Origin of the sequence: Corynebacterium glyciniphilum AJ 3170, assembly GCF_000626675.1 — a bacterium.
Lineage (GTDB): Bacteria > Actinomycetota > Actinomycetes > Mycobacteriales > Mycobacteriaceae > Corynebacterium > Corynebacterium glyciniphilum.
Genome location: NZ_CP006842.1, coordinates 1881155 through 1937141 on the forward strand (window position 1 = coordinate 1881155; position 55987 = coordinate 1937141).

Annotated in this window: 58 protein-coding genes, 1 pseudogene and 1 riboswitch (1 of these 60 only partly in view); of the genes and pseudogenes, 39 read left to right on the forward strand and 20 right to left on the reverse strand. The window is 64.5% G+C overall.

What is annotated here, in order from left to right; genetic code table 11:
* The 5 genes in view from CGLY_RS08835 to CGLY_RS08855 are tightly spaced (at most 10 nt apart) and all read left to right on the forward strand, a layout consistent with a single transcriptional unit that may run on beyond the window.
* Positions 1-946, forward strand: the 3' portion of a protein-coding gene (locus tag CGLY_RS08835) for a M24 family metallopeptidase (protein ID WP_038548655.1). It extends 158 nt beyond the left edge of the window; only the last 946 of its 1104 coding nucleotides appear in the window; the start codon falls outside the window, past its left edge; it ends in the stop codon at positions 944-946.
* Positions 943-1692: an SDR family NAD(P)-dependent oxidoreductase gene (locus tag CGLY_RS08840; RefSeq protein ID WP_038548658.1), complete on the forward strand. Its 750-nt coding sequence runs from the start codon at positions 943-945 to the stop codon at positions 1690-1692. The genes CGLY_RS08835 and CGLY_RS08840 overlap by 4 nt, the downstream gene beginning before the upstream one ends.
* A gap of 10 nt (positions 1693-1702) precedes the next feature.
* The gene (locus CGLY_RS08845) at positions 1703-2185 is read left to right on the forward strand and encodes an FxsA family protein (protein ID WP_038548661.1); all 483 of its coding nucleotides are present in this window, start codon (positions 1703-1705) and stop codon (positions 2183-2185) included.
* The gene (gene lnt, locus CGLY_RS08850; RefSeq protein WP_052539946.1) at positions 2182-3753 is read left to right on the forward strand and encodes an apolipoprotein N-acyltransferase; all 1572 of its coding nucleotides are present in this window, start codon (positions 2182-2184) and stop codon (positions 3751-3753) included. The genes CGLY_RS08845 and lnt overlap by 4 nt, the downstream gene beginning before the upstream one ends.
* Before the next feature lie 7 nt (positions 3754-3760).
* A complete protein-coding gene (locus CGLY_RS08855) occupies positions 3761-4573 on the forward strand; it encodes a polyprenol monophosphomannose synthase (RefSeq protein ID WP_038548664.1) in 813 nt (270 codons plus the stop codon).
* On the opposite strand, the gene CGLY_RS08860 is transcribed toward CGLY_RS08855, so the two are convergent.
* Positions 4570-6036, reverse strand: a complete 1467-nt coding sequence (locus CGLY_RS08860; protein WP_144313658.1) for an HNH endonuclease signature motif containing protein — start codon at positions 6034-6036, stop codon at positions 4570-4572. The two genes, CGLY_RS08855 and CGLY_RS08860, sit on opposite strands and share 4 nt — an antisense overlap.
* A gap of 139 nt (positions 6037-6175) precedes the next feature.
* Entirely contained in the window at positions 6176-6547 is a 372-nt protein-coding gene (locus tag CGLY_RS08865) for an RNA polymerase-binding protein RbpA (RefSeq protein ID WP_038548667.1), read from the reverse strand.
* 138 nt (positions 6548-6685) lie between these two features.
* Between CGLY_RS08865 and CGLY_RS08870 the strand changes: the two genes are divergently transcribed.
* The 4 genes from CGLY_RS08870 to mgtE are packed head-to-tail and all read left to right on the forward strand — an operon-like array spanning position 6686 to position 9339.
* A complete protein-coding gene (locus tag CGLY_RS08870) occupies positions 6686-7045 on the forward strand; it encodes a hypothetical protein (RefSeq protein ID WP_038552222.1) in 360 nt (119 codons plus the stop codon).
* Between the two features lie 34 nt (positions 7046-7079).
* Positions 7080-7766, forward strand: a complete 687-nt coding sequence (locus tag CGLY_RS08875) for a YceI family protein (protein ID WP_038548670.1) — start codon at positions 7080-7082, stop codon at positions 7764-7766.
* Between the two features lie 20 nt (positions 7767-7786).
* A complete protein-coding gene (locus CGLY_RS08880; protein ID WP_038548673.1) occupies positions 7787-7972 on the forward strand; it encodes a hypothetical protein in 186 nt (61 codons plus the stop codon).
* 32 nt (positions 7973-8004) lie between these two features.
* Positions 8005-9339 carry a magnesium transporter gene (mgtE, locus tag CGLY_RS08885; protein ID WP_038548676.1) on the forward strand — a complete coding sequence of 445 codons (1335 nt, stop codon included), beginning with the start codon at positions 8005-8007 and terminating at the stop codon, positions 9337-9339.
* Positions 9340-10105: 766 nt separating this feature from the next.
* On the opposite strand, the gene CGLY_RS08890 is transcribed toward mgtE, so the two are convergent.
* On the reverse strand, positions 10106-11026 hold the full coding sequence (locus CGLY_RS08890; protein WP_038548679.1) for a Dyp-type peroxidase: 921 nt from the start codon (positions 11024-11026) through the stop codon (positions 10106-10108).
* Positions 11027-11292: 266 nt separating this feature from the next.
* On the opposite strand from CGLY_RS08890, the gene CGLY_RS08895 reads away from it, so the two are divergent.
* The 3 genes and pseudogenes from CGLY_RS08895 (at position 11293) to CGLY_RS17385 (ending at position 13058) form a co-directional block, all read left to right on the forward strand.
* On the forward strand, positions 11293-11937 hold the full coding sequence (locus CGLY_RS08895; protein ID WP_052539950.1) for a DUF1345 domain-containing protein: 645 nt from the start codon (positions 11293-11295) through the stop codon (positions 11935-11937).
* A gap of 212 nt (positions 11938-12149) precedes the next feature.
* A pseudogene (locus tag CGLY_RS17380) lies at positions 12150-12310 on the forward strand (IS481 family transposase); the annotation flags it as partial.
* A 316-nt stretch (positions 12311-12626) separates the two neighbouring features.
* A complete protein-coding gene (locus CGLY_RS17385; protein WP_144313659.1) occupies positions 12627-13058 on the forward strand; it encodes a hypothetical protein in 432 nt (143 codons plus the stop codon).
* Positions 13059-13120: 62 nt separating this feature from the next.
* On the opposite strand, the gene CGLY_RS08900 is transcribed toward CGLY_RS17385, so the two are convergent.
* Together CGLY_RS08900 and CGLY_RS08905 are read right to left on the reverse strand one after the other, a co-directional pair.
* Positions 13121-13642 carry a mycothiol transferase gene (locus CGLY_RS08900; protein WP_038548682.1) on the reverse strand — a complete coding sequence of 174 codons (522 nt, stop codon included), beginning with the start codon at positions 13640-13642 and terminating at the stop codon, positions 13121-13123.
* 55 nt (positions 13643-13697) lie between these two features.
* Positions 13698-14045, reverse strand: coding sequence for a DUF952 domain-containing protein (locus tag CGLY_RS08905; protein WP_038552229.1), 348 nt, complete (start codon positions 14043-14045; stop codon positions 13698-13700).
* Between the two features lie 67 nt (positions 14046-14112).
* Here CGLY_RS08905 and CGLY_RS08910 point away from each other — a divergent pair, with 67 nt between their 5' ends.
* The 3 genes from CGLY_RS08910 to CGLY_RS08920 are packed head-to-tail and all read left to right on the forward strand — an operon-like array spanning position 14113 to position 15815.
* Positions 14113-14337, forward strand: a complete 225-nt coding sequence (locus CGLY_RS08910; protein WP_038548685.1) for a Rid family hydrolase — start codon at positions 14113-14115, stop codon at positions 14335-14337.
* Between the two features lie 31 nt (positions 14338-14368).
* Positions 14369-15499: an aminotransferase class V-fold PLP-dependent enzyme gene (locus tag CGLY_RS08915; protein WP_038548688.1), complete on the forward strand. Its 1131-nt coding sequence runs from the start codon at positions 14369-14371 to the stop codon at positions 15497-15499.
* A 10-nt stretch (positions 15500-15509) separates the two neighbouring features.
* Entirely contained in the window at positions 15510-15815 is a 306-nt protein-coding gene (locus CGLY_RS08920; RefSeq protein WP_038548691.1) for a thiamine-binding protein, read from the forward strand.
* A gap of 24 nt (positions 15816-15839) precedes the next feature.
* Here CGLY_RS08920 and ligD read toward each other — a convergent pair whose 3' ends face one another.
* From ligD to CGLY_RS08960, 8 genes are read right to left on the reverse strand one after another with little or no spacing between them, the layout of a single operon-like run.
* On the reverse strand, positions 15840-17129 hold the full coding sequence (ligD, locus tag CGLY_RS08925; protein WP_038548694.1) for a non-homologous end-joining DNA ligase: 1290 nt from the start codon (positions 17127-17129) through the stop codon (positions 15840-15842).
* A gap of 27 nt (positions 17130-17156) precedes the next feature.
* A complete protein-coding gene (locus CGLY_RS08930; protein ID WP_227590227.1) occupies positions 17157-18167 on the reverse strand; it encodes an isopenicillin N synthase family dioxygenase in 1011 nt (336 codons plus the stop codon).
* A gap of 28 nt (positions 18168-18195) precedes the next feature.
* Positions 18196-18777, reverse strand: a complete 582-nt coding sequence (locus CGLY_RS08935) for a hypothetical protein (RefSeq protein WP_144313660.1) — start codon at positions 18775-18777, stop codon at positions 18196-18198.
* A gap of 13 nt (positions 18778-18790) precedes the next feature.
* Complete coding sequence (locus CGLY_RS08940; protein ID WP_038548700.1) at positions 18791-19357, reverse strand: hypothetical protein; 567 nt, start codon at positions 19355-19357, stop codon at positions 18791-18793.
* Positions 19358-19379: 22 nt separating this feature from the next.
* Positions 19380-20171, reverse strand: a complete 792-nt coding sequence (locus CGLY_RS08945) for a class I SAM-dependent methyltransferase (protein ID WP_038548703.1) — start codon at positions 20169-20171, stop codon at positions 19380-19382.
* A complete protein-coding gene (locus CGLY_RS08950; protein WP_052539951.1) occupies positions 20168-20989 on the reverse strand; it encodes a thioesterase family protein in 822 nt (273 codons plus the stop codon). Before CGLY_RS08950 ends, CGLY_RS08945 begins: the two co-directional genes overlap by 4 nt.
* A gap of 5 nt (positions 20990-20994) precedes the next feature.
* Positions 20995-21678: a LuxR C-terminal-related transcriptional regulator gene (locus tag CGLY_RS08955; protein WP_038548709.1), complete on the reverse strand. Its 684-nt coding sequence runs from the start codon at positions 21676-21678 to the stop codon at positions 20995-20997.
* Complete coding sequence (locus CGLY_RS08960) at positions 21678-22910, reverse strand: sensor histidine kinase (RefSeq protein WP_052539952.1); 1233 nt, start codon at positions 22908-22910, stop codon at positions 21678-21680. The genes CGLY_RS08955 and CGLY_RS08960 overlap by 1 nt, the downstream gene beginning before the upstream one ends.
* Positions 22911-22998: 88 nt before the next feature.
* On the opposite strand from CGLY_RS08960, the gene CGLY_RS08965 reads away from it, so the two are divergent.
* Positions 22999-23742, forward strand: a complete 744-nt coding sequence (locus CGLY_RS08965; RefSeq protein ID WP_038548712.1) for a GAP family protein — start codon at positions 22999-23001, stop codon at positions 23740-23742.
* Between the two features lie 17 nt (positions 23743-23759).
* Here the strand turns inward: CGLY_RS08965 and CGLY_RS08970 are convergent, their stop codons facing one another.
* Positions 23760-24809 (reverse strand): alpha/beta fold hydrolase, encoded by a 1050-nt coding sequence (locus tag CGLY_RS08970; protein ID WP_038548727.1) that lies wholly within the window; start codon positions 24807-24809, stop codon positions 23760-23762.
* A 123-nt stretch (positions 24810-24932) separates the two neighbouring features.
* Between CGLY_RS08970 and CGLY_RS08975 the strand changes: the two genes are divergently transcribed.
* From CGLY_RS08975 to CGLY_RS08990, 4 genes are read left to right on the forward strand one after another with little or no spacing between them, the layout of a single operon-like run.
* The gene (locus tag CGLY_RS08975) at positions 24933-26729 is read left to right on the forward strand and encodes a penicillin-binding transpeptidase domain-containing protein (RefSeq protein ID WP_052539954.1); all 1797 of its coding nucleotides are present in this window, start codon (positions 24933-24935) and stop codon (positions 26727-26729) included.
* A gap of 20 nt (positions 26730-26749) precedes the next feature.
* On the forward strand, positions 26750-27226 hold the full coding sequence (locus CGLY_RS08980) for an META domain-containing protein (RefSeq protein WP_227590228.1): 477 nt from the start codon (positions 26750-26752) through the stop codon (positions 27224-27226).
* Entirely contained in the window at positions 27226-27702 is a 477-nt protein-coding gene (locus CGLY_RS16755) for an META domain-containing protein (RefSeq protein ID WP_052539956.1), read from the forward strand. Before CGLY_RS08980 ends, CGLY_RS16755 begins: the two co-directional genes overlap by 1 nt.
* Positions 27703-27709: 7 nt before the next feature.
* Positions 27710-28555, forward strand: coding sequence for a Cof-type HAD-IIB family hydrolase (locus tag CGLY_RS08990; RefSeq protein WP_038548733.1), 846 nt, complete (start codon positions 27710-27712; stop codon positions 28553-28555).
* Here the strand turns inward: CGLY_RS08990 and CGLY_RS08995 are convergent.
* Positions 28518-29963, reverse strand: coding sequence for an aminotransferase-like domain-containing protein (locus tag CGLY_RS08995; RefSeq protein WP_038548736.1), 1446 nt, complete (start codon positions 29961-29963; stop codon positions 28518-28520). The genes CGLY_RS08990 and CGLY_RS08995 overlap by 38 nt on opposite strands.
* On the opposite strand from CGLY_RS08995, the gene CGLY_RS17770 reads away from it, so the two are divergent.
* From CGLY_RS17770 to CGLY_RS09005, 3 genes are read left to right on the forward strand one after another with little or no spacing between them, the layout of a single operon-like run.
* Positions 29962-30585, forward strand: a complete 624-nt coding sequence (locus CGLY_RS17770; RefSeq protein WP_227590229.1) for an EamA family transporter — start codon at positions 29962-29964, stop codon at positions 30583-30585. The two genes, CGLY_RS08995 and CGLY_RS17770, sit on opposite strands and share 2 nt — an antisense overlap.
* Positions 30519-30926, forward strand: a complete 408-nt coding sequence (locus CGLY_RS17775) for a DMT family transporter (protein ID WP_227590444.1) — start codon at positions 30519-30521, stop codon at positions 30924-30926. Before CGLY_RS17770 ends, CGLY_RS17775 begins: the two co-directional genes overlap by 67 nt.
* Positions 30923-32167: a pyridoxal phosphate-dependent aminotransferase gene (locus CGLY_RS09005; protein WP_038548739.1), complete on the forward strand. Its 1245-nt coding sequence runs from the start codon at positions 30923-30925 to the stop codon at positions 32165-32167. Before CGLY_RS17775 ends, CGLY_RS09005 begins: the two co-directional genes overlap by 4 nt.
* Before the next feature lie 22 nt (positions 32168-32189).
* Here CGLY_RS09005 and CGLY_RS09010 read toward each other — a convergent pair whose 3' ends face one another.
* Positions 32190-33164, reverse strand: coding sequence for a GlxA family transcriptional regulator (locus tag CGLY_RS09010; RefSeq protein WP_038548742.1), 975 nt, complete (start codon positions 33162-33164; stop codon positions 32190-32192).
* 53 nt (positions 33165-33217) lie between these two features.
* On the opposite strand from CGLY_RS09010, the gene CGLY_RS09015 reads away from it, so the two are divergent.
* The 6 genes from CGLY_RS09015 to CGLY_RS09040 all read left to right on the forward strand — a co-directional run bounded on the left by CGLY_RS09015 (position 33218) and on the right by CGLY_RS09040 (position 39055).
* A complete protein-coding gene (locus CGLY_RS09015; RefSeq protein WP_038548745.1) occupies positions 33218-33676 on the forward strand; it encodes a nuclear transport factor 2 family protein in 459 nt (152 codons plus the stop codon).
* Positions 33670-34329, forward strand: coding sequence for a DJ-1/PfpI family protein (locus CGLY_RS09020; RefSeq protein ID WP_052539958.1), 660 nt, complete (start codon positions 33670-33672; stop codon positions 34327-34329). Before CGLY_RS09015 ends, CGLY_RS09020 begins: the two co-directional genes overlap by 7 nt.
* Before the next feature lie 179 nt (positions 34330-34508).
* The gene (thiD, locus tag CGLY_RS09025; RefSeq protein ID WP_038548748.1) at positions 34509-35312 is read left to right on the forward strand and encodes a bifunctional hydroxymethylpyrimidine kinase/phosphomethylpyrimidine kinase; all 804 of its coding nucleotides are present in this window, start codon (positions 34509-34511) and stop codon (positions 35310-35312) included.
* A complete protein-coding gene (locus CGLY_RS09030; protein ID WP_227590230.1) occupies positions 35309-36367 on the forward strand; it encodes an FUSC family protein in 1059 nt (352 codons plus the stop codon). The genes thiD and CGLY_RS09030 overlap by 4 nt, the downstream gene beginning before the upstream one ends.
* Before the next feature lie 250 nt (positions 36368-36617).
* Entirely contained in the window at positions 36618-38504 is a 1887-nt protein-coding gene (locus CGLY_RS09035) for a BCCT family transporter (protein ID WP_081804051.1), read from the forward strand.
* Positions 38505-38545: 41 nt separating this feature from the next.
* Complete coding sequence (locus tag CGLY_RS09040) at positions 38546-39055, forward strand: phosphoribosyltransferase (protein ID WP_038548751.1); 510 nt, start codon at positions 38546-38548, stop codon at positions 39053-39055.
* A 21-nt stretch (positions 39056-39076) separates the two neighbouring features.
* Here CGLY_RS09040 and CGLY_RS09045 read toward each other — a convergent pair whose 3' ends face one another.
* A complete protein-coding gene (locus CGLY_RS09045; RefSeq protein WP_038548754.1) occupies positions 39077-40768 on the reverse strand; it encodes an FAD-binding dehydrogenase in 1692 nt (563 codons plus the stop codon).
* A 152-nt stretch (positions 40769-40920) separates the two neighbouring features.
* On the opposite strand from CGLY_RS09045, the gene CGLY_RS09050 reads away from it, so the two are divergent.
* On the forward strand, positions 40921-42294 hold the full coding sequence (locus CGLY_RS09050) for an MFS transporter (RefSeq protein WP_081803853.1): 1374 nt from the start codon (positions 40921-40923) through the stop codon (positions 42292-42294).
* 3 nt (positions 42295-42297) lie between these two features.
* On the opposite strand, the gene CGLY_RS09055 is transcribed toward CGLY_RS09050, so the two are convergent.
* Positions 42298-43620 carry a class I SAM-dependent methyltransferase gene (locus tag CGLY_RS09055; protein WP_052539960.1) on the reverse strand — a complete coding sequence of 441 codons (1323 nt, stop codon included), beginning with the start codon at positions 43618-43620 and terminating at the stop codon, positions 42298-42300.
* A 329-nt stretch (positions 43621-43949) separates the two neighbouring features.
* Between CGLY_RS09055 and CGLY_RS09060 the strand changes: the two genes are divergently transcribed.
* The 4 genes from CGLY_RS09060 (at position 43950) to CGLY_RS09075 (ending at position 48706) form a co-directional block, all read left to right on the forward strand.
* Positions 43950-45377: an NAD(P)/FAD-dependent oxidoreductase gene (locus CGLY_RS09060; RefSeq protein WP_038548759.1), complete on the forward strand. Its 1428-nt coding sequence runs from the start codon at positions 43950-43952 to the stop codon at positions 45375-45377.
* Between the two features lie 99 nt (positions 45378-45476).
* Positions 45477-45572: riboswitch (TPP riboswitch) on the forward strand.
* A 10-nt stretch (positions 45573-45582) separates the two neighbouring features.
* The gene (thiM, locus tag CGLY_RS09065; RefSeq protein WP_144313737.1) at positions 45583-46437 is read left to right on the forward strand and encodes a hydroxyethylthiazole kinase; all 855 of its coding nucleotides are present in this window, start codon (positions 45583-45585) and stop codon (positions 46435-46437) included.
* The gene (gene thiE / locus CGLY_RS09070) at positions 46434-47150 is read left to right on the forward strand and encodes a thiamine phosphate synthase (RefSeq protein ID WP_052539964.1); all 717 of its coding nucleotides are present in this window, start codon (positions 46434-46436) and stop codon (positions 47148-47150) included. Before thiM ends, thiE begins: the two co-directional genes overlap by 4 nt.
* Positions 47147-48706 carry a bifunctional hydroxymethylpyrimidine kinase/phosphomethylpyrimidine kinase gene (locus CGLY_RS09075; RefSeq protein ID WP_038548764.1) on the forward strand — a complete coding sequence of 520 codons (1560 nt, stop codon included), beginning with the start codon at positions 47147-47149 and terminating at the stop codon, positions 48704-48706. The genes thiE and CGLY_RS09075 overlap by 4 nt, the downstream gene beginning before the upstream one ends.
* Positions 48707-48718: 12 nt before the next feature.
* On the opposite strand, the gene CGLY_RS09080 is transcribed toward CGLY_RS09075, so the two are convergent.
* Complete coding sequence (locus CGLY_RS09080; RefSeq protein WP_052539966.1) at positions 48719-49246, reverse strand: PaaI family thioesterase; 528 nt, start codon at positions 49244-49246, stop codon at positions 48719-48721.
* Positions 49247-49350: 104 nt separating this feature from the next.
* On the opposite strand from CGLY_RS09080, the gene gndA reads away from it, so the two are divergent.
* From gndA to CGLY_RS09100, 4 genes are all read left to right on the forward strand, one after another.
* Positions 49351-50799 (forward strand): NADP-dependent phosphogluconate dehydrogenase, encoded by a 1449-nt coding sequence (gene gndA / locus CGLY_RS09085; RefSeq protein WP_038548769.1) that lies wholly within the window; start codon positions 49351-49353, stop codon positions 50797-50799.
* Positions 50800-51153: 354 nt separating this feature from the next.
* Complete coding sequence (locus CGLY_RS09090; protein WP_038552266.1) at positions 51154-52296, forward strand: DEAD/DEAH box helicase; 1143 nt, start codon at positions 51154-51156, stop codon at positions 52294-52296.
* Positions 52297-52303: 7 nt separating this feature from the next.
* Positions 52304-53695: a hemolysin family protein gene (locus tag CGLY_RS09095; RefSeq protein WP_038548773.1), complete on the forward strand. Its 1392-nt coding sequence runs from the start codon at positions 52304-52306 to the stop codon at positions 53693-53695.
* Positions 53688-54749 carry a hemolysin family protein gene (locus CGLY_RS09100; RefSeq protein WP_038548781.1) on the forward strand — a complete coding sequence of 354 codons (1062 nt, stop codon included), beginning with the start codon at positions 53688-53690 and terminating at the stop codon, positions 54747-54749. The genes CGLY_RS09095 and CGLY_RS09100 overlap by 8 nt, the downstream gene beginning before the upstream one ends.
* A 34-nt stretch (positions 54750-54783) precedes the next feature.
* Here the strand turns inward: CGLY_RS09100 and CGLY_RS09105 are convergent, their stop codons facing one another.
* Positions 54784-55170, reverse strand: coding sequence for a DUF1304 domain-containing protein (locus tag CGLY_RS09105; protein WP_038548787.1), 387 nt, complete (start codon positions 55168-55170; stop codon positions 54784-54786).
* A gap of 223 nt (positions 55171-55393) precedes the next feature.
* Here CGLY_RS09105 and CGLY_RS09110 point away from each other — a divergent pair, with 223 nt between their 5' ends.
* On the forward strand, positions 55394-55915 hold the full coding sequence (locus CGLY_RS09110; RefSeq protein WP_038548791.1) for a hypothetical protein: 522 nt from the start codon (positions 55394-55396) through the stop codon (positions 55913-55915).
* The last annotated feature ends 72 nt before the right edge of the window (positions 55916-55987 follow it).

Below are 55987 nucleotides of genomic sequence, written 5' to 3' on the forward strand. Positions count from 1 at the left end.
GATCACCCCGTCGTCGCGTCGGATCGTCGTGCCCGGCGTGGATGCCGCCGTGCTCCGTAGCGGGGTCGCGGGAGAGGCCGGGGTCGAGGTCGTGCCGTGGAACGACGGGGAGGACCCGGTGAAGCTGCTCGCCCTGCCCGCCGGCGCCACCGTCGCGGTGTCCGGCACCATGACCGCCGACCACCTGCTCACCATCCAGAGCAGGGGAGTGCAGACCCTCAACGCCACCACGGTGCTCCGGGAGGTGTTCATGGTCAAGGACGATGTCGAGATCGCCGAACTCACCCGCGCAGGCCATGCCATCGATGCGGTGCACCGTCGGGTTCCCAGTCTGCTGCGGGCCGGACGCACCGAGCGCGACATCGCCGCTGATCTCACCACGATGATCCTCGCCGAGCACGTCGCCGTGGATTTCGTCATCGTCGGATCCGGCCCGCACGGGGCTGACCCGCACCACAGCTATTCCGACCGGGTGCTGACCGAGGGAGACGTGGTCGTCGTCGACATCGGCGGCACCCTGGACTCCGGCTACCACTCCGACTGCACCCGCACCTATGTGCTCGGCGCCGCGTCCGACGCGCAACAGAGTGCCTACCGTGTCCTGCGGCAGGCGCAGGACGCCGGTCTTACCTCCGCCCGTCCCGGCGTCACTGCCGCCGAGCTCGACACTGTGGTCCGCACGATCATCGAGGCCGCCGGTTACGGCGACTACTTCACCCATCGCACCGGACACGGCATCGGAGTCTCCGGCCACGAGGAACCCTTCATCATCGCGGGAAATGACACCGTACTGACCGAGGGGATGGTCTTCTCCATCGAACCGGGGATCTACGTGCCGGGCCAGTGGGGTGCGCGGATCGAGGACATCGTCGTCCTCACCGCCGACGGCTGCGAGCCTCTCAACACGACGACGCATGACCTCACGACCGTGGAGGTGCCCGCATGAATACCCCGAGATCGCCGAAACGGATCGTGTTGTTCGGCGCCACCAGTGAGATCGGAGCGGAGATCATCACCCGACTCGCCGCCGGCAATGACCTCGTCCTGGCTGCCCGCCGCCCCGAGGCCCTCGATGAACTGGTGGCCGCATGCCAGAAGGCCGGGGCGACGCACGTGGAGACCATCCACTTCGACGCGTCTGACTGTGCCGGTCAGGCTGGCGTCATCGATACCATCGAAGCGTCCGGCCCGATCGACACCGCGGTCGCCGCCTTCGGTGTCCTCGGCGACCAGGACCTTGCTGAGCGCGACGGAGAAGAGGTCGAGCGCATCCTGCACACAGACTTCACCGCCCAGGCCGTGCTGCTCACGGACCTGTCCGCCCGTATGCGGACCCGCGGTCACGGTGACCTGGTCGCTTTCTCGTCCATCGCTGGCGCACGTGTCCGCCGGCCGAACTACGTCTACGGTTCGGCGAAGGCTGGTCTCGACGGGTTCTGTCAGGGCATGCAGGACGCGCTACGCGGTACCGGGGTGCGGCTGACGGTAGTGCGTCCCGGTTTCGTCATCGGACGCATGACCGAGGGAATGGATCCGGCACCACTGTCCGTGACCCCCGACGTCGTCGCCGACGCCACCGTGCAGGCCCTGGCATCCCAGCGGTCGGATGTGTGGGTTCCCCGCAGACTCGCGGTTCTCGCCAGGATCATGCCTCTGGTCCCGAGAGCCCTGTGGCGCCGGGCTCCACGGTAGGGTGGGGAGTATGCCCAGACTGCTGCCTCTGTTCTACGTTGTCGCTGAGATCCTCGTATTCTTCCTGGTGGGAAGCTGGATCGGGTTCGGTTGGACCATTCTGCTGGTCCTGGCGACGTTCATCGGCGGCATGATGCTCGCCGGGTGGCAGTTCCGCGAACTCGTCCGCCGGTCGATGACCGACCGGGCGCACCCTGGACGACTGACCGCCGACGCCGCGCTGAGCGCGGTCGGTGCCGTCCTCGTCGCCCTACCCGGTCTGGTCACCGCCGTCCTCGGCATCGTCCTGCTCCTGCCACCGACCCGCTCGCTGGTACGTCGCGGTCTGGGCGGTGCGCTGCGCCGCAGGATCACCAGCTTCGGCGGTGCATCCTTCACGACGGTCTCCGGCGTCAGCATGCCGCAGACGAAGGACGTCGACGGGTGGGGTGAGGTCATCGACCACCGGGCCGACGAATTCGACGACCGGGAAGAGCGGGACGACAGGGCGTGATCCGTTTTCTCCTGCTGACGGCCGCTGCAGCGGTCGCCGGGGTGGCTCAGTTCGCCTCTTACCAGCCCACCGGTCTGTGGTGGGCAGCCCCCCTGGGGTTCGCCCTCTTCTTCATTGCGGTGGATCGTGCAGTGGCAGGCGCCCCGACGGACGCCACCGGGCCCCGCAGCATCCGCCGGTGGGCGATGTGGCTCAGTTGGGTCCAGGGCCTGGTGTGTTTCCTGTTCCTGTTGCCCTGGGTCGGCGAGTACGTCGGCGCGATCGCCTGGATCGGGCTGTCCCTCCTCGAGTCCCTCTACAGCCTGCTCTTCGGGCTGGGTCTGGGACTGATCTGCGTCATGGCACGGACCTGGCTCGGAGGAGGCCACGGAAGCCGCGCGCGGCGCGGACGCGCAGTGCTGCTGCTGGTGATGCTCCCCGCATGGTTCGTCGCCACTGAGTGGCTTCGGTCTTCGTGGCCGTTCGGCGGCTTCGGGTGGGCCCGGGTCGCGTGGGGCCAGATCACCGGCCCGTTGGCCGAGTGGTCGACGGTGGCAGGCCCTGCTCTGGTCACCTTCGCCGTGGTGGTTACCGGCGTGGCGTTGGCGCTGCTGGTGCGTCGCCGCTACATCACCACCGTCTCTACCGTGGCAGTGGCTGTCGGTGGGGGACTTGTCCTGGGTGCCGTGCCGACGTCGTGGGGCGGTGAGGTCGACGAGACGCTCAACGTCGTCGCAGTGCAGGGCAACGTGCCACGACTCGGCCTGGACTTCAACTCCCAACGCAGCGCCGTCCTGAACAACCACCTCGCACAGACGTTCAAACTTGCCGAGGAGATCGACAGTGGTGAACGACCACGCCCGGACCTGGTGATCTGGCCGGAGAACGCCTCGGACATCAATCCCTTCGTCAATGAGAGTGCTGCTCAGCAAATCAGCGCTGCTGCCGAGGCTGTCGGAGCTCCCTTACTGGTGGGGACCATTACCCGCGACGAGGAAGGTTCCAGGAACACAGCGGTCGTGTGGGATCCGGAGACAGGCCCCGGCGACCAGCACGTGAAAAAGTTCCTGCAGCCGTTCGGCGAGTACATGCCCTACCGTGATCTGCTGCGTCATGTCAGCCCGTATGTGGACATGGCCGGGAACTTCAAGGCCGGCGACGGGGACGGCGTGGTGGACATGGACGGCGTACCCGTCGGTGTGGCGACCTGCTACGAGGTCAGCTTCGACGGTGCTTTCCGTGACGCTACGCGCGCCGGCGCCACGATATTCGCCAGCCCGACGAACAACGCGACGTTCGGGTTTACCGACATGACGTTCCAGCAGTTGGCGATCAGCCGGATGCGGGCGATCGAATACGACCGGTCCGTGGTCGTCGCGGCGACGTCGGGGGTCTCAGCGATCGTGTCACCGGGCGGTGCTGTGACGGACCGGACAGAAATTTTCCGCGCTGGTCTTTTGCAGGAGGACGTTCCGGTGCGCGATACTGAGACGTTGTCAGCACGCATCGGCCCCGTCGGGGAGTGGATCCTCTCCGCCGTCGGCGCCGTATTCGTGCTTTATGCAGGTTTCCGGCAGAAGAAGAGGTAGGCAGAGGTTGGCTACGGGACATTCGACACACCCCAGTGACCGCACCCTGGTCATCATCCCGACGTACGAGGAGTTGGAGAATCTTCCGCTCATCGTGGGTCGCCTCCGCGCGGCTGAGCCCGAGCGCGTGGATATCCTCATCGTCGACGACAACAGCCCGGACGGTACCGGGCAGCTCGCCGACGAACTGGCCGCCGCCGATGGACACATTAATGTGCTCCACCGTAAGGGGAAGGGCGGGCTCTGCGGTGCCTATGTCGCGGGTTTCCGATGGGGCCTTGACCGCGATTACCAGGTCCTGTGTGAGATGGACGCCGACGGTTCCCATGCCCCTGAGCAGCTCGACCGGCTTCTGAGCCAGATTGACGGCGGTTCGGACCTGGTCATCGGGTCGCGTTATGTACCCGGTGGCAAGGTCGTCAACTGGCCGTGGAACCGGTGGTTCCTGTCGAAGGCGGGGAATATCTACATCTCCATCGCGTTGGGCGGTGGCCTTTCCGACATGACCGCCGGCTACCGTGCGTACCGTCGGTCACTGGTGGAGTCCCTGGACCTCGATGAGTTGTCGAACGCGGGGTACATCTTCCAGGTCGATCTGGCGTTCCGCGCGGTCGAGGGCGGTTTCGCCGTGGACGAAGTGCCGATCACCTTCACCGAGCGCGAGATCGGCGAGTCCAAGTTAGCCGGTAGTTTCGTCAAGGACAGCCTGATGGTGGTCACGGCATGGGGCATCCGCCACCGTGCTGCCCAGGTCAGCACACTTGCCGGGGCATTCTGGCGGCTGGGGAGGGATTCGGTCCGGCAGAAAATCGGACGTTAGAACGGCACCTCTTCCGCACGTGCTCTGCGTGCTGCGGCGAGTACCGCCTTCTGGGCTTCACGTTCTGCCAACCGTCGCTCGTTGTGCTCCCGGACCGTCCGGTAGCGTCTGGTTGCCCGGGTGGCAAAACTCGTTCTGGCGAATCCTGCGAGAGGACCGGTCGGTTCAGTGACGTAGGCGTGCCCGTCATCGACGCTGGACCACATCACCGCACCGTCGTCGGCTTTCGTCGCATCCACCCAACCGAGCGTCTTGAGGAGATGGTGGGTGCGGCACAGAGGCTGGAGGTTCCTCGTGTCGGTCGGGCCGCCGGAGTCCGGGTCGGCATGGTCGAAGCGGCGTACATGATCGATGTCACACTTCGCCGCAGGAACCTCACACCCAGGGAAAGTACAGCTGGTGTACACCCCCTCGAGGAACTCCACCATTTTCTTGGTGGGAGTGTAGGCGTCGGTGCCCTCGTGGCCGGGAATCCGGAGGTGGGTGACGCGGTCCATGAATGCGTCGGTCGCCATCGCATCAAGCCAGTGGCCACCCGAGGTCGCCACGACGTCACTGGTGATCTCGCGGTAGATGTTCAGGGTCACTCTGATGTCAGCGGTGCCGCGGACCAGGTGAAGCAGACCGTCGGCGCGTGAGCAGGACATTTCACGGCAGACCGCATCGAGAACGGCGACCAGTTCTTCAGCTTCTTCAGGTGGGAGCGTCGCAGTGATCACGGTGGCACAGGGATCATAGGTGTCAACACCCACCCGGCGGGTCAGTGTGCCACAGTTACGGGGATCAATACCGGCGGGCGGCTCGACGGTATCGGTCGTCCGGACCGGCTCCGTCGTCCCGATCACCTCAGCGCAACGTACGGGTGGTGGTTCAGGATCCGTGCGGTCGACGGGGCGCGCGAGCTCATCGATCCCGTGCACTGCCTTGAGAATCTTCTTCACCATGGCACGCGGCCCCGGTATCACCTGCCTGTCCCGTCGGGGAGTGAGGACTGTGATCAAGGCTTTCTCCGCTGCGTCGGTGTCGTCAGGTCGGATACCGTCCGCGCTGCGAGCGAGTAACCGAAGATGATCGAAGCTCAGCATCCCCCGCAGCAGGTGGGCTTTGAGCCGCGGCATGCGGGCGCACAGCAGCCCGATATCCGTGTAGGTTTCAGCCCGGCTCCGCGTCAGCGACAGCCTGGCCTGAAGTCGCGCATGATGGGCCACAACATCGGCGGTGCCGTGCGGAGCGCACTGGACAGCGATCTCGATCATGGCACGGTTCATCTTTCTGACGGCGACAGCAGCGGTGTCCGTCGATGTCTCGATCGACCACCGTCGGAACCTGAACGAAGGTTCGTACAGTTCACCCCAGTCAATGAGGATTCCGGAAACGAACACGAGATCAGGGTGTCCCGGCCTGGCCTGTGGAGGGGCGTGCTCGGGAGGCGGGGGAGCAGGCAGTGACGATGAGTCATCCATGTCGAACACACTACCGATAGGGGAGGACACAGAATGATTCGACCGAGGATAAACCGAACATATGATCGAAAAACAAGAAACGAAAATGAAAGCCCTCCGACACCACCGGAGGGCTTCTACCAGGCCATCATCGCAGAACTCAAGAGTTCGCGGCCTGCTCCTTCATGAGCTTCATCGCCGTACGACGACGCTTACGCAACAGTTCGATGCGCTCCTCGAGGAGCACATCGAGCTCTTCGAGGGAACGGCGCTCACGAAGCATATCCCAGTGGGTACGGGCCGGCTTCTGCGGCTTCGCGTCCTGACCGACACCCTCGATGAGCTGGCCGAGCTGACCGTTCTTGCACATCCACTCGCTGGGGATCTCTGCGTCATTGGCGAAAGCGACCTCGAAGATCTCACCGGATTCAGTCTGGTATTTGGTCATCTGGCGGGGGGCCAGGTCGTGGTCACGGTCTGTCTCATAGGACACCGCTCCCATTCGGCTGCCACGCAGTACACGATCTGCCATCGGTGCATCACCCTTCTCATCATGCGGACGTGGTGGGTCATTCGTCCGATACAACGGACGAGACGCCCGAATAATTCCCGGGCGACACCACAATGCTCAACCACAACACTCTACCGCAGAAGTGCAATGATGGACGACATGACCGACCACGCCACTGACGCACAGCGGACGACTCCTCACCGGTGTGCATGGTGCAGCCGCGAAATCGCGCAGGAGGGCCCCGGACGACGGCGTCGCTACTGCAGTCAGTCCTGTCGTCAGCGCGCCTACGAGCAACGTCAGTCCCTCAAGGACACCACGATTCCTGCAGACTCGGTCATCCTCTCCAGAACCGCCGCAGAAGAACTCACTGACCGTCTCTTTGAGGTCCGCTGTGCAGCGGAAGATATTCGGGCAGCCGTCGCCGACGGCGAACCGTCCGACAGCGTCATGGAGCTTTGTCAGGAACTCGTCACCCTCGCCAGGGACGCGGAGGGGGTCCGGGGGAGAAGCGAATAGGGTTCACGGGCAGGGGCGGCTAGCATGGACAGACATGCGGAAAGGTATCGTCACGCTGGTCGTTGTCACAGTCGTCGCACTGGCCATCGCCATTGTCGGCCCGCCGGTGTACAGGCTTCTCACCAGTGAGGGACTACAGACCGCATCCATTGCCGACGGAAGTGGCGAACCAGCCACCGTGGGCTTGGACGGGCATTGGGATGTCGTAAGCGGAGCAGGGGAGAACTCCACCGAGGCCGGGTACACTTTCGATGAGGTGCTGCCTGGCCAGGAGAAGTCCACATCCGGCAGGACCTCAGAGGTCAGCGGTGACCTCGTGGTGGCGAACGACGTCCTGGAGGAGGGCAAGGTGACGGTCGACGTTGCCAGCATCGAGTCTGACATCGAGAAACGTGACATCCACGTCCGCGACAACATCCTGCACACAGATCAGTACCCTGAAGCGACGTTCACAATCTCCGACCCCGTGGATCTGTCGTCCCTTCCCGAGGACGGTAGTGTTGACACGGTAACCATCAATGGCGAACTCACCATGCACGGCAAGACCAATGATGTCACCGCTGAACTGACTGTTCTCAGGACAGGGGAGAACGTGATCGTGCAAGGCCAGGTGCCAGTGGAACGAGAAGCATTCGGAATTGTCACTCCGGAGTTCGTCGCCTCGCAGATCGCCGAAGAAGGCACCGTTGACCTGCTGCTGGTCTTCGGGCTACAGAGCTGACCTCCTGAGAGGACAACAACATGGACAGAGACGTCATGGTCTTCACCCGGTGGATCCGGCTCGTCGCCCTCGTCGCAGCCACGGGATTCATGCTGTTCACCGGCGGTACGCTGGCATATATTTTTGCCGCTGTCTGCGTGGCATTCCTCGGTGTCACGGTGTGGCAGCTCCTGAAGCTGTACAGAGACGACCGGTACCGTACGTAGCATCAGGAGATTCATAGACTTCAGGAGGTCCCATGGGACACGACATCACTAGCCTTCTGGAGCGCCAGGAAGTGGCCACCTTACAGGCCGAGCTCAAGGCGATGACGACGGTCGCCATCGCCGATGAGATGTCACGACGGAGCACCGACGAGCAAGCGGTGATCTTCCGACTTCTCGACAAAGACCGTGCGATCCAGGTATTCGAGTATCTGGACGTCGTCCACCAGGCCGAGCTGATGACGGGATTGCGGGATACGCGTTTCGCGGACCTGTTGCTCAACTTGCCCGACGATGACCGTGCACAACTGCTTGGGGAAATGCCTGCGGCTGTTGCCGCACGCATGATGACAGACCTCCCCGAAGACCGCCGTAAAATCACTGCGGAGTTGCTGGGCTACCCGGACGAGTCAGCCGGACGCATGATGACTCCGGTATCTACGGTTATCGACGTGGGAAACAGCAGGGAACAGGCACTGAAGAAGCTGCGTGGCCGCGAACTGAGGAACCGCGATATAGCGGTTCTCGCTGTCACGGATTCCACGCGGCAGCTCGTCGGCGTCGTAAATCTCGCCTCGTTGGTGACCGCCGCCGACGGCACCCCGGTTTCCGAGCTGATGAACGTCGAGACCCATGCCGTCAATGCCACCGAGGACCAGGAGATCGCTGCACGGCTCGTTCAGGAAGCCGACCTGCTCGCATTGCCGGTCGTCGACGATGAGGGTCGTTTCCTCGGCATGATCACCGTCGATGACGCCATGGAGATTCTCGAACTGGAGGTTACCGAGGATGTTTATCGCTCCGGTGGCTCCGAGCCGCTGAAGCAGCCGTACCTGACGGCGACGGTCTTCCACCTGGCCCGCAAACGCGGCGTCTGGCTCCTGGTACTGATCCTGACGGCCGTGCTGACGGTCAACGTCATGTCCTTCTTCGAAGACACCTTGGCGAAGGTGGTTGTCCTGGCGACCTTCGTGCCGATGATCACCGGCACGGGCGGCAACGCAGGATCACAGGCCGCGTCGTCGGTGGTTCGCGCGCTTGCCGTTGACGAGGTCCGGCCGCGCGACATCTGGAGGGTGATCTGGCGAGAAGTTCGCGTCGGATTCATACTGGGCGTCTTCCTCGGCGCATTGATTTTCCCGTTCATCACGCTGTTCTATGAATGGCGGATCGGAGCGGTGATGGCTCTGACGATTGTGGGCATCTGCACGTGGGCATGCATCGTCGGTGGCGTACTCCCGCTAGTCGCCCGAAAGATCGGCGTGGACCCAGCTGTGTTCTCGACACCGGTGGTCTCGACCCTGGTGGACGCGACCGGCCTTGTCATCTACTTCAGCATCGCCCAGGTAATCCTCTCAAGCATGTTGTAAGCCTGCGGAGCACGGGGAAAAGGAGTAACCCTCGTTACGTCACAGTGACGTAACGAGAGTTACCTGCCGCAAGCGCTCGGCACGGAGACAGACGCTGCCATGAAGCCATGAAGCGACGTCGCACCCGCGGGCTTCACGTCCTACCTCAGGACGGCACCCTTTACCCGTCCGGTAACGAAAGCCAGGCGCGGACGCCCTAGCCGGAACCACGCAGACGATCAGGCTCCCGATGACAACCCCAACCCGAAGGCAAGAGGCGGCAGAGCGGGAGTCTCAGGACATCGACGTGCGGCGCAACTGGCACCTGACGAGATGTACCACAGGTACGGGCCGGGCTCCCACCCCGTCGACCACAAACCCTATTCCGCCGATAATATACATTATGACACTTCGGCGATCCGCAATTGGGAATAGACCGTGTTCAGTGGCCTCAAAAGGAAGAGACCGCCCGATAATACCGACAGTCGCAATCCCCTGCCGCCTAGAACTCCACACAAACGACGACACGGCGTACCCGTTCACGAGGAGCTGTCTAACATGCGGTCTTATGCTCCGAGCTTCTCCTACGGCACGCCCCGCTAACGCCACCCTCATCGGTATCCGGCGGTGGATTGCCACCTCCCTCCTCTCTTCCATCCCCGCCTGTGAACACCTCCAGATCATCCTGACGCGGAGACCGAGCCGTGGAACGTTGTCGATCAGGTCCCACAAAACCACGAACGAGGTCCAAAACCTGACCAATCATGATTTCGCCGCAAGGCGAATATCAGAGTGACGATAGGAATTCCACAGAAGGAACGAAGTACAAACTTCCGGTGGTTGCCGCGGAGAAGTCGAGGATACGGTCGTAGTTACCGATGGGATTCCCAAGGAACATGTTGCGCAACATCTGTTCAGTAATCCCGGGATCTTTGGCGTAGCCAATGAAGTAGGTGCCGAAATCTCGGTCTCCAATGGAACCGAAGGGCATGTTTTCCCGGAGTATGCTGAGGTCATTTCCGTCATCATCGCTGATGTCATTCAGCGCAATATGAGAGTTAGAGGGTTTAACATCATCGGACATTTCGATATTATCTACCTTTGTCCGCCCGATAACACGTTCTTGCCCCTCAGTTGACAAACTGTTCCATGCTGTCATGTCATGGAGATACTTCTGGACGATAACATAACTCCCGCCGAGGAAGTCAGGATCCTCAGCACCGACTGTGACAGCCTTACGCGCGTCGTCGCCTTCCGGATTCTCTGTCCCATCGACGAATCCCAGCAAATCACGTTCATCAAAATATTTGAAACCGTGTACCTCGTCAACGACTTCTGCGTGGCCGTCTAACCTGCTACTGAGATGTGCAGCCAGTTCGAAACACAGGTCAATGTGGTCTGCACGCAGATGGAAGAGTAGATCACCCGGAGTGGAAACCGCGGTGTACTGGTCGCCGCGAATCTCTTCGAACGGGTGCAGGGAAGTTGGCCTGCTGTCGGGAAAAACTTGATCCCAGAGGCGGGAACCGACACCGACAATACCTATCAACTCATCACTCGGAGCCCGGAAAGACACCGATCGCGTGAGACCGGGAAAATCGGCAAGCAGCTTGCGTACTGCGCTCAGGGATGCGCTATCGTCATGGACGGTAAAAACGAGAAACATCGATGTTCTTGCGGGAAGTGCACATACTTGTTGTGAAGGCACGGTGAAAGTCCTCTTCTATGTTCAAACTGGGGTGTCACCCTGTCATGTCGTCGCACCGAGTCGCTGCAACCGACATTTCGTCGTGCGGCAGTCCGTGGCTACTGCCCACGATTGTACAGCTTCCCCAACAGGAAACGGCCATCTGGAGGCCGTGATAGGCGGACAGATGGAGAGGGGGTTGCTAAACTACGCGATACGCAACCCAGGAGAAGACATATGGAACGGAACACACGGCGACCCGCCTGCGCCGTCGGCGGGACCGACACATGACGATGCCCCTACTGCGAACCACAAAAATCCAGGTACTCATCGCCATCATCATCGGCGGACTGGGCTACCTCGGATTCAGTTACTTCGTGGGCCAGGCATTTGGACTATTAGGTGGCATCACCCTAGGTGAAGTCGTCTTCCTGGTACTGTCGACATCTACTCTCTGGCCGATGGATGCGTCACAGACTCAAGCCAATGTGACCCGCGAGGACCTTGCACCGATCGCCGACGAGGTGCTGGTAGCCTTGGTTTCTTTCCTTGCGATGGTCAGCGTGGTCGCCCTTCATCTGGGCACGGCTGGCGGTCAGAATGGCTATATCGTCGAGGCGGTGATGACGCTCGTCGGCGTATTCGGGGCCTGGGCGTGCGTACACCAGACCTATGCCGTGCATTACGCGTACCACTACTATACGGGGAAGGATGGCGGTGTGGACTTCGGTTCAGAAGAGAAACCGTCGTTCGTCGACTTCATCTACCTCAGTTACGCCGTCGGAATGACCTACGGTGTCACCGATTCGACGGTGACGTCCCGGGATATCCGGAAGATCGCGCTCCGGCACGCCCTGATTTCTTTCGTCTTCGGCATGGTGATTCTCGGTGCTGGCGTCAACCTCGTCACCGGCATAGTCGGGATCAGCTAAGTGTACTTCCCGGGGAGGTTGTGAACACCGTAGAGGATGACACATAAGGAAGATCTCCGGTAACCGTTGTGGGGCAACCACGCACCGACAACGCACAGGAGCTCTTCCGCGTCCCACCGTAACGCACCCCCTGACCGCCACCGGCAGGGCCCGACTGGTGTCGTTAGTCATTGACCACGACTGGAGTCATCGCCGCGCCTCTGAACGCTGCCAGGACGTACCAGCCGCAGACCAACGGCAAGGTCGAACGGCTCAATCGCACACTGATGAACGAGTGGACCTACGCGAGACCGTATCTCACCGAGCCCACGCCGCGATCGGAGGTCTGACTCCCCCAGCACGTGTTCACAACCTCACGGGGAACTACAGCTAGCAACAATCCTCCCGCGTCGTTCGGGGCCCTCGCCCCCGGCTTGAAACACGGTCGCATTCCCTTGAACGGATTTACCCTTCCCCTCGCAGTCGCCCTGAGATAGCGTCACTAGCAGACAACACATTCCGGAGGCAGGCACATGCCCTTCCGACGACTGCCAGCTAACCGACCTGACAGGACGCGTGTCCTCGCGAGCTTGGACGGTACGGTCAAGAAAATCTGACCGCCGGCGCCAGTCTCGTCTTCCCGGCAGCACAAGGGTGACTACGAGGCCCACCGGTCACGACCCCATCCGAACAGTTGAGGAATCATCACCATGAAAATTGCACCGAAGACACTCTTTGCCACTTTCACCGTCTTCTTCCTTTGTTCCGCGTGTAGCACCGAAGGAAAAGATCCAGTAGACCCACGCGACGGAGCAGAAGTTACCTTTAGCACGTACTCCTATGACGACGAAACTGGCGAAGAGGAAGCATTGTTCGAGGGAAAGCTTCACTATCCTAACGATGGCGGACGGGTTTATGGCGAGAGGAATGAGGGAACACAGTTTGGCATGGTCTTCCCCGAGGGAACGACGTACTCAACAGATAGTGACGTTCTAAAGTCCCCCGCACAGGTTGAAATACCGATCGACGATGATGTTTCCCTCGGAGGAGGTTACTACGATGCTTCATCTGGAGATGACAATCAAGATGATTTCGATGAGTACTTCTACGTTAATTCAGTCGACGGAGAGTCGATACGTTAATACTGAAGTCAACTAGGGCGTGCGGCAGATCAGATGAGAGCGGTCGGGCACTGTCGACGCGCCTACCCTCGAGCGCTGCTCCCCGCGTCAGTCCCCAGCACGTAAGCAGCCTGACCAAGGTGTATCACGGCATCGTGCAGGATACTGATGAGACGAACACCCCTGGTGACGGGCGGATCCCAGGCATCGTCGATGACCGCGTCGAGATCCGCGTCGTCCAGCGTCGAAAGATAGGCGTCCACTGCGTCACAGACGGCAGTCACATAGTCCGTGACAGGACCTGCCTCGGCTGCAGTCACATCCTGTGCCTGCGCGGGTGTCTGTCCGAATCCCATCGACTCGCCTGCGCCCTGAACACCGGAGGAACTGTCGTATCCCTCGGACGTCCAGACCTCTTCATCGGCCGTAAGTCCCGACAACTGCACATCAAGTTCCCTGCCGGTGTGCCAGAGCAGCCAGACTAACGAATTCGGGTGCCCCGCCGGGTGTGCGTTGACGACCTCCGTCGGGAGATCCCGGGGAATCTCCCCCACGGCTTCCCGCACACGCCCGGTGAGATCTTGCAGGATATCAGTCGCCTTCATACCACTCCACCGTACGCGCAGTGGGACTGTCGTGACCAGCGGCTGGAGTACGGACTCACCAGGCGAACCGACCGTCCTCTCCCAAAGCGGCCGGACGCAGGTCAACAATCCACTCCGGATTCAGTGCTCCGTAAATATGCGGATACCACTGTCCGTCGTCGCCCTGCTCCTCACGGACCTCCGTCCCGGAACGTCGGACAGCTTCCTCGTCGATGACCAGGACACACAGAGGGGCGGTCGCATCACGGTAGAAGCGTTCGGCAGTCGGCGCGACCTGCTCTTTCGTGGACGCGTGAATGAATCCGGTCTCATCCAATGACAGTCCTGACGTCGAGACCCGGTACTCCCCTTTTTGCAGAGCATCGGTCCAGTCAGAAACATGAGCGATATGGTAGATCGTCATTCCACCAAGCATGCCGCAGTCCGATGTCCGATGCACAGGCCTTTCCTCTGATTTAGGATACATCCCCATGGACCACTTCTTCAGCGCCACACTCCACCAGTCCGCGGCTCCATTCTCCCATTTGACCACTCACAACGGGGTGGCATACACGGCCGGCATCATCGGTCAGGACCGGTCGAGTGGCACGCTCGTCGCCGAAGACGTGAACAAGCAGCGTGCACTGATGATGGAGAATCTCGGCGTGCTCGAACACGTCAGATCACCGCGGCACCGCGGTCACCCCTCATGCTGAGAATGAGATCACTCTGTGGGAGAATAAGGTCATGAACCTCCCACACAATGATATCGACCCCGATGGACTGCTCGAGTACTCCGTCGTCTTCACGGACCGGTCCCTCAACCACATGTCGGCCCGGTTCACCAAGGTCATGCAGGATATCCGCGACGTGCTGATCGGCACCTACGACGCCGCCACCGTCGCCGTCGTCCCCGGCGGAGGCAGCTACGCCATGGAAGCCGTCGCCCGGCAGCTCGTCACCGACAAGCGCACACTGATCGTCCGCAACGGACTGTTCTCCTTCCGGTGGTCGCAGATCATCGAGGCCGGCCGGATCACCGACGACGTCACCGTCCTCAAGGCACGCCAGACCAGCGACGAGCCGACCTCCACCTGGGTTCCTGCCCCGATCGAGGACGTCGCTGCCGCGATCCGTCGTGAGCGTCCTGAGGTGGTCATTGCCCCGCACGTGGAAACGGCCGCCGGCATCCAGCTCACCGACAGCTACATCACCACCATGGCCGAGGCCGCCCACGAGGTCGGCGCGCTGGTGGTCCTCGACTGTGTCGCCTCCGGGGCCTCCTGGGTCTCCATGACCGACACAGGCGTCGATGTCCTGGTCAGCGCCCCGCAGAAGGGCTGGAGCGGTACCCCCTGCGCCGGTTACGTTATGCTCAGCGAGGCAGGGCGTGACGCGGTGAACAAGTCCACCTCCTCCAGCTTCGCGGTGGACCTGAAGAAGTGGCTCTTCATCACCGATGAATACGGCGAAGGTCGTACCCCCTACCACGCCACGCTGCCGACCGACGGCCTGGCACACAACGCTGAACTCATGCTCGAGGCCCGGGAGCTCGGCCTGGAGAACCTGCGCGCGGCACAGATCGACCTCGGCGCCAAGGTCCGCGCCCTGCTCGACGAGCACCGCATCACCACGATTTCCAGCGGAGAGTTCGCCGCCCCCAGTGTTGTCGTCGCCTACACCGACGACCCTGCTATGAAGTCCGGTGCGAAGTTCAAGGAGGCCGGAGTGCAGGTCGCCGGCGGGGTACCGCTGCAGTGCGGTGAGCCGGAGGACTTCTCCACGTTCCGTCTGGGTCTGTTCGGTCTCGACAAGCTCGCCGACGTCGACGGCACCGTCGATCGTCTGCGGAAAGCTCTAGAGAAGATGGGGATGTAGGCTGACCGGTATGCTGTTCGCTTTTTCCATTGCCCCGGCAACGACCCCGGAGCCGGACGGTTCCATGGCCCACATCGTGGCCAAGGCGGTCGACGTCATTCGGGAGTCGGGTCTCCCCCACGAGACGACGTCAATGTTCACCACGATCGAAGGTGAGTGGGACGAGGTGATGCCGGTGGTCAAGCGTGCGTGCGACGCAGTCGGCGAGTACTCCCCCCGGGTGTCGCTCGTGCTGAAGGCGGACCTGCGTCCCGGGCACACCGGGGAAATCAGCGGAAAGGTCGAACGGCTGAACGCCCATCTCGACGAGCAGTAACGGGGCAGGTGGGGTCACCGGACCTCACTTCGTGGACATCAGATGCAGCAACCAGTTTCTGCTGTCGTCATTCATCCGTGTCCGGATCAGGGAGAACTTTTGTGGTTCCCCGCCGAGTCCTCCATTCTGTCGCCCGTATAAGGTCATGACGATCTCGTCGTCCCGCCATTTCTCGAGGCTGTAGGACCCCGCGTCCCAGATATCCACGGTGCCGGCACCGGGGCTTCCTTCGTCGATCCTGCCCTCGAATCCGCCGTAGCTGAGCGGATGATCCTCGGTCTGCACCGCCAGCCGGTTGGTTCCGGAGTCCCGGGGCACCCCTTTCGGCAGTGCCCAGGACACCAGCACGCCGTCATGCTCCAAGCGGAAGTCCCAGTGCAGGTGCGATGCATCATGTTCCTGGATGACGAAGGACGGTCCGCCGTCACCGGGGCCCAGCAGGACGTCCAACGGATCACCGGTGCTGAGCAGCCGGTCGGCGACCTGCCGGAAGCCGAGTTGCCGAACGCCACTGTCGATTTCATCCCAGGTACGGGGCGCTGCGACCGTCGGACGCGCCCGTCCGCGCAGTGAATAGGGTACGCACGTGGTTTTCACCCCGTCGTTCTGACTCCAGTCAATCAGGACTCTTCCCCGACGCTCTTCCCTGGCCATCCTGGACACCACGAGATCCGGGTGTTTCCCGGCGATATCGTCAGCGATGCGATGGACGATATCCCGGACGACGGACGGGCGGTGGCCTGAGGCCACCTCCGCGTAGACATGGATCCCGCTGCTGCCCGTAGTCACGGGTACTGACATAAGGTCGCGCGCATCGAGTTCTTCCCGGACGAGATGTGCAACGTCCGCGCACTGCGCCAGACTTGCCCCCTCACCAGGGTCAAGGTCGAAGACCATCCGGTCAGGGCCGTGAATGCCGCCACGCGGCCCGTAACGCCACTGGGGCGTGTGGATCTCGAGCGCGTCCAGCTGAGCGAGCCAGATGAGCGTGGCCGCATCATTGACCATCGGATAGCGGGTCAGTCGGGTCTGGTGCTCGAACTGCCGCGTTGTCACCCAGTCCGGCGCACTACCCGGACGCAGATTCCGCTCAAAGAAGAACTGCCCCGGGTGTTCGGCGGTCCCCACCCCGTCGACCCACCGCTTGCGAGTGGCTGGTCGGTCATGCGCATGACCCACCAGCCATGGAGCGACTGTGAGCAGGTAGTCGATGACGTCGCGTTTGGTGGTCCCGGTTGACGGGTACATCACCTTGTTCGGGTGTGTGACCCGCACAGAACGTCCGTCGACCTCAACGGTCTCGGCAGTACTCATGCCGCCAGTGTGGCACGATCGGGGAAGTCACGGAAGGGCTCTCACGGTCGCAGCCGCGTTACGCTCGCTGAAGTACTCCGCAGCCCGCACCGGCGCGTAGTCCGCTCCCCCACCGGCGGGAGGGGCGAGGGGTTCAACGACCTGGGTCATGTCAGGCTCCATGAACGCGATGATGCTGTACAGCTCCTCGGACGGCGCATCCTCACTCGGTGCCACGACACGGTGCCGGGTTGAACGCCACCGGTCCCCGGTCCATCGTGCCAGCAGGTCCGCGATATTGATCGTCAATGCCCCCTCGACATAGGGCGCGTCCTGCCATTCTCCGTCGGCGGTCTGGACCTGCAGTCCGCCGTAGCCGGGCTCACGGTCGAGGATCGTCACCAGCCCCCAGTCCGTGTGCGGAGCTATCCGGTACTGTCCCTGCTTGGCCCGTCCGACCACCGAGAGTGCCGGGTACCGGTTGATGTTGAAGGTGTGCGGCGAGTTTTCCGCCCGGTCGACAAAGTAGCGCTCGTCCAGCCCGAGCGCGGTGGCGAGCATTTCCAGCAGATCGCAGTAGAGCTCACGGGCTGCCTCTGCCCAGCGGGTGACCAGCGCTTCCAACGACGGAACCTCAACGGGGTACATGTTGGGGCGGAAGTACGCGGCGTCAATGCTCTTGTCACCGGTACGGTGATCACGACCGAAGGTGAGTGTCTCCTTGAGATCTGCCGTACCCGGGTCGGCCTGCTCGCCGTAGTAGGCGTTGGCTTCGTCACCGGTGCGTATCCAGCCGCGTCCTCCGACGACGGTCCGGTACTTCTCCTTGGTGGCGTCCGACAGGTGGAAGAACTCCGCCGCCGCAGCACGCAGCTCGGCGGACCATGTGTCATCGATGCCGTGCCCGCTGACCATGAAGAACCCGGAATCCTGCATGGCACGGTCCAGACGTTCAGCGAGTTCTCCACGGCGTTCCACGGGGGCGGTGCGCCATTCCGCGACATCGATCAGAGGAATATCCAGCATCGTGCCCGTCAAAGGTTTGCCTTTCTTGATCATGCAGTGTGGGCAATATCGTACACGCCCGTCACAGCCCGGCGAGGATCTCCTTCAGCACTGCACGCATCGTCTCGCGTTGTTCGGCAGACACCATGTCGGAGACGGTAAGCGTTACCGTCACCCGCGTCTGATTCTTCGGCGCCACCGCGACCTCAAGCGAGGCTCCGTCCTCGAGGGAGCAGCGCCAGTATGACCGTTTCGGTGTGTCAGAAACACGTGGCTCCCCGACCAGACACACAGTCGCATCGCCGGTGATCACCGCGCCGACCCGGTCGCGGACCGCAGCCGGGCTATCGTCCCCGGCCAACCCTGCTGTCGTTTTCGCGTCCACCGTGCGTGACGCCGCCACCTGGAAGTCCCCCGCACTCGACTGCCCGGTGACCCGACGGCCGATCTGCTTCTCGTAGGCCACTGTGGCCCCCTGCCCCCACCACCCCGGGTTGTCGACTCCGGAGCCGACCATCAGTGGATGCACCGCGGCCGCCAGGTCTGCATGGGATGACTCCGCGCCTCCGGCAGCCTCGAAGGCTCGGACCATGCTGTCCCAGGCCACTCCGGTGGCCTGTACCACCCGGGCGATCTCAGCGTCCACAGTTGACGTCCGCGGCACGATCCCGACGCCCCTACCTCACGCGGGCGGACTCGATACGCGTCGGCGCCACATAGGCCGTACCTGCGGTGCACAGGATCGCCCCGAGGGTGAGCAGCGTATTCCAGTCTCCGTCCAGCAGCCCACCGAGCAGGACATACACCACGCCCGCGGCGATCGCCAGGGCGAGGATCGCGGCGCCGAAGAGATTCTCGTTACCGGTGCCGACCACTGGTATATACAGCAGGCCGGCGAGAACGCCGACAATGCCGGCGATTGCCCCGTAGACCACCGCGGCACCCGGCCCCTGGGCGGCCCAGCCTGTGACGGCAGAGACGATGAGGTCGATCACCAGGAGGACGGCGAAGGAGATCACCGCACAGAGCACACCGAGGATCACCAGGTTGATGATGACCTTCTTGGTGTCGAAGCGTCCGGCCAGCAGGTTCTCGGGTTGTTGCCGGGGTGGCTGGGGCGACTGAGACTGCTGCTGGTAGCCCTGGTTCTGCCGCGACTGTTGCGGGGCGTACTGCCGTGTCGGCTCGTACTGCTGACCGTAGCCACGGTTCGGGTCCTGGCGGTAGGGCTGCTGGTTACTCATGCGCCCCAGTCTTCCACGCTGGTCACACCCGGATCAACAACTCGCCGTGCGGCATCACGAACACCGCGGCATCGTCTTCGCTCCAGGACCGCCATCCGGCACAGATCCGGTCGGTATCGTCCGCCGTGACGGCAGCAGACTCACAAGTGCGACGGATCCAGTTATCCGCCAGCCACGAGGCTCCCGCTCCGGCACTGTACTGCCACGTCGTCGTGCTGTAGGTGAGCTGCCCAGCGCTGAAACCTGCGGCGCGGGCCCACTGCGGCAGGTGCCGCCCTGCATCGGGCTCGCCCCCGTTGGCCCGTGCCCGACGCCGGTAGTCACGCTGCCATTCCAGAATTCCCTCCGGCTGCGGGTGGAAGAACATGCCCTCGTAGTCGGCGTCCCGTACCGCGACAATGCCGCCAGGGGCAGCGACGCGCGCGAACTCGCGCAATGCGCCGACCGGGTCACCCAGGTGCTGCAGCACCTGGTGTGCGACGACGACGTCGAAGGTCCCGTCCTGAAACGGCAGTGCCTGGGCGTCTCCGGTCATGAACACCGCACCAATGCCGCGACGGCGTGCCAGCTCCTCGGCAGCAGTCACGGGTGCCGGCGTGTTTTCCACACCGACGACCTGGGACGCTGACCCACCCTGGCCGGCGATGACCGCCGCAAGGTCCAGTGTGATCGATCCGTGACCACACCCCACGTCGAGAACACGGGAATCGCGGTGCAGGTACGGGAGGACGAATGCCAACGAATCCTGCGCAGTGCGCGTCAGGTGGTTGGCGAGAACCGCCGGGCCGTGTCCGTGGGTGTACTTCACGGTCACGTGAACCGGATTCCGGCGAACTGGTGGGACTGTGCGACGAGATTGCCTGCCGCATCCCACACGGTCGCAGATTCGTCGACCCGGTCGCCCTGGATGAGATTGGCCGTCAACAGGACGTTCACCGGTCCGGGCACAGGCACCGCACGGATGTAGGTCGACAGTTCGATGGTGGGGACCCAACCACCTGGCCTGATATCGAAGGGCGCCGGTGGCAGGATGTCTGCAGCGAGCAACAGGGACTCGGGGGTGAAGTTCTCACCGTCAGGCAGTTCCACCCATGCTCGGACTTCACCGAGTCCGCGGGGTTTTCCTTCTGTAAGAGCGGTCTGGCCGGGGTGCAGGTACAGCCCGGCGCGGTGGAGGATCTCCACGGGAAACTGCTCTCGCGGCGGTGTGAACCGCGTGCAGTCCGAGAACGGGGCTCCGGGATCAGGCAGGTTCAGCGTGGTCCAGTCGATATCCGCCGCCGTGAGCTCTCCGAGTGTGAACAGCGACTCACCGGTGATCTGGTTGGCCTGGATCATCCGGACACGAACCTGGGTGGTGGTCCGGCCTGTGCGCATACGTTCGGACACCAGCTCCACCGGACCGGGTCGTGGTGACCGCAGGAAGTGGGTTGACGCAGCGACGATATGCGGGTGGGAACCATCGTCGGTCGTTCCCCCGGCCTCGGCCTCCGCCACCGCAGCACGGGCCATGACGGTCTGCAGGTAACCACCGTTGGGGTTGCCCAAGATCGTCCACCCCGGGTCGATTTCGGCGGACCAGAGGTGGTCACCGGATGGTGTGACGGCACTGACGTCTGCGTATTCGCTCACTTGGCTCACTGTACCCGGTGTTCCCGGTGCCACAGGGCTGCCTGGAGCCGCGAGACCGCACCGATCTTGGCGAACAGGTTCCCCAGGTGGGTTTTCACCGTGGTTTCGCTGATGTGTAGTTCTGCTGCGATCTGGTTGTTGGACAGTCCGGCGGCTACCAGGCCCAGGACCTCTTCTTCCCTACCTGTCAGGTGAACGCTCTCGGAGTCCGACCCGTGATCGGTCCTGGTACCCCTGCTGTGAACGGACTCTGCGCGTTCCGCGCGCTGCCGGAGGGCGGTGAGCACAGCGGTGGTGGTCTCGTTGGATAACGCGGCGTCTCCCTGCGCCACGGAACGGATTGCGGCAAGGATATTGGCCGGACGTTCCGTCTTCACCAGGTACCCGTCGGCGCCTGCGCCGATGGCGTCGAGAACATCTCCGTCGAGCCCGAAGGCGGAGATCACCAGGACCCGGCACCCGGCGGAGCATAAGGCAGGGGTGATCTCGATTCCGCTGGCACCGGGCATCCGCACGTCAGTCAGGACGACGTCCGGACGTGCCCGGATCGCGACGTCGACCGTGGACGGGCCGTCGTCTGCTTCCCCGACCACGGACATGTCAGGAGCAGAAGCAACCAGGGTGAGGATCCCTGCCCGGAAGGCCGCCTGGTCGTCGGCAACGACGACTCTGATCGGTGCACTGGGCATTACCGGTCCCCGTCCCCGGTCGCGTGCAACGGCAGGCGTGCACGGACCCGCCAGGTGTCGGGGACAGACCCGGTTTCTCCGTGTGTCCCTGCCACTACCGTGCCTCCGAGCGCACGCGCACGGTTGTCCATGGCCCGTAATCCGAGAGTGGTGGTCTCCGCCGTCGCTGTCGGCCTCGGGGGCAGACAGCGGTTCCGGCAGTCCAGTTCCACGTGGCCGGAGTGGACGGTCACGCGCAGGGAACGTGGTGAGGCTCCGTGCCGTACGGCGTTGGTGACTGCCTCCGCGCCGATATGCAGTAGTACGGTACGGATGCTGGTCGGCACGATTGCGGGGTCGTCGACCTGCGGGTCAGTCTCGACGACAGCCTCCTCCCCCAGACGCTGCCGGAAGATCTCCCAGTTGAGCGTCGGCACCATGGATGACGCCTGCTGCCCCGCCGCGGTGCCGGGGCCCGCCAGCACCCCGATCACCTCCCGTAAGTCACCCAATGCCGCCTCCGCGCTGTCCCTGGCGGTTTCGAGGGACCGCGCCCGGGCGACAGGTTCATCCAGTTCCAGAGCCAGACTCGTGTGCAGCGAGACTGCGGTCAGGTGCCCTGCCACCACGTCGTGCAGGTCCTGGGCGATCTGCAGCCGGTCCAACTCCACTTCGCGGGCGGCGCGTTCACCGGCGAGTTCGTGTTCGGTACGGGCGAGTTCTTCGGCCGCCTCCTGGGCCACCTTGTGGTGTCGTACCTCCCAACCCCAGGCCAACGGGGTGAACACGGCGACCACAATGATCATCGCTCCGATGACGACCGCGGTCCCCAGAGGAACGGCATCGCCCCAACTCACCAGCATCGCCATCCCCATCACAGCACCGACGACGACCCCCGTGACCGTGGCAGATCGCGCAGATCGGGCGCTGCCCCTCGCCACCGGCGCCCACAGCCCTTCGACGAGAAGGATGTAGGCACTGACCTGGTCGCCGAAGAGGAGTTCCAACAGGCTCACGGGAACAACCACCACAAGGAGCAGTCCAGGATGTGAGGACCGGACGAGGGTGCCCAGCGCACCGACCAGCATCAACACCAGTGAGGCGGCAGCGGGCCACGGCGTCGCGTCGAATACACCGCTGAGGAATGGTTGGTTGGTGACCCCGGACAGGTACAACACGACAACCACGACCGCGTAGAGCAGCGCGGCACGGACGTCACTCCAGCTGATGACGGGAAAACGACCGGTGTCCATGGAAGCAAGGCTAGCAAGGGGCACGGATGTGAAATCTCCTACCGATGGAGGAGATCGCGCGGTCACCTGGCCGGGAATGATGAGAGACATGGATTCTCTCCCAGATTCTGTCAGTTACCTGTCCCTGGCCGTCCTGGCACTCGTCGACTCGACGAGCATCGGAACGCTGGTTGTGCCGCTCCTGCTTCTCGTCATCAGTGGTGGCGCCGGAGGGGCCACCAGGAGAGTCGTCGCGGCGACCTTCTACTATCTGGCAGTCATCGGCGCCTTCTACTGGGCGGTCGGCGTCGCACTCACCGCCGGGGCCCTTCCGCTGCTCGAGCGCTTCGGCGATACTCTGACCTCGTCGGGTGCGATGACGGTGTATGCCGTCCTGGGTGTCCTTCTGGTGGTGTGGTCGTTCCGGATCGACCCGAAAGCTATCCGCAAGCGCGGTGGAGACCCGGAGGCAGGTGCACGCCGGTGGTCGGAGCGTGTCCGCGGGGCGAGCACCAGTTACCGGGCGTTGACCGGACTGGCGCTGGTGGCGGGGCTCGCGGAAGTGGCGACGATGATCCCTTATCTAGCGGCGATCGGCATCATCGTCGACAGTGGCGCCGGCCTCGGACGTTCGGCGGTCATTCTTGTCGCCTACTGTGTCGTCATGGTCGTTCCGGCCGCAGTCCTGGCGGTGGCACGGTTGGTGGGCGGGGCCCGTCTGGACAGTCTGCTCGCCCGTGTCCACGACTGGAGTGTGCGCGGTGCGGCGGGAGCATTCTCGTGGGCAGTGGGCATCGTCGGGGTGGTCATCGTCCTGAACACGGCGCCGACTGCCCTCTCATTTCTCCAGTGACACGATGCGCGGACGCTCTACCGGGAGAACAGGTCGGTGAGGTTCGCGTCGATCTGACTCATGTAGTCCGGGCTGATGTTGAACAGTCCGAGATGTCCCGCGTCGTCGTCGATGACCCGCAGTTCACTGCCGGGGATCAGCTCCTGTTCTGCAGCGCAGTCACGGACCGGGAAGAACAAGTCTTCGCTGACCGGCATCACGAAAGTCGTCGCTGTGACACGGCCGAGAGCTGCGGCAAGGTCGCCGCCGGTGTGCCGGGACACATCGCCTCTCTGCCATTTCCACGCATTGTTCAGCAGAGTGTTCGGATCCATCGACATGAACAGCGGATCCAGGAAGTCCGCCAGCACGGCGTCCGGCGCGTCGAGACCGAGTCCACGCCATGCCTCCTTTTTCCACCACTCGGTAGAGAACCCCATCACGGCCCACAGGTGGGACTGCCGTCGCAGGCCCTCGGAGACGTCAGTGTGGGAGGTGTACTCGCCCCCGGCATAACCGGGATCGGATTCGATGGCCTCGTTGAGGGTCTGGGTGAACAGGAAGTCGTGGGGGGTGTTCTGTGCCGTTCCGGCGATCGCTGCGGCACGGTGAACCCTGTCCGGGAAACGCACGATCCACTCATAGGTCTGCTGGGCCCCCATGGACCCGCCCACGACGGCGAAGAGTTCCTCGATGCCAAACTTCTGATGGAGCAGCCGCTGCTGGGCCACGACGTCGTCGCCGATCCTCACCTTCGGGAATGACGACATCGCGATGGAGTCGTCGGCGGTGTTCCTCGGGGACACGGACATGCCGTTGCCGATCTGATTGACGCAGATGATGAAGTATTCTGCCGGGTCCAGTGCATGACCGGGGCCGATGTACTGCTGGAACCAGGTCCCGTGGGTGCCGGAGTACCAGGTGGGAATGAGGATCGCGTTCGTCTTGTCCTCATTGAGGTGGCCGGCGGTGGCGTAGGCCAGCCAGCAGTCGTCGATCACTCCCCCGTCCTCGAGGTCGAGCCGTCCGATGGACGCTGTCTCGTAGGGACCCTGGGTCTGTGCAGTATAGAAGTCATTCTCGATCATGTCCGGTAGCCTCCTGGAACGGTTGTGGGAAGGCCGATTCTCCGGCACTCCCGTTTGAGATCAAAACTACCCCGTTTTCCGGAACGCTTGCATCCACGTACAAGGGACGGTGAACTTGGGGACATGAGAACACCTGCCCGACGGACCTGCCTGCCCGTTACAGGAGCTCTCCTGTCCACCGCCTTACTGCTCGGCGGGTGTTCGGCGCCGTGGAGCGACTCCTCCACCGACGAGTTCATCGATCTGGTCAACGACGGTGACTGGGCCGGAGCCGCCGCGCACACCGACGATCCGGACACCGCGGAGCACTACCTCGCTGACCTGGACGCTTCCATCGGCGACACTGCTGTGCACCTGGACGTCGACGACGGTGCGACGACAACGACGTGGACCGTCCCCTCCGGTGACGAGGTCACCTCCGACGGGACATTGTCGACGACCGACGGTGACGGTGACCCCGTGGCCTGGGACCCGCGGATCTTCGCCTCCGCCCTGACTCCCGACACAACGGTGTCCTACTCCGACGACCGCACCTACGATCTCCCCGTTCTCGACGCCCGCAACGACACCCAGATGTCCTGGACCCCGGTGACTGTCTTCTCCGCTGCCGGAACCGACGAGATGACACCTGAGCAACAGGCCGCCGCCATTGCCGTGGCGGTACGTCCGGCGATCGAGGACATCGACACCGACGACATCGCCTCGCAGATCACCGAGGCAGGCGACGACGGCACCACGTTGTTCTCGCTGCGCCCCGACGACGCCGAGGACGTCGCGGACGCCCTCGAGGACATCGCCGGAGTGAGCTCACGGGAGGAGGGACGCCTGCTGTCCTCCGACGGAACGTCGTCCCCGGTTGACGCTGACGTGCGTGCGTACTGGGAACAGCGCCTCGACGACACCTCCGGGTGGACGCTGACCACCACCGGCGACGAGGAACAGGGCCTGGAAGGCGAGATTCTGGGACGCGAGGAAGCAGAAAGCTCCGATCCGATCCGGACGACCATGGATATGGGAGTCCAGGCAGCGGCGCAACGCGCCCTGGACGCAGAAGACCGCGCGGCATCCATCGTGGCGATCAACCCCTCCACCGGGGGCCTCGTCGCCTCTGCACAGAATGCCGCAGCGGACAGTCAGGGCACCCCTGCAATGACGGGCCAGTTCCCGCCCGGCTCCACGTTCAAGACGGTGACGACCGCTGCAGCACTCAGCCGGGGAACCGTCAGTCCGGACGAGGAGGTCCAGTGCCCCGCCGAGATCGATGTCGACGGCAGGATCATCCCCAACGACAATGACTTCGACCTGGGGACCGTGCCCATGCACACCGCGTTCGCCGAATCCTGCAACACCACCCAGGCGTTGATATCCCGCGGCCTCGAACCGTCGGATCTGAAGGACACCGCAACCCAGCTGGGACTGGGGGTCGACTTCGATGCACCGGGAATGACGAGTATGACCGGATCCGTTCCGGTCACCGAGCCTGGTGCCGCACGGGTCGAGTCGGCGATCGGACAGGGCGAGGTGCTGGCCTCTCCGTTCGGCCTCGCGCTCATGGAGGCCTCGGTCGCCAATAACGGCACGATGGTCACCCCGTCGGTGATCCAGGGAGAAGAGACGAGCAGCGACCTGGACGGCCGAGCACCCGACGCACTCGATCCGGAGGTCGTTGACGCCCTGCGGTCCATGATGCGGGAAGCAGTGACCTCCGGTACCGCCTCCTCCCTCAACGACGTCGACGGGTTGGGTGGGAAGACCGGCACCGCCGAGATCGGCGACGGCGACGCCCACGGCTGGTTCGTCGGTAGTGTCGGCGACCTCGCATTCTGTGTATTCATCGAAGGTGCCGACTCCTCTGGACCCGCTGTCGAGATGGCGGGCAACTTCCTGCGCGACGGTGCCCTCGACGAGATCACCGGCTAACGCCCCGATAGCCCGTGGCGATGAGACAGATAGCAGAAGCGAGCCTCACCGACCCCACCAAGGAGTGGATCGTCATGACCCTCACCCGAAAAGTTCTCACCGGAGCCGTCGCGGCCCTGGCCGTTGTCGGCCTGGCAGGGACCCCGACCGCTGCCGCGCAACCGGAGATCCCCGGGTCTTCTCTACCGTCTCTGCCGTCTCTGCCTGCAGTCCCCTTCACGGGTACCTGGGTCGACGCCAACCCGACCGGCGGGGCCACGATTACGTTCGACCAGGGCCGGATCTCCGGCACCGATGGATGCAACGGGATTGGTTCGGCCTATACCGTCACCGGCAACGTCGCCGACGTCGACCCCTTCCTCTCCACGATGATGGCCTGCACCGGACCGTGGAGCCAGTGGCTGCAGGGTGTGTCCACCATCCACCACTACGGCGCGGTCCTCGTCGTCCACGGTGACGACGGCGGCGTCCTCGGCGTCCTGCGCCCGGCTGTCTGATGCAGACAGGACGCCCGACCGTCGCCCTCGTCGCAGCCTTTCTCACCGTGGGCCTGGCGGCATGCGGCAGCTCGGACGAGCCTGACGCACCCCCGACGACCACAACGAACCAGACTTCGGAGCCCAGCACTGTGACCGACACCCCGCATGACACCCCGCACGAGTCCCTGGCCGACTTCGCCGGCACCTGGGTGGATCCCGACGGGAAAGGCTACCTCAGCTTCGACGGGGACGGGGGTATCACCGGCAGCGACGCCTGCAACGGCATCACCACCACCTACTCCGTTGACGGCACCACCGCGACGGTGGAGCCTTTTCCCACCACGATGATGGCCTGCGGGGACGGCTGGTCACAGTGGCTGCTCGGGGTCACCTCCGTGGAGCTGGACGACGAGGTCCTCACCGTACTCGGACGCGACGGCGAAGAGCTCGGCACCCTCGTTCCCGGCACAGTTCCCGGCGACGCACCAGAATGACACCAGGATGACGGCGGTCCGACTGATCGCCACTGACCTGGACAACACACTGTTGCGGAGCGACAAGACGGTCAGTGACCGCACGGTCGCCGCGCTCGATGCCGTCCGGGCCGCTGGTGTGCGGATCATTCCTGCCACCGCGCGCAACGTCCGCGGCGTCCACGCCGTCAACGGGCGTACACGATTCTCGGACTGGGCGGTCTGCGGCAACGGTGCCAGCGGCGTGCACCTGGACAGTGGCGAGGTGTTGTTGAACATCGAGGCTGCACCGGACTCCCTGGCCCGGGTGGTCGAAACTGTCCGCAGTCGCGTCCCCGGTGCCTGCTTCGCCGCTGTCCGGGACCTCGGCGCCCGGTTCCTCGCCGAGGACGGGTACGCCGCGCTGGCATCCACAACCGACCACAGCCGCGATCCGGCATCGATGGAGCGCGCAGATACCGGCACGCTTGTGTCAGTGCCTGCAGGAAAACTCGTCTTCCGCCATCCGACGGTCCCCGCTGCGGATCTGTTCGCCGCAGTCTCCGACGAGGTCAGCCAGCTCGGAGGGGTGGAGGTCACGCTGTCGGGCGCCCCGTTTGTGGAGGTGATGGCTGCCGGAGTGTCCAAGGCTGCCGGGCTGGCCCGACTGTGTTCCCACCTGGGAATCGGTGCCCACGAGGTGCTGGCCCTCGGCGACGGGCTGAATGACGTCGACATGCTGCGGTGGGCAGGTCGGGGCGTCGCCGTGGCCAATGCGGATCCGGCAGTCCTCGCCGCCTCCGACGAGGTCACCGCAAGCGCGGACGATGACGGTGTCGCAGAGGTACTCGAGCAGGTCAGCGGCAGCGCGACAAGACCTCGGCGATCGTCCTGACAGCCGGCTCGAATCGCCCGGGGTCGGGGCCGGCGAAGTTGAGCCGGATGAATTTTCCGGTGGGTTCTGCGGGGAACAGGCCGTCACCGGAGGCGATCATCACCCCGGCGCGTTCACAGTCGACGACCAGACAGCGCAGGTCGGTCGTGTCGGGAAGCCGTACCCACAGGTTGAGGCCCCCGCCGGGCAGCCCGGACAGCACCGCGTCCGGAAGGCGCGTATGGACCGCGTCGGCCAGCAAGTCGCGGCGGGAGCGCAACTGGCCCCGGAGCGACGCCCGGTGTGTCCGCCAGGCCGGTTGACTGACGACATCCAGGGCCGCGGCCTGAAGCAGGGGGCTGACGTACATTGCCGAGGCTGCGACGTTGGCGCGGATCCGCTCGCCGACAGGTCCTCGGGCGATGACGGTGCCCACGCGTAACGCCGGGGAGACGCTCTTGGTCAGCGAGCGCAGGTAGATCACCCTCCCTGCATCGTCCTGGGCCGCCATTGGCGCCTGCTCGGGATGGTCGGTCATACCGAAATCGTGTGCCCAGTCGTCTTCGATGAGGAAGGCACCGTGTCGCTCAAGGACCTCGATGATCTCGCCTCGGCGTGTTGGTGACCAGGTGATTCCGGTGGGGTTGGCGTAGCGCGGTTGGGCATAGAAGGCGCGGGCACCGGTACGCGCGAATGTTCTGTCGAGTTCGACGGGGTCCGGCCCGTCGTCACTACCCACCGCCGGAACCAGTTGGACCCCGGATTCCCCGGCGGCGAGGATTGCGCCCCAGTAGGTGGGTGACTCGATGACGACAGGGGCGCCGGGAGCAGCGACGGCCCGGAAGATCGCCGCGAGACCGGATTGCGTCCCCGGCAGGACAGTGACATCGGCAGCGGCGGCGGGCGTTGTCCCTGCGGGGGTGTGTTGACCGAGTTCATGGGCGAACCACTGACGCAGTTCGGGTACCCCGGCACGTGGGGCTGCAGCGACCGCTGCGTCGCTACGGGCGGCACGGGCCAGAGCCTGCCGCACGATTTTCTCCGGCAGCAGCCGCCGGTCGGGGTAACCGTTGTGCAGACTGACGGCGTCTTCGGGCGTGGGGCGCAGTGGTCCGTCCTCACTGCCACCGGAGGCAGCTGTCGTCGCTCCGACAGAGGTGGCGGCACCGAGCGCACCGGCCTGCCAGGAGTAGTCGGCGGGGTGGAGTCGACGACCGGTCGGCCCCGCAGCGATGAAGGTGCCGACACCGGGTCGTGTTTCGACCAGACCTTCGGCGGTGAGGGTGCGCAGTGCCGACTGGACGGTACCGGGCCCGATCCCGTGGTCGCGGACGAGCGTCCGGGTGGCGGGAAGTTTAGTTCCGGGCGCACGCCCCTCGATCCACTGGCGGAGTTCCGTCACAAGGTGCGCACTGCTACTCTGAGACATGAAAGATCATAGTAGCGCTACCGTCGAGAACGGTCCACCGATACTGCCCCCGGGCCTGTGGTGGGGAGCGCTCGGTGTCCTTGCCTTCTCCTTGACCGTCCCCCTTACCCGGGTCGCCGTCACCGGAGGGCTCTCCCCGGTGTTCACGGGCACCGGGCGGGCTGTCGTCGCCGGGGCACTCGCCGGCATCGTGCTCCTCGTCACCGGTCGCTATCGACGACGTCCCCGCGCCCCGCAGTGGTTGCGACTGGGCCTGGTGACCGGCGGCGTGGTGATCGGATTCCCTGTATGCACCTCACTTGCGCTCCAGGACGTCCCTGCCACCCACGGTGCCGTGGCCATCGCAGCCCTCCCTGCAGCGACCGCTGCTGTCACAGTCCTGCGTACGAAAGAACGCGCCGGCGTCAGATTCTGGTGCGCCGCTGCCCTGGGCACAGTCGCGGCCACCACTGCCGGCGTCCTGCACAGTGGCGGAACCGGAGGGGTCTCCACGCCGCAGACCTCCTTCTCCTCGCCGCCGTCGCCACCGGCGCTGTCGGCTACGCGGAAGGAGGGCTGCTCTCCCGGGACCTCGGCTCCTGGCAGACCATCTGCTGGGCCCTGGTGCTCGGGCTACCGGTGATGACGGTCCTCTCCGTGGCAAGCGCGCCTGACTCCTGGGCAGCCTGGTGGGCGGTGGACACCGACTCCTGGGCCGCGTTCGGCTACCTCAGCCTGGTGAGCATGTTCCTGGGGTTCTTCGCCTGGTACCGCGGTCTCGCTCTCGGCCCCATGCTCCAGGTCAGTCAGGTCCAGCTGGTTCAACCACTGCTGAGCATCGCCTGGGCCGCGCTGCTGCTGAGGGAACACGTCACCCTTCCCACCCTGCTCAGTGGTCTACTCGTCATCGTCTGCGCGGCAACGGCTGTCCGCGCACGTAACACACCATCCCGATCCCACCCCGACATGAAGGGACAATCATGAACCACATCCGGAAGACCGTCCGCCAGTCATCGAAACTCCGTAACGTCCTCTACGAGATCCGCGGCCCTGTCGCCGCCCGTGCCGCAGAGATGGAGCGCTCCGGAACCGACATTCTCAAGCTCAACATCGGGAACCCGCAGCCGTTCGGTTTCACCGCTCCCCCGCAGATCACCGCGGAGATGTCTCGGACCCTCCCGGTTTCCCACGGATACTCGGACTCCCACGGCGTCCCCGCCGCCCTGGACGCGGTCATCGCCCGGTACAGCACGGTCGCCGGCTTCCCCACGCTGCGCCGGGAGGACGTCTACCTCGGCAACGGCGTCAGCGAACTGATCACCATGACCTGCCAGGCCCTCGTCGACAACGGCGACGAGATCCTCATTCCCGCACCCGACTACCCGCTGTGGACCGCGATGGTGACCCTTGCCGGCGGCACCCCCGTCCACTACACGTGCGAGGAGAACGACGGGTGGAACCCCGACCTTGCGGACATGGAGGCACGCATCACCGGGCGTACCACGGCGATCGTGGTGATCAACCCGAACAACCCCACCGGTGCGGTCTACCCACGGCACATCCTGGAGGGCATCGCTGACATCGCCCGGCGGCACTCACTGACGCTGCTGGTCGACGAGATCTACGACGAGATCACCTACGACGGAACAGCCCACACCCACCTTGCCGCGGTCGCCCCGGATGTGCTGGCACTGTCGTACTCCGGCCTGTCGAAGAGCAGTCGCCTGGCCGGCTACCGGGCCGGGTGGATGGTGGTCACCGGGCCGAAGGACCACGCAGCGGATTTCCTGCACGGCATGGAACTGATGGCATCAACACGCCTGTGTCCTAATGTCCCCGGACAGCACGCGGTGGTGGCTGCGCTTGGTGGCAGCGGATGTGGCGCCGACCGCTCCATTGCAGACCTCACCGGACCTGAGGGGCGGCTCGCCCGTCAGCGGGACGTCGTCGACACCGCGCTGAACAGGATGGACGGGGTGAGCTGCGTGACTCCGCGTGGCGCGCTGTACGCCTTCCCCCGCCTGGATCCGGGAGTCCACGACATCCGCGACGACGAGAGACTGGTCATGGACCTGCTGGAACGTGAGCACATTCTGCTGGTCCACGGCACCGGCTTCAACTGGCCGACCCCGGACCACCTGCGCATCGTCCTCCTACCGGAGGAGAAGGTGCTCGCCACAGCGATGGAGAGGATGGGGAACTTCCTGTCGGGTTACCGGCAGTAGGTGGGACGGTCCGTGGCCTTCCTCACGGCGTCCGCCGGAAACTCCGGCGGTACGCCGTGGGGGTGACCCCTACCTGACCCAGCACATGTCGACGCATGTTCGTCGCTGTGCCAAGTCCGGTCCGTCGGGCAATAGCATCGACCGTGAGGTCGCTGACCTCGAGGAGCCGCCGGGCCTCTGTCACCCGTTGACGGTTAAGCCATGCGGCCGGCGGTTCCCCGAACTCCGCGGTGAACCGTCGCTGAAAATGTCGTAACGACATTCCGGCCCGGTCGGCACACTCAGCCACAGTCAACGGTTCAGCCATGTGCTCGGTCATCCACTGGACCACCGGTGACATACCGACGCCCGGTTTCGGGGTCGGGTGCTCAATGAACTGCGCCTGGCCGCCAGTCCGATGAGGTGCCACCACCATCCGTCGTGCGATACGCGCGGCGACGTCCTCTCCCATGTCACGCCGCACCAGGTGCAGACAGAGGTCGATTCCGGCAGCGACACCGGCGCTGGTCGCGATATCACCATGGTCGATGTACAAGACACCGGGGTGGACGCTGACCGCAGGGTACCTGCACCGCAGCTCCTCCGTGCGACACCAGTGTGTAGTCGCCGACCGACCGTCGAGTAACCCCGCGGCAGCAAGCGCGAATGCCCCGGTGCAGATCGAGACGACTCGGACGCCATCCTCGACGGCATAACGCAACAGGTCGAGCACTCGACCTGTTGCCGGATCAGTAACGTCGAGGCGACTGTTGAACCCCGGAACAATCACGGTGTCCGCCTGCAGGATCGCCTCTGGGCCCACTACACCCCCGACGGTGAAGCCGGTGGAAGTAGACACATCCCCTGGAGCAGCCCCGACGACCGTGGCCTGGTATTCATCTTCGTCCCGGAACCCGAAGATCTGCGCTGCAGTCGACAGATCGAAAGCGACTACCTCAGGAAGGGCCAGGATGACGACCTGATGGGCACAACGGGGCTGGCGCGAATTGTTCGACACAGGTCATTTATGCCACTCGACTGCGGCGAAGTCCACGCCGTAGCGTGAACCGTATGACAGTCGAGACAAAAGGGCTGGTGAGGCCCCCGCTCCCTCCTTTCACCCGAGAAAATGCAGTCGCCAAGGTACAGGCCGCTGAAGACGCATGGAACTCCCGTGATCCGGAGCGTGTGGCACTCGCCTACACACCTGATACCAACTGGCGAAACCGCAGTGAAAACATCGTTGGCCGTGACGCGGTCGTTCGTTTTCTCACCGAAAAATGGAACCGGGAACTGGCCTACAGACTCCGTAAGAACCTCTGGGCGTTCGACGACAACAGAATCGCCGTGAGGTTCCAGTACGAGTGGCACGACGTCCACGGTCAGTGGTGGCGGTCGTACGGTAACGAATTGTGGGAGTTCGACGCTCATGGCCTGATGCGGCGCCGCGAGGCCAGCATCAACGATCTCGCCATCGTCGAATCCGACTTGCACGTCACCCCCGGCAAAGGGGACATACCGACATGGTGAATACATCGGATCCTCAGGACACCCGGACAGTAACCGTGCTCCTCTACGACGACTTCGAAGTTCTCGACGTTTTCGGTCCCGTAGAGCTCTTCGCGCATGTACCCGGTTGGTCAGTCCAGTACGCCGGACCAACCAGACGGGACACGGTGCGCAGCGCCCAGGGGGCAGAAGTGACCAGCGATGTTAGCTACTCGGACCTACGGGACCGGGTCGGTGGCACCGACATCGTGTTGGTTCCTGGTGGGCCTGGTAGCCGTACATTGATCAGTGACGCGGGTTTTCTTTCTGATGTCGCCACCATATGCCGACGGGCCTCGGTGGTCACCTCAGTGTGCACGGGCTCCGCCGTCCTCGCCGCCGCTGGGGTCCTGGATGGGCGTCGGGCGACCTCAAACAAGAAGTCCTGGTCGTGGGCAACATCCCAGGGCCGGGGGGTGACCTGGGTCCCGCAAGCGCGGTGGGTCGTCGATGACAGTGCCCGTGTACCGATATGGACGTCCTCGGGCGTCGCTGCAGGGATGGACATGGCACACGCACTAGTCACGGAGCTGACAGGTCCGTCCGTTGCGGATGACATCGCCGATAACATCGAGTTGGAGGTCCACCGGGACTCGCGATGGGATCCTTTCGCCTCTGTGCACGGCTGTACGTGAGGCGGCCCCTGATTTCTATCCATCTTATCCACGTGATCTACGGAGACCTGTGACCTCTTTGTCACGGGTTCATGCAACACTGATCGAACAGGACATCATCCATTCCCCAGTTGGTTCAGCGCCACATTCCCTGCTACCTGTCACATACGCGGTCACGGACCTGTCCTAACATTGTCGGTATGAACACTCCCCCCATCGCATTCGTCATCGCAGGCTCCGAGGCCACCGGCGGCGCCGGCATCCAGGTCGACCTGAAAACCTTCCAGCAGCTGGGCGTCTACGGTGTCGGTGCGCTGAGCTGCATTGTCGCCTTCGACCCGAACAACAGCTGGGGTCACCGCTTCCACCCGGTGGATCCCGACATCATCGCCGAGCAGTTCGAGGCCGCCCTGGCCACCCATTCGGTCGAGTCGATGGACACCGCCAAGGTCGGCATGCTCGGAACCCCTCAGACCATCGACACCGTGGCCGAGAAGCTCGCCGATCGCAGCTGGAGGAACCTCGTGGTCGACCCCGTGCTGATCTGCAAGGGGCAGGAGCCCGGCGCGGCGTTGGACACCGACAACGCATTGCGGGAGAAGATCCTTCCGTTGGCCACGGTAGTGACGCCGAATGTCTTCGAGTCCCAGACCCTGTCCGGCATGGAGAGCATCGAGACCGTCGAGGATCTTGAGGAGGCCGCGAAACGCATCGGTGAGCACGTCCCCTATGTCCTGGCCAAGGGTGGAGTCGAGCTTCCCGGCGACGACGCCGTGGACGTGCTGTGGGACGGCGAGAAGATCACCCGCTTCAGCGCCCCGAAGATCGGGGAGCAGCGGGTCTCCGGCGCCGGTTGCACCGTCGCCGCCGCGCTGACCGCCGAGCTGGCCAAGGGGACGGACATCGTCGAAGCCGTCCAGCGTGCCAAGGACCTGGTCACCCGCGGCATCGAGCATCGGGTCACCGCCAACACCCCCTTCGACACCGTGTGGCAGGGAGCTTGAGCCACTCACTGCGGCCGTCTCGCTCCTCAGTCAGCGCCACCGCCCGCAGCATGCTCACTCTCGGGCCGGCACAGGCGGACCTGGTGCCGGCGGTCCGTGTGGCGCTGTCGTTGGCGGTACCGGTCGTCGTACTCCTGCTCGCCGACCGGATCGAGTGGTCGCTGTTCGCTTCGTTCGGGGCCTTCACCTCGATCTACGGGCGCTACGCCCCCACCCGCATCCGCCTCCGTCACCAGGCCCTCATCGGTGTCATACTCACCGTGTGCGTGGCACTCGGAGCAGTGATCGCCCAACTGGCCGTGAACTGGACGGACATGACACATGCCGTCGTCACCGTACTGGCAGGTTCCCTCGTCGCCGCCGTGACAGCGACGGTGATCATGGTGCGCGACCTGAAACCGTCTGGCGCCGTGTTCACCGTCTTCGCCACCACCGCGGTCGCGTCCGCACCCGTCACCGCGTCCCCGTGGACCGCGCTGGCGATCGCTGCAGGGTCAGCGTCGTGGTGCATCCTGTTGAGCTGGCTGTCCCGGTGGACCGGAGAAGCGAATACCGGGATCGACGTTCCCTCGCCACCGTCCTTCCCTCGTGTCGAGAAAATCCGGCAGTTCAGCCGTTACGGTACGGCCGCACTGCTCGGCGGTACGGTGGCATCCCTCACCGGTATCGCCTCGCCCTACTGGGCACAGGTCGCCGCAGTCGTGCCACTGTCAGCACCGCGGCACCGCCAGCAGGTCGAGCGGGGGCTGCACCGGATCGTCGGCACGGTACTCGGCGTCGGCGTCGCCGCCTTCCTGCTGTCGTTCCCCAGCCAGCCGTGGCAGATCGTCGTCTGGGTGGTGGTGATGCAGTTCCTCGCCGAACTGTTCGTCCTGCGGAACTACTCGCTGGCCCTCGTCTTCATTACTCCCCTGGCGCTGCTCATGGTGTTCCTCGCCCACCCACAGCCCGTCGGCACGCTGCTGGGGGCCCGCATCGCTGAAACCGTGATCGGGTCGGCAGTCGGCATCGCCGTGGTCCTGTTCTCCGTGGCGATCGCCCGTCGTAAACGCTAGGAGAACCCCCCTCCCACCGAGCCCTTCCACTTTTCCGGTGAACGTCCCGTAACATGACCCGGCGAACTGACACCTACCCCTCGCCTGGCACCGATGTTCCGGTCACTTCAGAACGGGACACCCACCAGGCGGAGAACGGAATGACTCCGTGCCGGAATCCCCGGAACCCACGTCGCCCGACGGGTATACGCCCGTCGCCGACTCCCCCACCCCGCCCGCTGCGGCAGAGGCGGGACGTTACCCGGACGACATGCATCCCGGGCTCGTCCCCGGCATCAGCGTCGACGACCAGCGCAACCGCTTCGGGCTGGACAAGGCCGTTTTCTTCATTACCGCGGCCCTCATCCTCTCGTTCATCGCCTGGGGAATCAGCAGCCCGACATCTGTGTCCAACGTGTCGTCGACAATGTTCGCCTGGGCGATCAAGAATGTCGGCTGGCTGCTCAATGTAGTGATGGTCTCTGCCGTCGTCCTGATGCTCTACCTTGCCTTCTCCCGGTTCGGGAGGATCAAACTCGGTACTGACGATGAAGAACCGGAGTTCTCCCGGTTCGCCTGGATCGCCATGATGTTCGGTGCCGGCCTCGGCGTGGGCATCTTCTTCTTCGGTCCCTCCGAGCCGTTGACTTATTACATGGACCCGCCGCCGCACACCACTGACCCGGAGACCCCGGAAGCCCTGCACCGTGGCCTGGCGCAGGCACACTTCCACTGGGGCCTGGCGATCTGGGGGCTCTACGCGATGGTCGGCGGCGCCCTGGCGTACAGCTCCTACCGGCGTGGACGGGTCTCACTGTTCAGCTCGGCGTTCCGCTCCCTCTTCGGAGAGCGCCAGACGACAGGACTCGCCGGACGGCTGGTCGACATGATGGCGATCATCGCGACCCTCTTCGGAACCGCAGCCACCCTGGGACTGTCTGCGTTGCAGATCAGTGAGGGGATCCAGATCGTCTCGGGCGCCTCCCGCATCACCAACACGGTGTTGATCATGATCATCGCCGTGCTGACCCTGTGTTTCATCATCAGTGCCGTATCGGGTGTCGCTCGTGGCATCCGGTACCTCTCTAACATCAACATCAGCCTGACACTCGGTCTGGTGCTGTTCACCTTCATCCTCGGACCGACGCTGTTCCTGCTGAACCTGGTGCCCTCGGGCATCATGGCCTACGCCGACAACATGCTCGACATGATGGGACGTTCACTGTCCTGGGGCGATGACACGCTGGAATTCCAGTCGGTGTGGACGGCGTTCTACTGGGCCTGGTGGATCGCATGGACACCGTTCGTCGGACTGTTCATCGCCCGCATTTCCCGTGGCCGGACCATCCGCGAATTCGCGCTGGTGACCACACTGGCACCGACGTTCATCCTGATCCTCGCTTTCACCATCTTCGGCGGTACAGCCATCAGCTTCTTCCAGGACGGGCGGGAGGGGATGAACGGCGAGTCTTCCCCCGAGCAGGTGTTGTTCGCCATGTTCGACAATCTTCCGCTGAGTTCGATCACCCCGTTCATCATCATCTTCGTTCTGGCGATCTTCTTCATCACCTCCGCGGACTCCGCGTCGCTGGTGATGGGCACACTCTCGGAGCGGGGGAATCCCGCACCCAACAAGCTGGTCGTGGTGTTCTGGGGTCTGTGCATGATGGGAATCGCCGTAGTCATGCTGCTCACCGGTGGGGAGACTGCCTTGACGGGCCTGCAGAACCTGACGATTCTCATCGCCATACCTTTCTCCGTGGTGCTCATCGGGCTGGCGGTGGCCTTCGTGAAGGACCTCTCGACCGACCCCGCCGCTATCCGGCGTGACTACGCTCGCTCCGCCATCCAGAATGCGGTCGTCAAGGGAATGCAGGAACACGGGGACGACTTCGAGTTTTCCGTTGCACGGACCGAGGACGGTGCCGGCGCGGGTGCCCACTTCGACTCCACCGCGGACAAGATCACCGACTGGTACCGTCGCACCGACGAGGACGGCAACGACGTCGGCTACGACTACGGGTCCGGGGAATGGGCCGACGGGTGGACACCGGAGGACGGGTACTCCACCAGTTCCACCCGCGCTGGACGCGTCGACGACGTCGGCGACGAGGATGCGGACGGAGATCCGACGACCCCGGAGCGTAACCGGGACTAGCCTGTCAGGTCCGTATGCCGCACACGATACGATGAGAAGCTATGAGCCCCACGAGCACTGAACGCGAGATCCTCACCTACGACCTCTTCGGCGCCGCCATCAAGGAGCTGGCGCAGACGGTCGTGGACGATTACAAGCCCGACCTGATCCTCTCGATCGCCCGTGGCGGGCTTCTCATCGGCGGGGCCCTGGGCTACGCGATGGGTATCAAGAACGTCTCCGTGATCAACGTGGAGTTCTACACCGGGGTCGGTGAGACCCTCGACCAGCCGGTGATGCTTCCCCCGACCCCCGAGGCCGTCGACCTGTCCGGCATGAAGGTCCTCATCGCCGACGACGTCGCCGATTCCGGCAAGACCCTGGAACTCGTCCAGGAGTACTGTGCGGAGACCGTCGCGGAAGCACGTACCGCGGTGATCTACGAGAAGTCCCGCTCGATCATCAAGCCGGACTACGTGTGGAAGAAGACCGACCAATGGATTGACTTCCCCTGGTCGGATTTCCCGGTCATCACACCGACCGGAACCCCCACTGGCGGCGAGGCTTCCTAGCCTCTGCCTCCCAGCTGGCTGCTAACTGCCCGCGGCGACGGCACCCAGTGCTTCGCCAACGCGCTTGCCGCTGTGGATACAGCCGCCGAGGAACGTGCCCTCCAAGGCGTTCTTTCCGTGCATGCCGCCTCCCCCGAAACCGGCTACTTCGCCGGCGGCGTACAACCCCGGCAGGACCGTGCCGTCCGACCGCAGACACCGTCCCGACAGGTCGGTCTCGATGCCACCGAGGGTCTTGCGTGTCACGATCCGCAGCCGTACGGCGATCAGCGGGCCGTGGGCGGGGTCGAGGATCTTGTGGGGTTTCGCGGCTCGCACGATCTTGTCACCGAGGAACTTCCGTGCCGTCCCCAGGTAATTGACCTGGGCGTCCTTGGAGAACTTGTTGTCGAGCTGACTGTCGCGGTCCTCAATCTGATCACGGAGTTCCTCCGGGTCGACCACCGGTGCGGCGTCGTCCGTCAGGCCGTTCATCCCCTCCACGAGCGACTCCAGGTCATCGGCGATGACCCAGTCCTCGCCGTGATCCATGAAGTTACGCACCGCGACATGCGTGCCGGGCCCGACCTTGCCGACCAGCTTAAGCAGGGACTTGTCGGTAAGATCAGGATTCTGCTCGGAGCCTGAGAAGATGAACTCCTTGTCGGCGATGGTCTTGTCGAGCACGAACCAGCTGTAGCAGTGTCCGGTGCGTCCGATGTGCTCCAACGAAGCGAGGTTGTCGGAGCCGGGGAAGATATTGGTGGGCAGTCGACGTCCTGCTGCATCGAACCACAGTGTGCTGGGGCCGGGAATGATGCGGATCCCGTGACCGGGCCAGATCGGATCCCAGTTGGCCATCCCCTCGGTGTAGTGCCACATCCGGTCGGTGTTGACCGTCGTCGCCCCAGCGTCGGTCGAGATGCCGATCATCCGGCCGTCGACATGCGCCGGCACCCCTACCACGAGGTCGGTGGGGCACTCTCCCCACCGCTCCGTCGGCCAGGAACGCCGCACCAGGTCCAGGTTACCGCCGATGCCGCCGGAGGTGACCGCCACTGCGGCACCCCGGTACTCGAAGGTGTCCACCACGTCACGGGGTGAGGCGACGCCCCGCCCCAGGTCGTCGCACGGGGCCAGGATGCTGCCACGCACGCCGACCACCGCTCCGTCCTCGACGATCAGTTCATCGACCCGGTGGCGGAAGGCGAACCGTACGGTACCCCTCCGCTCCGCATCGAGCAGGGGTTCCCTGAAGACCCGGACGACCTCCGGCCCGGTGCCCCAGGTGAGGTGGAACCGTGGCACCGAATTGCCGTGCCCGGAGGCGTTCCCGCTGCCTCGTTCCGCCCACCCCACCGTAGGCAGGACGTTCAGTCCGAGGGCACGCAGGTAATCGCGTTTCTCCGTCGCCGCGAAGTGGACGTAGGCCCGCCCCCATTGGCGTGGCCAGTGGTCATTGTCGGACATGTCGTAGTCCGCAGAGTTCCGCCAGTCTCGCCAAGCCAGGTCCTCGGAGTCGTGGATACCCATGAGTTTCTGCTCGGGGCTGCCGACGTAGAAGAGTCCACCGAGAGACCAGTACGCCTGGCCTCCGAGGTTGGCACGATTCTCCTGGTCGAGAACGACCACCTCCCGTCCTGCCTTCTCCGCCTCGTAGGCGGCGACGAGGCCGGCAAGGCCGGCGCCGACGATGATCACGGTACTGTCTGTGCTTCCTCGGTTCTCTCCCATACAAAAGGAGTCTAAGTGTTGCGGCCCAGGCGGGGAGCACAAGCCAGATATCCCATACAGCGGACACTTGCGTTCGTTGTATGAGAAGGGTAGTTTCCCTCATCGTCCTGTAGACACATTCACGTTCCTGAAGAGAGAATCACAGCCATCCCATGACCACATCCCTCACCGATCATTCCGGTCCGCCGTCAGAGGCCACGACCCGGGCCACCGGCAACAAGAAGAGCCGTGTGATCTTCGCCTCGACCATCGGTACGACGATCGAGTTCTACGACTTCTACGCCTACGCAACGGCCGCGATCATCGTCTTCCCGCACCTTTTCTTCCCGGAGAACGAGAACTCCACCGTCGGCCTCCTGGCCTCCCTCGCCACCTTCGGTCTCGCCTTCGTGGCACGGCCGGTCGGCTCGATCCTCTTCGGACATTTCGGTGACCGGATCGGACGTAAAGCCACGCTGATCGGCGCCCTGCTGACCATGGGCATCGCCACTTTCATCATCGGACTGCTCCCCACCTACGAGCAGATCGGGTTGTGGGCTCCGGCGCTTCTCGCACTGATGCGCTTCTGTCAGGGCCTCGGTCTCGGCGGAGAATGGTCCGGTGCCGCACTTCTGGCCACGGAAAACGCCGAGGAAGGCAAGCGCGCCCGTGCCGCGATGTGGCCCCAGCTCGGCGCTCCCTTCGGATTCATCCTCGCCAACGGCCTGTTCCTCATCCTCGTCCTGGGCATGGACCACACCCACGGTGAACCCGGCGGTGCGTTCATGACCTGGGGATGGCGCGTGCCGTTCCTGCTGTCTGCCGTGATGGTCATTATCGGACTGTATGTGCGCTTCAAGCTTGAGGAGACCCCGGTCTTCCAGGACACCCTCGACAAGGGCGAAGACGTCAAGGTACCCACCCTCGAGGTCTTCCGGACCGCCTGGCGCCCCGTCCTGCTCGGCACTTTCGTGATGGTCTCCACCTATACCCTGTTCTACCTGGTGACGACCTGGTTCCTGTCCTTCGGTATCGGCGACCGCGATGCCGGCGAAGGGCTGGGCATCCCCTACAACCACTTCCTTGTCATCCAGCTGATCACCGTGCTGTTCTTCGTGGTCGGCGTTCCCCTGGCCGGCTATCTCTCTGACACCGTGGGACGTCGCCGCTACCTCACCGTGGTCTCTGTCCTGGTCCTGGCCTACTGCTGCGCATTCCAGGCCTTCCTCGACCCGGCGACCTCCGGTGAGGCCAAGGCCGGAATCTTCCTGGGCATCGGCATGCTCCTGATGGGCCTGATCTTCGGCTCCATGTCCGCGGTCCTCCCCGAGATGTTCCCCACCAACGTGCGGTACACCGGCTCAGGCATCTCCTACAACGTCGCGTCCATCCTCGGCGCGGCCGTCGCCCCGTTCATCGCCGTCGCACTGGCCACCGCCTACGGCCCCTGGGCGGTCGGCGTCTACCTGGCCGTCGTCGTGCTCATCAGCCTGGTGGCCATCCGTCTGATGCCGGAGACCAGGGATACCGACCTCTACACCGTGTAGAGGTCAGAATCGACGGAACACGAACTGCTGGCAGTCCAGTGCTCCGGCACGGGCGAGAGCCTCGTGCAGGGCGAGCTGGTAGTTCCACAGCCGTCGGTAGACGGCATCGAAGCCCGCCGCAGCCGCGGCACGTTCCCTGGCGTTGAACGCCGAGCGCCACAGCGCGAGCGTAGTCGCATAGTGGGAGCCCATCCGGTTGTGTGCGGTGAGACGTAGGCCTGCCCGGTTCGCACGCGACAGCACATGCTCATCGGTGGGGTACTCCACGGCGGGCCAGACGTAGGCACGCATCACGTCCAGACTCTCACCCACCGTCTCCTCCGGTAGACCGGAATCAGGAACACGCACCACCGACTGGATCACGGCGATCCCGTCCGACGCCAACATGCGCTCAACCGCCCGAAGAAAATGGATGGTGCCGTCGTCACCGAGAGTCTCCATGCGTTCCACGCTGAAGACGGCGTCGTAGGTACCCGACCACTGCCGGGGCGACGGGACGGGCCCGCGGATGGTCTGTACGCGCACTGCACCACCCACGCCGGCGTCGTGCGCATAGGCACGCACCCGTTCCGCATGCTCGACGTCCGAGGTCAGCACGTCCACGTGCGCACCCCGCTGGGCTGCCATGACCGGGAGCGCTCCACCCGACGACGGCAGCTCCAGCACCCGGTGCCCCGGACCGACCTGCGCCTCATCGAGCATGGTGTTGATGCGGTGACGCTGGGCGGAGTCCAGGTCAGCACGGTCGACGAGCTCAGGGTCGGTGGGGGCATCAAAGTACCGGACCGTCACCGCGGGGTGGTGACCGGCCTGGTCCGGGTTGTCCACCTCGGATGTCCGCGTCCCGGAGGCGAAGAGTGCGGAGCCGGTCGCACGGTACCGCCCCGCGTAGATGTCCACGAGACTGTCGGGGAGATCGCCGGCGCGCACATGCCCGGACACCCGCCGACGGCGCCGGGACAGCGTCCGTCCGAAACCGCCCTCCAACGGCTGTGTCAACAGCACCCCCAGAACATCCGGCAGCGGTTCGGCGCTCCACTCCCCCGCCATGTACCCCTCAGCCAGCCCGAGCCACCCGGAGTCGACGACACGGTCGAGGACCAGTCCGTCATCGACCACGAAACGGGGAGTCGCGCCCGGTGTCAACGCCACCCCGTGCTCCTGGGTCAGGTCCTCCAGACGTTGCTGCAGGTTGACCGCACGCCGTCCGAGAAACGACGCCTCGGGCAGACGTGCCACCCCCGGCCAGCGCTCTGGGTCGACGTAGGTCTCCCGACTGTCCCGCGGGTCGCGACGGCGACGGCCGTCGTCGACAGGTGGTGCCACATCTGCCTCCGTCCTCGCTGGTATCATGCGTTTCCGACAAAAACTATCATTCACCCCCGGTTGCACCCGAAACGGAACCGGGTTCGGTGAGAGCTGACCGCATCCTGCCCGCGTGATGAGGAGATCGACGACAGGCACTAGTATGGGCACTCAGGTCCGACGCGACCGGGAGGTCCGTCGGCTGACGACACTACACCGGCGTCCACCGACCCCCTGTAGAACACGCAGCAGTGCTAAAGACACAACGCAGAGAGAACACGTGGTGACCACCGGCGCCAACACAGACGAGCGCCCTCACCAGTCACCGCAGAACGAGGAGTTTCGCTGATATGACAACCGCCACCCCCTTCCGGCCTTCCGGCCGCCACCACGTCGTCATCATCGGCGGAGGCTTCGGCGGGCTGTTCGCCGCCAAGAAGTTCGCCGGCGCCGATGTCGACGTCACCATCATCGACCGCACCAACCACCACCTGTTCCAGCCGTTGCTGTACCAGGTGGCCACCGGTGTGCTGTCCTCCGGCGAGATCGCCCCGACGATCCGCCAGATCCTGCGGAAGCAGAAGAATGCACGGGTCATCAAAGCCGAGGTGCGTGACGTTAACGTCGACGACAAGATCATCACTGCTGATCTGGGAGGTAAGGACGTCGTCCTGCAGTACGACTCCCTCATTGTCGCCGCCGGCGCCAGCCAGTCCTACTTCGGCAACGATCACTTCGCCGAGTTCGCCCCCGGCATGAAGAGCATCGACGATGCCCTCGAACTCCGCGCCCGTATCACCGGCGCTTTCGAGCGCGCCGAGATCACCGACGACCCTGCGGAGAAGGCACGTCAGCTGACCTTCGTCATCGTCGGCGCCGGTCCCACCGGTGTGGAACTCGCCGGCCAGCTCGCCGAGATGGCCCACCGCACCCTGCGGAACGAGTTCCGTACCACCGACACCGAGCAGACCCGGATCCTGCTCGTCGACGGTGGACCCCAGGTGCTGCCTCCCTTCGGCAAGAAGCTCGGCCGCAAGGCGCAGAAGACCCTCGAGAAGCTCGGCGTCGAGGTCGTCACCGACTCACTGGTCACCAACGTCGACCGTGACGGTGTCACCTGGAAGAACATGAAGACCGACGAAGAGACCACCGTCGCCGCCTACTGCAAGATCTGGTCTGCCGGTGTCGCCGCCAGCCCGCTGGGTAAGCACATCGCCGACCAGATCGACGGCGTCGAGGCCGACCGCGCCGGTCGCGTCCCGGTGAACAAGGATCTCTCCGTGGGCGACCACAAGGAGATCTTCATCATCGGCGACATGATGAGTCTCGACAAGCTCCCGGGCCTGGCGCAGGTCGCGATCCAGGGCGGCGAGCACGTCGCTTCCCTCATCCGTGCCGAGGTCGAGGACGGCGTCACCGACCGGCCCGACTTCAAGTACTTCGACAAGGGGACCATGGCCATCGTGTCCCGGTTCAACGCCGTGGTGAAGCTGGACAAGGCCGAAATCTCCGGCCCGATCGGCTGGTTCATGTGGCTCGCGGTGCACCTGATGTTCATGGTCGGCTTCCGTAACCGTTTCGTCGCCGCCTACAGCTGGGGACTCAACACGCTGTCCGCCAACCGGTGGCACCTGGTGGCGACCCGCCAGCAGCTGCATGCTCGTAACGCCCTGCGCAAGCTGCGCACTCTCGAGGACGAGCAGAACATCCGGTCCATCGAGGTCCGGGACAACCTGAAGTTCGGTGACGGCCGGGACACCCGCGCCGTGTCCGACTAGTCACGACGCCGCTTCCCACCGGAGACCCCGGGCACGCCCTCACCAAGGGCGTGCCCGGGGTCAGGCTTTTGTGCGCCGCCAGACACGGTAGGCTGAATGTCACGAGACACGGGGTGCGCGGAGAGACGCGCTGAGAACACACCCGTTGAACCTGCTCTAGTTCGAACTAGCGAAGGGATGGTCCGTGTCAGACACGCTCACCACCATCGTCCATACCGTCCACGACCTGCGTCAGCACGCGCCCCTGGTGCAGTGCATCACCAACCAGGTCGTCCCCCAGATCACCGCCAATGCGCTGCTCGCCGCAGGCGCCTCCCCTGCTATGGTCGACACTCCGGAAGAGGCCGCCGACTTCGCGGCGATCGCCTCCGGACTACTGGTCAACACCGGCAGCCCCACTGCGGCCCAGTACTCTGCCATGCGTGAAGCTGTGCGCGGTGCGACTGCTGCTCGCACCCCCTGGGTCCTGGACCCCGTCGCATGCGGTGGTCCGGCCGCGCGCACCGAGTTCAGCCGCGATATCGTCGCGCACCGTCCCGCCGCCGTGCGTGCCAACGCCTCCGAGGTAATCGCCCTCGCCGACAGCGCGCAGGGGCGCGGCGGGCGTGGGGTGGACTCCACTGACGAGGTCGATGCCGCCCTGCAGGCCGCCCAGTCTCTCACAGAACGCACCGGGAGCGTCGTCGCGGTTTCCGGACCACAAGACCTCGTCGTGTCCGTCGGGAGGGTCAGCTGGCTGGCCTCTGGCGATCCAATGATGCAGCGGGTCATCGGCACCGGCTGTTCCCTCGGCGCACTCACCGCCGCCTACCTCGGTGCAGCCCGCACCGGGTCGGAGAACGTGACCGACCACGACGCCGTCCTCACCGCTCACGCCCACGTCGGGGCGGCGGGCACGCTCGCCGCGAAAGACCTCGTCGGCAACCGGAGGGGCCCCGGCAGTTTCGCTGTCGCCTGGCTTGACGCCCTCGCCACCGTCGCTGAGGACCCCTCGGTGATTGCTGAGCTGGTCTCGGTCACTGAAACAGTCACTGAAACAGACGAGGAGACCGCCGGATGAACCTGACCCGTAGCACAGTGCCCCAGGTCGACTGGGGCCTCTATCTGGTCACGGACCCTGTGCTCGGCGGAGGACGGGACGCGGTGGCGGACATTGTCGCCAAGGCGCTCCACGGAGGAGTGAGCGTCGTCCAGCTCAGGGATAAGACCCTCGACGACGACGCTTTCACGACCCGCGCCGTCGAACTGGCCGACATTCTCGCAGGCACCGGCGTCCCCCTGTTCATCAATGACCGGATCGACATCGCGGGCCGCCTCGGACTGCACCTGCATATCGGTCAGGATGACATCGACTTTCGCACCGCCCGCGCGATGCTCCCCGATGACCTGATGATCGGACTGTCCGTCGACAACCATGCCCAGATCCGGGAGATCGAACGGCTCATGCGCGACGGTGTCCGCCCTCCGGATGTTCTGGGGCTGGGGCCGGTGGAGCTCACGGACACCAAGACCGACACCGGCCGCGCCCTGGGGGTCACGGGGCCCGGCAGCGTCCACGAGCTCGCCGCACACGCCCGTGAGCTCGACATCCCCTCTGTCGCCATCGGGCATGTCAACGCTGCTAATGCAGCAGCACTGGGGCGCACCGCCGTGGCAGGCATCTGCGTGGTCTCGGCCATCATGTCCGCCGCAGACCCCACCGCAGCTACCCGAGAACTGCGCTCGCTGTGCCCCCGACCGCTCACCCCCACCGTCGTAGAGGACCCCTCATGATCCCCCGCGTACTCAGCATCGCCGGCACCGACCCCACCGGGGGCGCCGGTGCACAGGCCGACATCAAATCCATCGGGGCGGCAGGGGGGTTCGCCATGAGCGTGGTGACGGCCCTCGTCGCCCAGAACACCCACGGCGTCCGCCAGGTCCACACCCCCGGCACTGACTTCCTGGTCGCCCAGCTCGACGCCGTCTTCGACGACGTGACGGTGGATGCCGTCAAGATCGGGATGCTCGGCACCGCAGAGATCACCCGCACCGTCACCGACTACCTCGCCGACCATCCGGTGCCGGTCACCGTCGTCGACCCGGTGATGGTCGCCACCAGTGGTGACCGTCTCCTCACCGAAGACGCTGAAGCAGCCCTGCGCGACCTGTGTCGGACGGTGGACGTGATCACACCGAACCTCGCGGAGCTCGCCGTCCTCGGAGGCACCGCGACCGCCAGCACGCTGGACGAGGCTCTGGAGCAGGGGCGTACGCTCGCCGCCGACCTACAGACGACCGTCATCGTCAAAGGTGGTCACCTGTCCGGCCCCACCGCCGACAATGCGGTCGTCTCCCCCGACGGGCGCGTCACAGCTGTCCCGGTGCCCCGCGTCGTCACCCACAACACCCACGGCACCGGGTGCTCCCTCTCCTCGGCACTGGCCACGCGGATTGCCGGTGGTGCCGACCCCGCCGAGGCGCTCCGGTGGTCCAGCCGGTGGTTGTCCGAGGCCATCCGCCATGCAGATGACCTGCATGTCGGGTCCGGTAATGGCCCCGTAGACCACACTCACCGTGCCCGGCGACTGTCCCAGGCCGCCGACACCACTCCCTGGCGCCTGACCGCATCCGTTCCGGACCTCCTCACCACCCCGGCCGACCTCGCAGAGGCGGGCCCCGTGGGCGCGGCTGATCCGGTGGCGGCGAGGATCCCCGCCGCCGGGCCGTGGACCACTGCCCTGTGGCAGGCACAGTCCCCGCTGCTGAGCGCGATCACCGGACTTCCGTTCATCACGGATCTGGGTTCCGGCACCCTGGCCACCGAAGACTTCACCTTCTACCTCGCCCAGGACGCGGTCTACCTGTCGCAGTACTCCCCCGCCCTCGCCGCGCTGGGAGCCACCGCCCCCGACTCCGACTCCGCTCTCTTCTGGGTCAGAGGAGCCGTCGAGTGTCTCGAGGAGGAAGCGTCGCTGCACCGCACCTGGCTGGGTGATGTCACCCCCGCAGCGCCGTCTCACGTCACCTCGTCCTACACCTCACATCTGATGCGCTGTGTGCAGTCCCGGGACCACGTCGTCGGCGCCGCCGCCGTACTTCCGTGCTACTGGCTCTACGCCGAAGTCGGCCTGGAACTCGCCGGACGCTCCAGCCCGGACAACCCGTACGCCGCCTGGCTGGAGACCTACTCCGGCGACGACTTCACCGACAGCGTCCGGCAGGCGATCACCTACGTCGAAGACGCATTCGAGGCAGCAAGCCCCCGACAGCGCGCCGAAGCTGCACGGGCGTTCCTCGACGCCGCCCGATGGGAAGTTGAATTCTTCGACCAGGCCCACCGGCGTTGACCTGACGCCGGCCTACTGTCGGGGAACCACCACGGTGCGCAGTTCAGTGGTGGCACACAACTTACCCGTGCCGGCATTGACATGGTCGATGCGCCAGAGCTGACTGGTCCGACCGGTATGCACGGCGTGGGCGGTGGAACGGATGACGTCACCCGGGGTGGAGGGACGCAGGAAGTTCGTCGCATTGGTGGTCCCCATCACCATCCCCCCGCCACCCGCGATGAAACCGGCGAACGACCCCGCGGACTCCCCCATCGTCGCGTAGATACCGCCGTTGGTGATCCCCCAGGGCTGCACGTGATCGCCCGTGATGGTCAGCTCCACGACCACCTCGGGAACGAACTCAACGTACCGCAGCCCCAGCGTGCGGTCGAGGGACGGGATCGACGACTCGAAAATGCCCGCGAGCTCCGCGGTCTGCGCTTCGGTGAGCTCGCCCGTGCTCGCGGATGTCATCAGTTCCAGCATCCGCTCCAGGGCACCGTCTTCCTTACCGGCACCCTCGTTCCCGGTGCCGGTCCGTCCCTCACTCTGCGCCATCGCCTGCTACTCCTCATGTCCATGTGATGTGTATTCCGGAGAGTCTAGCGACAGGCGGCCCGCGGCGGGCGGAGTTGGCCCGGAGGGGGCTATCATGGTGCACCATGACAGAATCCTCCGCACAGATCGGCGTTGTCGGCCTCGCAGTGATGGGCTCGAACATCGCCCGGAACTTCGCCAACCACGGCCACACCGTTGCCGTCTACAACCGCACCGCCGCAAAAACGGACGCGTTCATGGCCGAGTTCGGAACCACCGGCAGCTTCGTGCCCTCCGCCTCGATCGACGAGTTCGTCGCCTCTCTGGAACGCCCGCGGCGCGCCCTGATCATGGTGCAGGCCGGCCCCGCCACCGACACCGTGATCTCCCAGCTCGCCGACGCCATGGAACCCGGCGACATCATCATCGACGGTGGAAACGCGCTCTACACGGACACCATCCGCCGTGAGGCCGAGATGTCCGAGCGCGGCCTGCACTTCGTCGGCGCCGGGATCTCGGGTGGCGAGGAAGGTGCACTCAACGGCCCGGCCATCATGCCCGGCGGCCCGGCTGAGTCCTACAAGTCCCTCGGACCTCTCCTCGAAGACATCTCCGCCAAGGTCGACGGCACCCCGTGCTGCACCCACATCGGCCCCGACGGTGCCGGCCACTTCGTCAAGATGGTCCACAACGGCATCGAGTACGCAGACATGCAGGTCATCGGCGAGGCTTATCACCTGTTGCGCTACGCCGCGGGCATCGAGCCCACCGAGATCGCGCAGATCTTCCGCACCTGGAACGACGGCGACCTCGACTCCTACCTCATCGAGATCACCGCAGAAGTCCTCTCACAGACCGACGCTGAGACCGGTAAACCCCTGATCGACGTCATCGTGGACGCTGCCGGCCAGAAGGGTACGGGTCGCTGGACCGTCAAGGCCGCTCTCGACCTCGGCATCCCCACCACAGGCATCGGCGAAGCCGTATTCGCCCGAGCCCTGTCCGGCGCCCGCGCACAGCGTGCGGCAACCACCGGCAACCTCCCCACCGGCGAGCTGACCACGCTCGACGCCCTTGGTGTCTCGAAGGACGACTTCGTCGAGGACGTCCGACGCGCCCTCTACGCCTCGAAGCTGGTCGCCTACGCCCAAGGCTTCGACGAGATCAAGGCAGGCTCCGACGAACACGGATGGGACGTCGATCCCCGTGACCTCGCGACCATCTGGCGTGGCGGATGCATCATCCGCGCAAAGTTCCTCAACCGCATCGTGGACGCCTACAACACCGACCCGAGCGTCCAGTCCCTGCTTCTGGACCCGTACTTCAACAATGAAGTCGGCACACTCGTGGACTCCTGGCGACGCGTTGTCGTCGCCTCCACCCAGCTCGGCCTGCCGATCCCGGTGTTCGCCTCCTCGCTGTCCTACTACGACTCCCTGCGGTCCGAGCGGTTGCCCGCCGCACTCATCCAGGGACAGCGCGACTTCTTCGGTGCCCACACCTACGAGCGCACCGACCGCGCCGGGCACTTCCACACTCTCTGGTCCGCAGACCGCAGCGAGGTGGAAGCGTAACCCGTGTCAGGTCAACAAGAAGGACGGCGCAGCACCAACGCCGGTAATCAGAACCGGCGACGCAAGGTCGTCCGAGGTAGCCGTGCGGGAAACCGCGCAGGCAACCGGACAGCAGACGCGTCCGCCGGCGGATCACCCGAATCCGGTCAAGGGTCAGGTCAGCGCTCGAATCAGGGGCGCCGTGCGCCCCAGAAACAGGGCAGTCGCCCACAGAACAAGAACAACCGGCAGCGCTCCCAGCGTCGCCCTCAGGAACCGCGCATCCAGCAGGAGAAGCGGCAGCCCAGGGTGACCGAGACCGCGGTTCCCACCGGCCCCGCTGCCGGTGTGGATACCTCAGTACTCTTCGCTGACATGGGGCTGCCTGATCCCGTCGTCAAAGAGCTGACTGCCCAGGGTCTCAAGCACCCGTTCCCTATCCAGGCGGCAGCCATCCCGGACGGTCTGACGGGTAAGGACGTCCTGGGACGTGGCCCGACCGGCTCCGGCAAGACCTTCACCTTCGGTCTCCCGGTCATCACCCGGCTCACGGGCGGGGCGTCCAGGCCTGGTAAGCCACGGGCCCTGATCCTGGTCCCGACACGCGAACTCGCACAGCAGGTCGCCGGACGTCTTCGTCCGCTGGCCGAATCTGTCGGGCAGCGCGTCATCGAGGTCGTCGGTGGCGTGAACATTAAACGGAACCTCACGGCCCTTGCCCGACCGGTCGACATTCTCGTCGCCACCCCGGGGCGTGCGGAAGACCTCATCCGCCAGAAAGCCCTCGACCTGACCCAGGTCGAGATCGTCGCCCTCGATGAGGCTGACCAGATGGCGGACATGGGGTTCCTGCCCCAGGTCCGTCGCCTCGTCGACCACATCCCCGCCGACGCCCAGCACCTGTTCTTCTCAGCCACTCTGGACGGAGACATCAAGGTCCTCGTCCAGCGCTACATGAATGACCCGATCACCCACTCCACCGGTGAAGTCCGTGCCAAGGTCGACACCATGTCGCACTTCCTCGGGGTCGTGGACGACAAACCTGCCAGGAACGACGTCGTCCTACAACTTGGTCGCGCCTCGACACGGACGATCATGTTCATGCGCACCAAACACACCGTTGACCGTCAAGTAAAGAAGCTTGTCCGAGATGGTGTTCCTGCCGTTGGAATCCACGGCAACAAGGGGCAGGGCGCTCGCACCCGTGCCATCGAGGAGTTCTCCGACGGACGCGCCACCGTCCTTGTCGCCACGGACATCGCGGCTCGCGGTATCGACATCAAGGGTGTGGACCTGGTCGTACACATCGACCCGCCGGCAGAGCACAAGGCCTACGTTCACCGTGCGGGTCGCACCGCACGGGCTGGCGAGGCAGGCACCGTTCTGACCCTCACCACCGCGGACACACGCCGCGACACCGAGCAGATGATGCGAAAGGCCGGAGTCAGCCCCACCGAATGGGTGCTGGACCGTCACGGCGTCACCGCTTACCTCGGCGAGCTGGGGCTGGACAGGTAGGACAAGGATGGACATCCTGCTCAGCATCCTGGGCCTCGTCGGCTTCGTGTTGTTGACCGCCGGCACCGGCCTCTTCGTCGCTGTCGAGTTCTCCACGACCAGCCTGGAGCGTTCGACCATCGAGGACGACATCGCCGCACGTGGTGATGCCGCCTCGAAGATGGTCAAACGTGCCCACAGCGACCTCAGTTTCATGCTGTCCGGATCGCAGCTGGGCATCACCGTCACCACCTTGGCAACCGGTTACCTCGCCGAACCGATTCTCGCCAGGTTCTTCACCCCGGCGCTCGAACTCGTCGGGCTGGGAGCCTCCGCTTCGACGTCCGTGGCCCTGATCCTCAGTCTGATCATCGCCACCATCCTGTCGATGGTCTTCGGCGAGCTCGTCCCGAAGAACCTCGCCATCGCCAATCCCCTACAGGTCGCCCGTCTCCTGACCCGGCCGGTGTGGATCTTCAACACCGTCTTCCACCGCTTCATCCAGTTGATGAACAACACCGCCAACGTGATCGTACGACGGTTCGGCATCGAACCAGCAGATGAGCTGGCCTCGGCACGCTCTCCCCAGGAACTCTCCGCTCTGGTCCGACACTCCACCGGCGCCGAGGGGTTCGACCAGTCCAAGGTGCGCATCCTCGACCGCTCCCTCAAGTTCGGCGACGCCAGCGCCGAGGACTTCATGACACCACGGTCCACCGTGGACACCCTGGAAACCACGGATACCGCGCTCGATCTCATCCGTGAAGCCCACGAATCGGGGCATTCCCGCTTCCCGGTAGTCAACGGCGACCTCGACGAGACGATCGGGGTCGTCCACGTCAAGGATGCACTCACCATTCCGGCAGCTGACCGGGCATCGACCCCGGTGCGGGACCTCGCACGCCGGGTCCCCACCGTGCCCACGAGCCTCGGCGGTGACGCCGTCCTCAACCTCGTCCGGTCCGCCGGTTCCCAGCTCGTCCTTGTCGTCGACGAATACGGGGGAACCGCCGGCATCGTGTCCATCGAGGATGTCGTCGAGGAGATCCTCGGCGAAGTCTGGGATGAACACGACGACCGGACGGATTCCGAGGTTCAACGCAGTGGGCAGTTCTGGGATCTCTCCGGCTTGGTGCGCTGCGATGAGCTCGAGGATGCCTGCGGATATGCCGCCCCGGACGGCCCGTACGAGACGTTGGGTGGTCTGGTGATGTCGACGCTCGGCCGCATTCCGTCCGAAGGCGACAGGGTTATGCTTCCCCGGAGCGAGCGCGACCTCGTGGAACGTGTCACCGACGGGAACCCTGTCCGGTGGGAGGCCACCGTGGTGTCCATGGACAGCCGCCGGATCGACCGGGTCCAGCTCCGCCCTGTCCCCGACACCCACGTCGTGGATGCGGACGGTGACCGTGATGAATGACCTCTTGGCTATCGCGTTCGCCGTTCTGCTCCTGGGACTCAACGCCTACTTTGTCGGTGTGGAGTTCTCGCTGATCTCGTCGCGTCGTGACCGGCTGGAGAACATGATCGCCGCCGGGAACCGTCGCGCAGGCAAGGTTCGTTACGCGATCGAGCACCTCACGATCATGCTCGCGGGAGCCCAGTTCGGGATCACCGTGGCTTCGGTGCTGCTCGGTAAAGTCGGTGAACCCGCTATCGCCCACCTCATCGAGACCCCGTTCCACGCCGCCGGGCTTCCGGACGATCTTCTGCACCCGGTCTCGTTCGCGATCTCCCTGCTGATCGTCACCATCCTGCACATCATTCTCGGCGAAATGGTTCCGAAGAACATCGCACTTGCAGGTCCAGAAACCGTGGCCACCGTCCTGGTCGCTCCTCACCTCCTGTTCTGCCGCCTGGTGCACCCGGTGATGGTGTTCCTCAACTGGATTGCCCGGATCACCCTGAAGTTGTTCGGGGTGGAGCAGAAAGATGAGCTGGACTCCACCGTCTCCCCCTCCGAGCTCTCCCAGATGATCGCGGAATCCCGGTCCGAGGGACTGATCGGTCCCTCGGAGGCCACCCGCCTGTCGAAGGCCCTGAACTCCTCGAAACGCACCCTCAGTGAGGTGATGATCCCGCGGTCGGAGGTCCACACGATCCCCGTCGACTCCGACACGGGGAGGATCACCGTGGGGCAGGTGGAAGAAGCCGTCTCCGACACGGGGTACTCGCGCTTTCCTGTGGCTGGACCGTCCGGAAACTATCTCGGATACATCCACGTCAAAGACGTCCTCGACAACCTGCTGGACCCGGCAACCGGACCGGACCAACTTGTAGACGCCCATGACATCCGCACGCTGATCACTGTCGAGGGCGGAGTGAACTTCGACCACGCGATGAAGGAACTGCGCAGGACAAGCTCACACATGGCACAGATCTCCGACGGCGGCGCCGTGGTCGGGGTGATCACCCTGGAAGACGTCATCGAGGAACTCGTCGGAACGGTGCGGGACTGGACTCATGATGACTAACCCCGCGTAACGCGCCTTCCGTCGCCCAGACCGGTCACACAATGAGACCTACAGCTGTCAGCACAACAGCGATCATCGGGAACACTCCCTGTTTCATCGCCGCGCTGCGCTTCTCCGGTGACGTCACCGCGAGGACTGTGGCCGCGGCCGCCATCGAGGCCGTGCCCGCGAGGACCAACGCCACCCCGGTACCGGTCGCCCCGGCGAGGAGCAGGACGACTCCGGCGGCAACCTGGAGCGCGAGAAACAGATTGTAGAACCCCTGGTTGAATGCCAGTTCCCGTGTGTTCTCTGCTTCTTCCCGGGTAGTACCGAACACGGCGCGGCCGCGTGGCGTTGTCCAGGCCATGGACTCCAGGTAGAAGATGAGCACGTGCACCAGAGCCGCAAGGGCTGCGAATACTGCACCGACAGCGATCATCAGAGGTTTCCTTCCGTTCCACTGCACCCTCATTGAGCACCCGACCGGACCAACACTATCCCGCTCCGGTCGGGAGCGTCCCCCAGGCACAGCGCATCCACCTTTCATAAGCAACTTTGCTAGACAAACTAGCTTATTATCGTCCTTATCATGACCCGTTCGATATCTGACACTGACGACGTTTACGCGCATTCGCCCCTCTCCCCTGAAAGATGCTGAAACCATGACGATCCGCAGAACCGCAGTCGCCGCGATGTTCGCTGTTCCACTCGCACTGTCTGCATGCACGACTGACACCGGAAGCTCGGAAGACTCCCCGACCTCATCTTCCGACACCGCCTCCCCGTCCAGCGACGACACACGACCAGAGGACGGCCGGGCCGAAATAGGACAGCCGCTCACCGTGGCCGGCGCGGAAATCACACCGAGCAATCTCCGACCTGCCCAGCAGGCAAGCCGCGACCACACCTGCGTCGACATCACCATCACCGTCGCCCCCGACGCCGAACCACTCGACATCCACGGTCTGGCAGCCTGGAAGCTCTACGACCCGTCCAACACACCCCGGCTGCAGACAGCCAACGACGACACCGAGCATCTCCCGGATGTGGTCAATCCCGGCCAGGACGCACAGGGAACGGTGTGCTTCGACAACGCGCCCGGCACCCCCGGGGACTACGAACTCCGTTTCAGGGGCACTATCGACCCCCTCACCAACGAAGCGGTCTGGACCGGCAGCCTCTAGCGTCGCAGAGCACTGTGGGAGTTCTTGCGGGATCGTTGCGGGATGGTCATCGCGAGCTGAGGCCGGCGAGCA

Coding starts and splice junctions, on each gene's coding strand:
- CGLY_RS08840 (WP_038548658.1), top strand. CDS start 943: ATGAATACCCCGAGATCGCCGAAACGGATCGTGTTGTTCGGCGCCACC.
- CGLY_RS08845 (WP_038548661.1), top strand. CDS start 1,703: ATGCCCAGACTGCTGCCTCTGTTCTACGTTGTCGCTGAGATCCTCGTA.
- CGLY_RS08860 (WP_144313658.1), bottom strand. CDS start 6,036: ATGGATGACTCATCGTCACTGCCTGCTCCCCCGCCTCCCGAGCACGCC.
- CGLY_RS08865 (WP_038548667.1), bottom strand. CDS start 6,547: ATGGCAGATCGTGTACTGCGTGGCAGCCGAATGGGAGCGGTGTCCTAT.
- CGLY_RS08870 (WP_038552222.1), top strand. CDS start 6,686: ATGACCGACCACGCCACTGACGCACAGCGGACGACTCCTCACCGGTGT.
- CGLY_RS08875 (WP_038548670.1), top strand. CDS start 7,080: ATGCGGAAAGGTATCGTCACGCTGGTCGTTGTCACAGTCGTCGCACTG.
- CGLY_RS08880 (WP_038548673.1), top strand. CDS start 7,787: ATGGACAGAGACGTCATGGTCTTCACCCGGTGGATCCGGCTCGTCGCC.
- mgtE (WP_038548676.1), top strand. CDS start 8,005: ATGGGACACGACATCACTAGCCTTCTGGAGCGCCAGGAAGTGGCCACC.
- CGLY_RS08895 (WP_052539950.1), top strand. CDS start 11,293: ATGACGATGCCCCTACTGCGAACCACAAAAATCCAGGTACTCATCGCC.
- CGLY_RS17385 (WP_144313659.1), top strand. CDS start 12,627: ATGAAAATTGCACCGAAGACACTCTTTGCCACTTTCACCGTCTTCTTC.
- CGLY_RS08900 (WP_038548682.1), bottom strand. CDS start 13,642: ATGAAGGCGACTGATATCCTGCAAGATCTCACCGGGCGTGTGCGGGAA.
- CGLY_RS08905 (WP_038552229.1), bottom strand. CDS start 14,045: ATGACGATCTACCATATCGCTCATGTTTCTGACTGGACCGATGCTCTG.
- CGLY_RS08910 (WP_038548685.1), top strand. CDS start 14,113: ATGGACCACTTCTTCAGCGCCACACTCCACCAGTCCGCGGCTCCATTC.
- CGLY_RS08915 (WP_038548688.1), top strand. CDS start 14,369: ATGAACCTCCCACACAATGATATCGACCCCGATGGACTGCTCGAGTAC.
- CGLY_RS08920 (WP_038548691.1), top strand. CDS start 15,510: ATGCTGTTCGCTTTTTCCATTGCCCCGGCAACGACCCCGGAGCCGGAC.
- ligD (WP_038548694.1), bottom strand. CDS start 17,129: ATGAGTACTGCCGAGACCGTTGAGGTCGACGGACGTTCTGTGCGGGTC.
- CGLY_RS08930 (WP_227590227.1), bottom strand. CDS start 18,167: ATGATCAAGAAAGGCAAACCTTTGACGGGCACGATGCTGGATATTCCT.
- CGLY_RS08940 (WP_038548700.1), bottom strand. CDS start 19,357: ATGAGTAACCAGCAGCCCTACCGCCAGGACCCGAACCGTGGCTACGGT.
- CGLY_RS08955 (WP_038548709.1), bottom strand. CDS start 21,678: ATGCCCAGTGCACCGATCAGAGTCGTCGTTGCCGACGACCAGGCGGCC.
- CGLY_RS08960 (WP_052539952.1), bottom strand. CDS start 22,910: ATGGACACCGGTCGTTTTCCCGTCATCAGCTGGAGTGACGTCCGTGCC.
- CGLY_RS08965 (WP_038548712.1), top strand. CDS start 22,999: ATGGATTCTCTCCCAGATTCTGTCAGTTACCTGTCCCTGGCCGTCCTG.
- CGLY_RS08970 (WP_038548727.1), bottom strand. CDS start 24,809: ATGATCGAGAATGACTTCTATACTGCACAGACCCAGGGTCCCTACGAG.
- CGLY_RS08975 (WP_052539954.1), top strand. CDS start 24,933: ATGAGAACACCTGCCCGACGGACCTGCCTGCCCGTTACAGGAGCTCTC.
- CGLY_RS08980 (WP_227590228.1), top strand. CDS start 26,750: ATGAGACAGATAGCAGAAGCGAGCCTCACCGACCCCACCAAGGAGTGG.
- CGLY_RS16755 (WP_052539956.1), top strand. CDS start 27,226: ATGCAGACAGGACGCCCGACCGTCGCCCTCGTCGCAGCCTTTCTCACC.
- CGLY_RS08990 (WP_038548733.1), top strand. CDS start 27,710: ATGACGGCGGTCCGACTGATCGCCACTGACCTGGACAACACACTGTTG.
- CGLY_RS17770 (WP_227590229.1), top strand. CDS start 29,962: ATGAAAGATCATAGTAGCGCTACCGTCGAGAACGGTCCACCGATACTG.
- CGLY_RS08995 (WP_038548736.1), bottom strand. CDS start 29,963: ATGTCTCAGAGTAGCAGTGCGCACCTTGTGACGGAACTCCGCCAGTGG.
- CGLY_RS09005 (WP_038548739.1), top strand. CDS start 30,923: ATGAACCACATCCGGAAGACCGTCCGCCAGTCATCGAAACTCCGTAAC.
- CGLY_RS09015 (WP_038548745.1), top strand. CDS start 33,218: ATGACAGTCGAGACAAAAGGGCTGGTGAGGCCCCCGCTCCCTCCTTTC.
- CGLY_RS09020 (WP_052539958.1), top strand. CDS start 33,670: ATGGTGAATACATCGGATCCTCAGGACACCCGGACAGTAACCGTGCTC.
- thiD (WP_038548748.1), top strand. CDS start 34,509: ATGAACACTCCCCCCATCGCATTCGTCATCGCAGGCTCCGAGGCCACC.
- CGLY_RS09035 (WP_081804051.1), top strand. CDS start 36,618: ATGCATCCCGGGCTCGTCCCCGGCATCAGCGTCGACGACCAGCGCAAC.
- CGLY_RS09040 (WP_038548751.1), top strand. CDS start 38,546: ATGAGCCCCACGAGCACTGAACGCGAGATCCTCACCTACGACCTCTTC.
- CGLY_RS09045 (WP_038548754.1), bottom strand. CDS start 40,768: ATGGGAGAGAACCGAGGAAGCACAGACAGTACCGTGATCATCGTCGGC.
- CGLY_RS09050 (WP_081803853.1), top strand. CDS start 40,921: ATGACCACATCCCTCACCGATCATTCCGGTCCGCCGTCAGAGGCCACG.
- CGLY_RS09060 (WP_038548759.1), top strand. CDS start 43,950: ATGACAACCGCCACCCCCTTCCGGCCTTCCGGCCGCCACCACGTCGTC.
- thiE (WP_052539964.1), top strand. CDS start 46,434: ATGAACCTGACCCGTAGCACAGTGCCCCAGGTCGACTGGGGCCTCTAT.
- CGLY_RS09075 (WP_038548764.1), top strand. CDS start 47,147: ATGATCCCCCGCGTACTCAGCATCGCCGGCACCGACCCCACCGGGGGC.
- CGLY_RS09080 (WP_052539966.1), bottom strand. CDS start 49,246: ATGGCGCAGAGTGAGGGACGGACCGGCACCGGGAACGAGGGTGCCGGT.
- gndA (WP_038548769.1), top strand. CDS start 49,351: ATGACAGAATCCTCCGCACAGATCGGCGTTGTCGGCCTCGCAGTGATG.
- CGLY_RS09090 (WP_038552266.1), top strand. CDS start 51,154: ATGGGGCTGCCTGATCCCGTCGTCAAAGAGCTGACTGCCCAGGGTCTC.
- CGLY_RS09095 (WP_038548773.1), top strand. CDS start 52,304: ATGGACATCCTGCTCAGCATCCTGGGCCTCGTCGGCTTCGTGTTGTTG.
- CGLY_RS09100 (WP_038548781.1), top strand. CDS start 53,688: ATGAATGACCTCTTGGCTATCGCGTTCGCCGTTCTGCTCCTGGGACTC.
- CGLY_RS09105 (WP_038548787.1), bottom strand. CDS start 55,170: ATGATCGCTGTCGGTGCAGTATTCGCAGCCCTTGCGGCTCTGGTGCAC.
- CGLY_RS09110 (WP_038548791.1), top strand. CDS start 55,394: ATGACGATCCGCAGAACCGCAGTCGCCGCGATGTTCGCTGTTCCACTC.